Source organism: Ruegeria sp. THAF57 (assembly GCF_903914075.1).
GTDB lineage: Bacteria > Pseudomonadota > Alphaproteobacteria > Rhodobacterales > Rhodobacteraceae > Ruegeria.
Genome location: NZ_CAIWNQ010000009.1, coordinates 114397 through 169981, shown reverse-complemented (window position 1 = coordinate 169981; position 55585 = coordinate 114397). Strand labels below are relative to the sequence as shown.

Here is a 55585-nt window from a genome sequence, read left to right as displayed (position 1 = left end):
GGGTGCACACGACCATGTTGTGCATCTCGGGCGTATTCTCGACCACAACGATGTGTTCGCCCTGCGGCCCGCCAAAGCCCAGTTCTTTGCAGGCTTCGGTTCCGTCCGCCAGCAAACGTTTCCTATAATCATCGTCAACCCAGGCCTTCGCCACTACTTTGGCGCCGTTCATTGGGCCTACATCGTTGACATAGCGGTTGATGAAGCCGTCCAGAACATTCGGATCAACAAGGCCACGTTCGACGAGCAAAGCTTCAAGAGCTTCGACGCGGATTTGCGGCGACGGGTAGTCTTCGGAACGAGGTAGCTCGGTCATGCGGCCTCCATATAGCTTTCGAACAGGTCAATGCGGACCTTGGATTTTTCGGCGCCTTCGCCCCACAGCTCGGTCGAGTCGAATTCGACGGTGTAGACGTGCTGTGGATCTTCGCCGGTGAAATGCGCGGTGCTGTCCGGCAGCACGGCTGCAGGGCGTCGGGCAATCACCGTTCCGGTGCGGCCCCGCACATAGGCTGGCAAACGGGTGTGGCCCGATTTTCGCAGGGATGAGGCTCGGATTGTCTGGCCTGCTTCGAATTTCGGAGTGTCTTCAATTTCACGCAAAGATCCCGCGCCACCCCTTTCATACTGGGGTTTCTGGGTCTCGACGTCTGCGGGTTCGTCGACTTTTTCGCCTTGCATGACGCGCGCCCGTGCCGCCACCGCGCCGGGGGGCAGAATGCCGCTGTCCACGCACAGCAACTCGGCCGTGCTGATCCAGCGTCCGTAATAACCTTCGGACAGATAATCAACGGGATGCAGACGTTCCAACCCGTGACGGAACGCGTCAAGGTTGGTTCCCGACACGCCCATCGAGGCCAGACTCAGGGCAAATGCGCGCGCCTCCCAATCTTCTTTGAACACCGGCTCGTTGGGGTCGATTTCGACGCTTCCCCAGCCTTGGGTTCCTCCCATGTCATGTATTCCATCCATGAATCGCCTCCCTTTGTTTGATCGAAAAGGTACGGGCAAACGATGCAATGTGTCAACTATACGAAATGAACATTACTTTAGAGAAATATATACCAGGTGCTGGGCCGCAGATCGTCCGCTAACAAAGGGATTGACCAAATTTATTATACGAAATACATTAAGTCGTATCCGTAACGACCATGTCGCATGGTATTGTTCAGCATAATTAATGAGGATTAATAACATGCTTGCCGATCCCAGCCCGTGTTTCCTCGATCTTGCACCGCGCAGTCCCAAGCCCAGAATGGCTGGTCTGACGCATGTTTTGGACAAAGGCTGTACCGTTTCGCACACGCGGGATGTCATTCAGCAGGCGGCGGGGATGATTGATATCTGGAAGTTCGGCTGGGGCATTTCCTATATCGATCCGAATGTGCGCACCAAGGTTGCCGAACTGCGCGAGGCGGGAATCAAGACCTGCACCGGCGGCACCCTTATGGAAATTTCGCGTCTTCAGGATCAGGTTGGACCTATGCTGAGATTCGCGGCAGAGGTTGGGTTTGATTGCGTCGAAATCTCGGATGGTGCATCGGAAATACCAGTTGCAGAGAAGCAGGCGTTGATTTCCCGCGCCCGCGACACCGGGTTCGAGGTTCTGGCAGAGGTTGGCAGCAAAGACCCCAACCAGACCGCCGATGCTGAAGATTGGATTGCCGAGATCGAGGGTGACTTGGCCGCAGGGGCCAGCTGGATCGTAGCCGAAGGGCGCGAGAGCGGTACGGTAGGTCTCTATCAATCCGACGGCCGTGCCCGTTGCACCTTGATCGAGGCTTTGATGCGCAGCGAGTATGCCGACAAGATGATCTTTGAGGCCCCGCGCCGGGATCAGCAGGTATTGTTGATCTCGCATTTCGGGTCCGAGGTGAATCTGGGCAATATTCAACTGGACGAAGTGCTTGGGCTTGAAACGCTGCGCCTGGGTTTGCGCGCGGACACCATGCGAACCGAGCATGTTAAAAAGGCTGGCGCGGATGTTCGACTTTGACGCCTCGGCCCGCAATATTGTTCCGAACCGATACCGGCAGGTTGCGCTTTCGACGGATTTGACCAGCCTTGACCCCGATTGGCTGATCGCACACTTCACAGGCCGCGAAGCCTATATGCGCACCCGTTTCATTGTTGCGCGCAAGGGGCAGGAAACCACTCTGCTTGAGGTGGACCGAGAAAACGATACGGACCTGTTTTCTCCGATCACCGCTGTTCGTGTGCTGGCCGAGCCGCAGGATTGTTTGTACGTCACCGATAATTGGGCGGATGCGGGCATTCCCTCGCATTTGGCGGCTGTGGCCGACCGGCACCCCGGCTTTAGATGTGTCGTGATCGAGGGCCGGTATTCCCATGTCAGCTTTATCCTGAACCCCGATCCCATCCGGTTGCATGTTCTGGATATCGTGCCGCCGTTTCCATCTAAGTTGGTGGATCAGGTGACGCGAGTGCTGGACGGAGCTGAGGATTTGCCGCCGATCGTGGTCGTTCCGGTCCTGACCGACAGCCGAGAGGTGCTGGCCGATGAACGAAACCCTGTGCCGCAGCAACTGCTGGTACCATGCCGTGGGTCGGGCATTGATGTGGATAATATATCCGTGTCCTATTTGGATGAACGCCCCGCCGAGAAAGATTGGGTTCTTTTGGGATGCGAGCGGTCGGATCAGATACACAACTGGTTTTACAAAAAGCCGCCCGATCTGGTGGATACCTGCCCAAGAAAGTTTCTGCCGCAGTTATCGCAATCTGACGGACCGGTTCTGACACGTTGCTGTCTGTTGCAGGAAGGGATCGAGGATCGCGCGGACGCGGTTTTTGTGCCTTGGGGCGCGTCGCTGGATGAAGTCCGTGATGCGATTGAACTGATCGTGGAACAGACGGGGGTCGCATGGTCGCACATATGATCGATTCCGAAGTCTTCGGGCACCAGTGGACAACGGCCGAGGGGCGCGTAATATTTGATGAACCGGCCCGTGTTCGCCGTTGGGTGAGGGTCATAATTGCGCTGGCCCGCGCGCAGGCCGCGTGCGGGATCATTCCCACCGAAACCCTGCCCGCGATCGAAGGTCTGGCGCAGACCGACTTGCCAATTTCCGATATTGCACGACAGACACGGGCGACCTCGCATTCAACATTGGGCATGATCCACGTGTTGCGCGACCACCTGCCCGAGGATGTGCGAGAATACGTGTATTATGGTACCACGGTTCAGGACATAACCGACACTTCGCAGGTTCTTGAGATGCAGGCGGTCGCCCGCCTGATCTGGCGCGATCTGTGGGTCACCGAAGGTCAATTGCTAGCGCTTGCCGAACAGCATCGAACGACGCCGATGGTCGGGCGCACACACGGGCAACCCGGATCGCCAATCTCGTTTGGGTTGAAGGCGGCTGTCTGGGCGGACGAAGTCGGACGCCATTTGCAGCGATTGCAACAGGCCCATAGCCGTCTGTTTGTTGGTCAGTTGGGTGGTGCGGTCGGTTCGCTGGGCTTCTTCCGGGATAAGGCGATGCCGTTGAGGGCGCAGTTTTGCAATGAACTGAACCTGGTCGAACCGGATATCAGCTGGATCAACGCCCGCGACCGGTTTTGCGAGTTTGCACAGCTTTTGGCCATGATAACGGCCACTTTGGCGAAAATCGCCAATGAGACATTCACTCTGCAACGCAAGGAAATCGGTGAACTGGCCGAACGGACCAACCCCAATACGGTCGGCAGCATCACCATGCCGCACAAGCGCAACCCGGAATCCAGTGAACAGATCGTGGCGCTGTCGAAGCTGGTGCGGGCTGATGCGGGTGTGATGACCGAAACCATGTTGCAGGAAAACGAGCGGGATGCCCGTTCATGGAAAGTCGAATGGGCGGTTTTCCCAGAACTCTGTCAATACAGCCTTGCCGCGGCAGCAATGACGCGGGATCTGGTTGAAGGGCTGGAAGTAAACGTAGACGCAATGCGCCGTAACTTACTGCTCGAGTCCGCCTCGGAAGGTGTGTTGGCAACCCTGTCCGAAAAGCTGGGCAAACATAGCGCGCAAGCCGTCCTGCAAGACGCATACCGCAAAGTGCGCGAAGAGGGTGTGACCATACCCCAAGCGCTGTCGGATTTGGTTGAAGGGTTTGTGCCCGACAAAGACCCGAAGATCGACATCGGAGCCTCGGCTCAGATGGTGGACCGTGTTCTGGCGCGGGCAAACAGCCGCCGCAGCGATGAAAGCGAAGCCGCGTTCTAAGCAAGGCAGATGTCCCATAGGACAAGAAAAACAGGAGCCCTCAATGACCATCGCAGATGTAAAACCAGGATCGCAACGTCTGGCAGGCCCATCCGCCTCTGGCCCTGCGCAAGAGCTGATTGACGCGGGCTTTGCATGGGAAATTGCAGACGCGCCCATTTTGCACCACGGGTTAAATATCGCGGACTTGGGTCATGTGATGGACCTGATGCATCGGCAGATCATTCCGGATGATGCGGCGCGGAAACTGCTGCGGGTCTTGCTTGAGGCGCATGAAACCCCTGTCGAAGATTTCCCCTACAACGCCGCCTATGGGGAACCGTATAACTCGCGCGAGCGGCATTTTGTGTCGCAGATTGGCGATGCTGCGGGCTGGCTTCATGCAGGACGCCCGCGACGCGAGGCCGCGCGTGTTGCCCTGCGGGTTGAGATGCGCCGCCTGACCGCAGAACTGATCCGCGCGGTCAGTGCGTTTGCCGAAACGACGGCCCGGTTTGCGCAGGATCATCGGGACGTTTTGATGGCGGACCAAACCTATTTGCAACAGGCGCAACCTTCGACATTTGGGCACTATTTGCTGGCCTTCGTCCCTCCGGCCCTGCGCGATGCCGAGCGGATGCTGACCTGTCTGTCGCAGATTAACCAGAGTCCCGGCGGCGCGGGATGTGTGAACGGCACTCAATTGCTGGATGACCGTTCCTATATCGCTGACCTGATGGGTTTTGATGGTGTCATCGACCATACGCGGGACGCCATGTGGCAGACGGATACGTTCATCGACGTGCTGTCTTCGGCGGTCAGTGCCCTGTCCAATCAATCAAAACTGGCTGAAGACCTTGAGATCTGGTCCAGTCAGGAATTCGACTATGTGGATCTTGCTGGCCCTTACACCCGATCCTCGGTTCTGATGCCGCAAAAGCGCAACCCTTATTCTCTGTCCATTGTGCGGGGTGGGGGCGGGGTCCTGATCGGACGGCTCAGCGGTTTTCTGGCCGTCGTCAAAAGCCCATCAGCCCGCAGTGACAACCTGATCTTTGCCTATGGTGAAGTGCCCCGTGCGCTGGAATTCTCGGCCCGGATCAGTGACCTGATGACGGGTGTTGTCGGAACGCTCACTGTCAACCGAGAGCGCATGTGGGCGTTGCTGGAAAACAGTTTCTGCCAGGCCACGGATTTGGCCGAACACATTATGCTGACCCACAAACTCGATTACCGAATGGCCTATAACATTGTGGGTGAGGCGGTGCGAACAGCAAGTCGAGCTGGATTGAGAGGGGTGGATATAACGCCCGAGATCATATCGGACGCGGCGCAGAAGGTGGCGGGAATCTCGCTGACGCCGGATGAAAAGACGCTGAAGCAAGCCCTTGATCCACGCAATATCGTAGCCACCAGAACAGCCCCGGGCGGTGCTGCACCTGACGTCGTCTTGCAGATGGCTGAGCAGAACCGGGACATCGCCAAAAAGCTGATTCAGCAGGCCGAAGATGCGCTAAAACGATTCTCGGATGCGGAAGAGGCTTTGTTGGTCAAGGCAATGAAAGCCATTAACAATGGTGAATAAGTGAATCTTATCTTGGGGCGAGGGTCAATTGATTGCTGTCGTGATTAACACCTGCAAAACACTTTCCCCCAATTCATAGGATGGTTTTCTGAGTGTATGCTCTTAGACCGGAAATTTTCCTTAATAATATGATAAAATTTATAAAAAATAACTAACTTAACTTTCACGAGTGAGAGTAAACGTTCTGATGCCCTGAAACTCCGGGGTGGAACCGTGTGTGTTTGCCGGGAAATTTCTTCGAACTGAACGAGTACGAAAGTAAACAGAAAGCTTGACGGATAGTTTACGACTTTCTACGATACGAAATATACATACCTGATGGTAAATCGTTCGATGAGGGAGATGTCCGTGAAAATCGTGATGATCGGAGGAGGGCCTGGTGGCCTGGGCGCAGCCGGAGCAGCCAAGGGCACAGACCCCAAGGCGGAAACCATCGTCTACACACAGTTCGAGGATGTGGCGTATAGCCCCTGCGGTATTCCTTTCGTTCATGGCAAAGAGATTGACTCGTTTGATCGACTGTTTCTTGCGACCAAGGAACAGTACATGGAGCAGGGCATCGACGTTCACTACGAAACAACGGTGAATGCGATTGATCGGGCCAACAAGCGTATCAACGTGGCCGGAGAAGGCGATATTAGCTATGACAAGCTGATCCTGTGTTCTGGCTGGCGCTATAAAGAACTGGATATCCCGGGTCAGGACCTGGATGGCATCTACCGCGTCAAAAATATCCGAAGCGCGATGAACTGGGACAAGTTCCTGGACAACGTCAAAACTGCAGTGGTCGTGGAATGCGGCCCCATCGCAGTGGAAATGGTTTCGGCTATGGTTCACCGCGGCATCAAGACGACCCTGGTTGATCCGAATCCTTGGCCCATGGCCGACGTGGTGGACCCCGACATTATCGAACCTGTCCGCAAGGATTGGGAAGAGGCCGGCGTCGACATGCGTTGGGGTGAACGGGTGACAGCGTTCCGGGGGGACAAGACCGTCACTCATGTTGAAACCACGTTCGGAGATGTGCAGGCCGACATCGTTATTCTGGGAACGCCCAAGGTTCCAAACAACGATCTTGCAACTGAGGCAGGCCTGCAGATTGGCAGCACTGGTGGGATTGTTATTGATTCAAAGGGTCAGACCTCGGACCCCAATATCTATGCCGCCGGTGACTGCGCCGAGATCGTTCATGGCGTTACCAACTTGCCATTGCAGGGGCTGACCGGAAGCCATGCCTATGCGCAAGGCAAAGTGGCCGGTGTGAATGCGGCTGGGGGCGAGCGGATTTACCAGCCCGTGCATGTCCCTTGGGGCATGTTGGCCGGTGAATGGATGATCGGCGGTTTCTCCTTTGGCGAGACCACGGCCACTGCCGTTGGCATGGAATATGTCTGCGGTAAAACTACTGGCATCACCCGCGCGCGATACTATCCCGGAGTGCGCCCGATCACCGTAAAGTTGCTGGTCGATCCTAAGACGCGCGGCCTGCTGGGTGCGCAGATGGTGGGAGGCGAAGGTGTCAAGGAACGGGCGGATTTCCTTGGGGTGGCCTCTCGGGCCGGTCTGACGATTGATGCTCTGGCAACGATGGAGAATGTCTATTCTCCTGCAATCGGTGCGTTGAATGAGCCAATCCAGATTGCCGCTGCGGATGCAGTGATGAAGCTGGATGGAAAGGTCTGAGACAATGACGTTTTCCCAGTGGCTCCGAGAAAACTCTGAACATTATCTGCTTTGCGAAGCGCAAGACAAAATGGCCCGCCGCACAGGGACGAACCCACCCAACAAACCGCGCGGGATGAAAGACAGATTTTGGCGGCAGCTTGTCATACCGATCTATCACATGATGCCGTGGGGCATGAAAAAATGGTTCATGGACGTCATCCCCGGCAGCCACAAACGGCATTGGCCGCGCAAGAACTTTCGATCCAAACAATAGGGTCCATCAGGTTCGACAGGGGGCGCCGCCTCTTGGAACACTTAAAGTAAACACTACTGCAACAAGGGAGTTGAAATGCCTCAAACTGTAAAAATCGACCCGCCCAAGGAAGGTGATATCCTTTTTGATGTCGAGGAAAAAATCTTTCCGGATCACAAGGCCAATGAAGGCGACAAAGCCTATGTCTTCATGCACACCGTCCCGTTTGAAGGATCGGTTGGTCTGGTGAATATGCTGACGGCCACCCGGTTGCAGCGTAAAGGATTTGACCTGACTTTCATCCTGTATGGTCCCGGCGTTCTGATGGCGTCTGCCGCACGCGGCTATCCGGCTGTCGGCAACGAAGGTTTCCCGGGCAACTTGGGTTATAACCGTCAGCTCAAGACGCTGATCGACGAAGGCGCGACTGTCTATGCTTGCCGCTTTGCAATGGGCGCACTTTATGGGATGCGTGAAGACGATCTGATCCCCGGCGTCAAAGCCTTCAACCCGCTGGACGTTCTGGACGCCAATATCCAAGCATACCGCGAGCGCGCGCTCGTATTCTCGACCTGGACTCTCTGATCCTGGCCGATCTTGCTTAACAGTTGAGGCAACGGCCATGGCCGGATGCCTCAACCTCGCCGACCTGTGTAGTTCGTCGGCCACTCAACAAACATCGGAGGTTTGACTATGCACATTGAACCCGGAGTCGTGGTGGGCGCAAAACTGGCGCTTTCCTATGCGACCGCTGCCGGAGCGGCGGCTTATTCGCTGAAATTGTGCGCTGATACAATGCGCGATAAAGGCATCGTCAGCCTTGTTGCGCGGTCTGCAATGGCAGTTGCCGCAGTCTTTGTCTTTTTCGAGATCTTCCCGAAATACCCGGTTGGCGTATCCGAGGTGCATTTCATCCTTGGGTCAACCTTGTTCCTGATCCTCGGGGCCGGACCTGCTGCGGTCGGGTTGGCGCTGGGATTGCTTGTTCAAGGCATGATGTTCGCGCCGGCTGATCTGCCACAGTATTTCGTGAATGTGACGACCCTGCTGGTGCCGCTATTTGCCGTGTCCGCTCTGGCAAAACGTATAATTGCGCCCGACACGGCTTATGTGGATCTTTCCTATAAGCAGGCTTTGGCACTGTCGACGGCCTATCAGGGTGGCGTTGTGACCTGGGTTGCCTTCTGGGCCTTGTTTGGTCAGGGCTTTGGTGCGGCCAATCTCGCGGCTGTGGGTGCATTTGGTGTCAGCTATATGCTTGTTGTCTTGGTCGAGCCACTAATCGACCTTGCGGTTCTGGGCGCGGCCAAGGCGATGCGGGGCCTGGACGGCTCGGGTCTGGTGACGGACCGGCTGTATCAAAAATCAATCTGACGTTCTTTTCTCTTCCGACCTGTATCAGAACGTTAGATGGCCTGCCGAGTGATCGGCAGGCCATTTTTTGTTGTGAGTGGGGGGTAGTTTAGGTGGTGTAAACAGAGATGTGCTGGCGTGCAGTATTCGACCAGCTATAGCGTGCGGCCAGTTCGGGGCCGTTGGCTGTCAGGCGATCCACAGTATCCGGTTCGTCCAACAAACGGGCCATGCCTGATGCCAATGAATCGACATCCGCTGTCCGGGTCAGAATGGCATCCTGATCATGTTTGAGGAATTCATGGAACACGTCGATATCGGATGCGACAACCGGCAGCGACGCGCTGGCGGCTTCGAGAATAACCAGCCCCCAACCTTCGTTGACGGACGGAAACACGAACCCGTCCGCGGCCGAGAACCACTGTGGAAATTCTTCATCGTCGATCGTACCAAGCAAGACAACGTCTTTGCCCAGCTCAAGTCCAAGATCAGGCAATGAGCCCAGAACATCCTCGCGATAGGCGCGATAGTCCTGAAACGAATGCCCGCCGATCACCGCCAAAACCGGCGCGTCGTCACGCTCGGATTTCAATTTGGCCAGCGCGTCGATCAGGTGGCGGCTACCTTTGCGCGGCTCGATGCCACCGACGGTCAAATACATGAACCTACCGGACGAACCGTTGACCAGACCGGCGCGGGATCTGAGGTCCGAGCGTCGGTCGGCCGTGATTTCCTGTGCAAACCGCTCAGCGCGAACGCCGTTGGTCACGATCTTGGCTTCAACGCCGTAATCCTTGCGCAGAATATCCTGCCACAGCTTGCTGACTACTAGAACCTCATCCGGTTCCAGAATGGCTTGTTTTTGACAGTTGATCAGGGCTTCGGTTGTGAAATCGTCCACGTGATGAACGGTGCGGATCAGTTTAAAGCTCGCTCCGGCATCGCGAACACGTGCTGCTGCGCGGGCCGAGATGCAATCCTGACTATGGACGATATCAAAGCGATCACCCATCGCTTTGAGCCCGGCCTCCATGGCGTCGATCCAGCTAAATACCCTGTCTTCAAGCGAGTCGCGCCATTCGGGTGTCGGAACGATCTCATAGGGCACGGCCAAATCGCGAAAGAACCCGGCATCGGGTTCTCCCATTGCGATGACTGTCACGTCGATCCCCGCGTCCTGAAGGGCTTCTGCCAGTTCCAGCGTGTGGACAACACCACCACGCGGTTTGATCGAATAGGTCGTCAGGGCGACGCGGGGAAGGCTCTCAGTCATGTTTCACCGTTTTTGGTTCAGATCATCCCGATGCACCCAGGTTGGCAAAGGCCGGGTGTTCGGTGTTGGTTGTTTGAAGAGGCGTGGCCAAATCTTCGGATACGATGGACGAATCCCGTTGGACCAGCGCACATGCCGCCAATGCCGCACGGGCTGCGGTTTCCGTGACGATACAGCCGGCGTCTTCGAATGTTTTCCGTTGCCTGTCAAAAGCTTGCGGATCGCTGTCGGTGCCCAAGACATATACGACGACTGGAACGCCAGAGGCAACGATTTCGCCGGCAACGGGGGCCAGAACGCTGGCGGGATCATCATGGGCTCCGTCACCAATAACGACGTCCAGAAGAACCGCCGCAAGCGAAGTGTCGCCAATCTGTTTGCGCATGAATTCGATCCGGGCCTCGGTGTCGATCATGGGGTGCGGACGGCCATCGGTGTATTCTTCTTCACCAAGGTCCAAAAAGACATGCGCGTCAGGCGCGGCTGAGTCCAGTGTCCAGCTTTTGTTCAGCGGGATATTGGAGTGGATCGGACCAATACGCTGGGTCGCGATTGTCATCGCCTCGTAACACAGCGTGCCACCGCTATAGAGACCGGACAGGCGGGTGCGTCCGGCATCCATTCCATCTATGGTCTTGTCCAGACGTGCGGGCAGATCGCCTACGATTTCTGGTGGCGTCACTCCATGGAAGGGCAGGGTATCGCGCACGCCCTGTTCCAGAGTGTTGCAGACCTTAATGTGAAGCGGTGCCGGGATTTTATCCTGCAGGCCAATATAGGCCGCGACCATCGGTTTCTTGGGCAGGTTCACCAACATCTCGGCCACATCCTTTGACGGGGGCTTTGAGACCAGCAATATCGTTTTAGTGTCCGGATCGGCGTCCAGTGCCTTGATGGCTGATTGTGCCATCAGACCCCCGACCTCGGGCGACAAGTCCCTGCCACCAAGACCGATCACATGGGATACGCCGATGCCCCAGCGATCCAACAGGCTCATGACCTCTTGCGCGCCGGTGCCTGCGGCAGACAAAACTCCGACAGATCCTTTGTTGACACGGTTGGCGAAGGCCAGCCCAGTACCGCCAAGCATCGCGGTTCCGGCACCCGGCCCCATGACCAGCAGTCCAAGTTCCTGCGCACGCTTCTTCAGGGCAACTTCATCTTCCAACGGGACATTGTCGCTGAACAGAAGCACATTCAAACCGGCACTGAGCGCCTTGTGCGCCTCAAGCGTGGCGTAGGCACCGGGCACTGAGACAATCGCCAGATTGGAATCGGCCTGTTCCTTAACCGCCGAGGCCAGATCAGGGGCAATCTTTTCTTCATCCCCATCAGCAGCACTGGTGGCCTCGAACAGGATGCCCGACGCGGTTTCAAGTGCGGCCTTGGCCGCGTCATCGTCATCGGCGCGGACGGCAAGCACGAGGTCGTTGGCCCCGGCATTTTCCAGACCGTCTGAGGCACCTTCTTGTGCGGCTGTTTCGACATTTGCCGGGGTCGCCATGAACGCCCAACCCCACTGCACGCCATCGGCACTGAGCAGAGCGCGCGTTGCTTCAAGAAGTTTTACGCTGTCTTTATATGAGTTTTGGTGGACGGATACGAGACTGGGCATTAGGCAACTTCCTTGTTCGAGCGATCGGCAATGGCTTCATCCGTCGTGATGCAGGTTCCCACCCCACCTTCGACCACACCGCCAGAGGTTTCTGCCAGCGTGCCATACACAAGTTCCGGCGTGGTAATCGCGGCCAGGCGATTTGGGTTTGAATCATCGCCATTCACAAACTTCATAGCGGCTTCCATCTTGGGGCCCATACTGCCGGGGGGAAATTGACCGTCTTCCAGATGCTGTCGTGCCTCGGAAACCGTCAGGTTTTCTACTGCGCGCTGGGTGGGTTTTCCAAAGTCCAGCATGACCGTAGGCACACCTGTTACCATGACCAGAGCATCAGCATTTGCGGCATCAGCTATCCGTTCGGCTGCAAAATCCTTGTCGACGACCGCATCGACGCCTTTGTAAATGCCGCCGTCCTGCATGACCGGAATACCGCCGCCGCCTGCTGCGACCACGATATTGCCCGCCTCAGTCAGCTGCGCGATTGCGTTTGCCTCCAGCGTGGCTTTCGGTTCGGGCGATGGTACGACACGACGGTATCCGCGACCGGAATCCTGTATCATGGACCATCCGCGATTGGCAGAGAACTCTTTCGACTCAGCCTCGGAAAAGAAGGGGCCGATGGGTTTGGTTGGATTTTCAAAAGCGGGATCGTTCGGGTCGACAACCACATGCGTCACCACTGAAACGATGCCAGAGCATTCTTCGCCACAGATTTCGTGCATGGCAAGGGAAATGAGGCTGCCTAACGCGCCCTGTGTCATTGCGCCAAGGGCAAACAAGGGTTGCGCCGGAACAAGCTTGGCACCTTCTTCATGCTGAATTGCCAGGTTTCCAACTTGCGGACCATTTCCATGAACAATGATGATCTTCCAGCCCTGCCGCAGCAGGGACCGCACGGATTTGGCCATTGCTATTGCGTTGGCATATTGCTCTTCCTGGGTTCCGTCCTGACCTTCCTGGGTCAGGGCGTTGCCCCCCAGCGCTACGACCGCTGTTTTACTCACGACGTCCTCCCATCGTTTCATTCTTCCCAAAACGCTCCGGCGGGGCACAGAAAGCTGGCATTCGCCGTCGGAGTGTATTAAAGTGAATTAGACTTTCGGATAATTAACACCATATCGTATCCGACACAAGATAAATGTGATGTGGCTGGTTTCACCTGAGTGTTTTTCCGCCGCTAAAAGGAGGAAATGACTATGCAGGCTCCAAGCGCAGATCATCCGCGTCAATACTGGACAGAATGCGAAAGGCAGTTGTTTTCCATCTCAGCTATGGACCCCGAACAGTACAAGAAAATTGTCACTGCTATACGATCAATGTCGGACATGCTGACAGAATTCGACACGCCCGAAGCATTGGTGAAAGCCTGGCCCAAGGCCGAATCGATCTACCTTCGGGCGGCGCAAGCGTTGGGGATTGGAGCGGATTCGTTGCCGCATGGAAAAATTTCCGGCGCGGCGTTTGCGATGCGAGAGCGACGTATTTTTGAAGAAAAACAGGCATCTAAGTTCACATCCGCGATTTCCAACGCACGCCAAGCCGCAGAAGAATGGGTCATTCTGAACGAAACCGGGGATCTTTCGCATGGTCTTCTCGATCCGTATGGCTGCACCGAAATGCACCTAAGTTCCGGCCTTGCCATTGTGACAATCACTCAGCCCGGGCCTTCGGGCGCGGGGATTCTGTTTTCACTTTCTGTCATTCGGCTGGACCAGAATTCCGGTCAATTGGTCGATGCCGAGCCGGGTTTAGCAGATTGGGCCGAGTATGAGTCGGTGCCCGAATTAACCGCAGCACGGACTGGTTTGCGCCACAAGGTAAGTACCGAATGGGCGTGAACTCCAGCAAGGGCAATTGGTTCGGGATTTGTCTACTATTGTAGACGAAAGCTGATGAATGTGGTAAGGTCGCGCACCGGCCCATGGTGGCTTTGGTGGTCGGGATTCGTGTTTTGACCACCGCTTGGGTTCAGATGGGAGTGCCCGCGATGAAAAAGAAACGTATTCCGGTCTGGGCGGCCGAGCGCGGCGATGATCTGGCTGCGCACTATGCGATCCGCCATCGTGTGTTTGTGCTTGAGCAAGGCGTTTTGACCCTTACTGACGTGGACGAACATGATGACAATCCTGATGTGGTTCACGCCTTGGCTGCAAGAAAGGATGAATGCGCGGGGGCTGTGCGTCTGTATCCGGTGAACACATCGGGCAGGTGGAAAGGTGATCGACTGGCCGTTTTGCAGCGGCATCGCACGATCGTAGGCGCGCATCTTGTCCGATTTGCCACAGCAACGGCTGCTGCACGGGGTGGGTTCGAGATGGAAGCCAGCGTTCAGCTTGCCAACGTCAATTTCTTTCAGCGGTTGGGCTGGACCTGCGATGGTGAGCAAACCATTTCATTCGGCATTCCGCATCAGCCCATGTTGTTCGATCTGACCACGGCGCCGCCGCTGGACTGGCCGGGTCGGCCGGACGGGCTGTCGGTCGAATGGTTGTCACGCGACCAACAGACCCCCCTGTGTCCAACCGGCTAGAACGCTAGTCCCACAATCCGGTGACGCTTTCTTTGCTGAGATCCATAAGGGTCATGCTGCTGCCGGAATGGTTCAAGACAATCTCAGGGCTGGCTGTGGTATCCCCGACATGGGTGCAGGCCAGATCATGCGCTTCAAACAGTTCGACACATTCGCTGATGCGATCATGTTCGGTGGCCAGCCAAAAGGCGTAGGTCGGGAATGAGATCAGCCAACGGGCAGGGTCAACGCCTTCGGGCATCGGATGTTTGGCCATATCCAGTTGCGCACCGCAGCGCGAATACTCCAGCAACATCGCCAACGACCCTAGCGACCCGGCCATTGAAACGTCCTTGGCTGCCAACGCAGCGCCTGACGCAGCAACCTTGGCAAGCAGCCTTACGTCGCGCGCAAGGGTCGGGCCCTGAGTGTCCAGGGAGGTGAAGAATGGAAAGTCCTCTCTCATATGCCCATTCAGGCAACCAACAAACAAAAGCGCCATGCCGGGCTGCACATGTGCCATGGACAAGACCCTTTCCGCATGGCCAAGGGCAAATGCCGACAATGCATAGGTGTCTGCGTTTTGGGTCAGGTGCCCCCCGATGATGGGCACATCATACATTTTGGCCGCATCCTGAAGCCCTTGCAGCGCGATGTCGGTTGTTTCCTTAGGACCGACAACCGTATTGACGATTCCTTTTGGAACGCCGCCCATCGCGGCTACATCGTTGACATTCGCCAGAACTGCGGCGATGCCGGCCCCGTAAGGATCATGCTGATAAAAAGCTGGCAGGATCGCCTCACCGCATCCGATGACATGCTTGCCGTCGACATCGACAACCGCTCCATCATCGCCGGGGCCGTGAATTGGATCATCCGGCTTTACAAATCGGCTGGCCCCATTGATGGCCTTTTTTCCGGTGACACCCGCATAAGCGCGGACAGCCTCGACAATACTGCCAAGCTGGTCGTTTAGACTTTTGGTTTCCTGTATCATGTTGTATCTCGGAAGTTACGGGAAGTGTTACGTATAGTTATCGGGCCTTTTAAGGCGCGCGAATTATGCGGATCACAAGCGGACCGGTCTGGTTGGCGTGTTGCTAAAGGCGGCGCGGCGTCGGTAGAGTTCGACCCGCTATATTGATTTGGTAATCTGATCCGGAGATTTCGGTGCAAAAACAAACTAAAAAACAGGCCACCAGCCAATCTGTTCATCCTGCGAACAAGGCGGACGATGTTGAAAAAATCGTAAGCCGGGTGGGGCAAAAGCTGCTTGCTCTGCGTAGTGAGCAAGGGATGTCCTTGCAAAAGCTGTCCTCCAAGAGTGACGTGTCCGGCCCTGCGATTCACAAGATCGAGCGCAGCGATATGGTGCCGACGATTACGACGTTGTTGAAACTCAGCAACGCTTTGGGCGTCTCGGTGAACTATTTCATCGAAGATGGCGACGACCTGCCTGAGCCGGTGTTGCACACCAAGGGCGACGATCGCTCGATCGTTTTTACGCCGCATAAGGGTCTGAACCTTGAAGGTATCACTGGCCCGTATCAACAATTCCGCGCCGCTGCTGCGGTTGCAGTCATGAAGCCTGACGCCAACAGCGGACGTAAGCTGTTGCGCCATTCCGGCGAAGAACTTGTGTATGTTCTGTCCGGCGAGGTCGAGTTTCAGGTTGGCAATACCGAGTATCACTTGAAGACAGGCGATTCCCTGCATTTTAGCGGTGAGATTCCGCACAAATGGAAAAACATCAGCGAGGATGAGGCCGAACTGATCTGGGTGGCGTTGCGCGGCGAATAGGGCCGGGGCGCTTCCGCCTGTCATAAGAACGCCGAGGTCAGAGCCGGGGATTCCGTCAATGCATGTGCTGCAAATCCAAGTGCGGCCTCGATCTGACCGCGTGTCGCGGGGCCGCCCAGGCACATCCTGACGGCTTCGGGCGCGGCACGGTCAACGACGAAGGCATCGCTGGCGACAACGCCGATGTTTTGGGCGCGCATATGTTCCACAAAGGCAGTTCTGTTCCAGGGTTGAGGCAGCTCCAGCCAGATGCTGAAACACAGCGGGTCACTTCGGAACGTGCCTTCGGGCAAAATATGGCGGGCCAGCTTGTTGCGCTCGATCGTTTCTGTCCGAACGGCGCGCAATATGCTGGTTGCGGTGCCGTCTTCGATCCACTTGGTCACGATCGCCACCGTAAGGGGTGAGGCCATGACAACGGATGCCCGCATCGCCGACAGCAGCGGCCAGGCGCTTCGGGCATCAGGTGCAATGACATAAGCGACCCGTAAGCCCGCGCCGATACATTTTGACAGCCCGGCGATATGCCAGGTCAGTTCCGGCACGATAGAGGCAAACGGGGCCGGTTGCTGACCTCGTGCGGGTATCAGGCCATAGGCGTCGTCTTCGAGAATCGGCACATTGTACTGCCGCGCGATGGCGGCCAATTCGTGACGGCGTTCAATCGGTATTGTCAGCGTGGTGGGGTTTTGCAGCGTTGGGTTCAGGTACAGCGCTTTTGGCTTGTGCATTTCGCAGGCATCCTGAAACGCCTGCGGTTCTATTCCGTGTTGGTCCATCGCAAGGCCAACAAGTTTCAAACGGTGTTGGGCCGCCAGAGATCGAATGCCAGGATAGGTGATATTTTCGCACAGGATCGTTTCGCCAGGCTTTGTCGTGACGCGAAGTATGCCATCCAATGCCGCCTGCGCGCCGGGCACGATCAGCAATCGGTCCTGCTTGGGTGACATCGACCTGCGGTTGAGCCACGTCAGGGCCGCCTGCTTGTCGGCATCGTTACCCGCCGCTCCCTGATACCGCAGTAACGAAACGATATCTTCGGCCACGTATTGCGCGCCGGTGCGCATCTTACGGGCCAGTTCGGCGTCATGCGGCTCGGGCGGGAGGTTCATGGATGCATCCGCAGGGCGATCAGGAAACACGTGTGCCTCACTGCGGGTTTGCTTGCTGACAAACGTTCCCCGGCCAACCTTGGATTCGATCAAACCGCGCGCGTTGGCTTCGACATAGCCGCGGGCGACGGTGGTAAAATGAATCGAAAGCCTGTCGGCCAATTCTCGCTGCGGCGGCAACCGGTCTCCGACGGACAAACGTCCGGTTTGGATGTCCTCGGCGATGGCGTTTGCAAGCGCCATGTAACGAGGGTTTCCATCATCGGCAAGCATCGGGACCCAGTTTTCCATGTATGATTCTAATCCAGTTGTTTCGTGAATTGACTGTATATTGTATACGTCATTGCAGTCAAGAATTTCGTAATAATTCCGTCAGATATCACTTATTAAGCGTGTTTGCCTTAAAAAATGGCTGTCTATCAATGCATCTATCCGAAAAAATATTTCCTATACTACAACATTGACAGGGTGAATTGATTGCCTTAGTTTCCGGAAATGCATCACGCATTGGTAGCACACAATGCCAATATCCGGCAGGATCGGCCGGCGTTTTGCTTGGGAGTGAATGTTGCCAACCTCAATGGCGCAGCAGGTCCCTAAGGTTGGCCCAGAAACCACAACGGCCGGCCTGTTGACGACCGGGAGGAACCAGAAATGAGCGTCGCACAGACTTTCGATCAACCCAAATCCGCCTCAACTGCGCGCCCGATGAGCGGGGAAGAGCTTATCAATGAGCTGCAGTCCAACGGTGTGCGCCTTGTGGATCCGAAAAACAGTGGCGAAAGCCGCAGGGGCGGCGCGGGCCCGTCGGATCACACTGCTTTGACGATCAACGACAAGACGGTCATGATCCCGGTTCATACCGCCCCGGCCTTCAGCAGCCCCTATGTGGTCGACGCTCCGGATGCCGAAGGTAACAGCCGGGTCCGTCGCGACGGCGTCGATGTTGGTCGCGTGAAATTCCCGTTTCGCCCAAAATTTTATGATCTCAGCACAGCCGATGGCGTCCCTTATTCGCACATTGCAGCCCTGCACAGTAAGGACGTTCTGGCGACGACAATCCTGCAAACCTGTATCCGGTATCAAAGCCGGACCAAGACCTGCAAGTTCTGCTCGATCGGACAATCTCTGGCAGCGGGACGGACCATCGAGCGCAAAACCCCCGAACAGTTGGGTGAGGTCGCCAAGGCCGCGGTCGAGCTGGATGGCATTACCCAGATGATCATGACCACCGGCACCCCTCCGACCAAGGATCGGGGCGCCAGTCTTCTGGTTGAAAGCGCCGAAGGTGTAAAAGCGCGCGTTGATCTGCCCATTCAGGGCCAGTGCGAGCCGCCCGACACGGATGACTGGTTCCAGCGGATGAAAGATGCGGGCATTGATTCACTAGGAATGCATCTTGAAGCCGTCAGCGACGAGGTGCGTGCCGAGGTAATGCCGGGCAAGGCGCAAGTATCCATCGACCGGTACTTTGAAGCGTTTGAGGCCGCGGTCGAGGTTTTTGGCCGCGGCGAGGTGTCCACCTATATCCTTGCAGGCCTTGGTGACACCAAAGAACAGATCATCAACATGAGCGAGCGCCTGATTGATATCGGCGTCTACCCATTTGTGGTGCCGTTTGTTCCGATTTCTGGCACGCCGATGGAAAGCCATCCGACCCCCTCAGCCGGCTTCATGCACGAAATCCTGATGCCCATTGGCAAGATGCTGCGGGAAAGCGGCATCAAGTCCGAGGACATGGCCGCTGGCTGCGCCAAGTGTGGCGCGTGTTCCGCCCTGTCCTTGTACGAAAAGCTAAAAACGCCAGCAGAGTAACTCCGATCTCAGGAGGCAACACCATGTTAGCCACCCATGATAGCTTTCACGCCGGAATGCCTCATCTGGATATTTTCGGCCTGTCGGAACATTTCTGTCTGACCCATGCAGGTAATCTGCACTGGAAATGGATCGCAACGCTAACTGCGAAACGCCCATCCGAATGGGTTTCCGCTGACGGGCACCGCATCTACGCCAGCTTCATCTATACCTCTTTGAAATATAACAGAGAGGTCGAGGTGTCTGAGGACGACGAAATATCGGTTGTCTGCCATCCCTGCGCGTTGAAGCCCCCCTTTTTCGTAACGGAAACCACCTATTCCATGGCGGGCTCGGGATTGGTTGCAACGGCACGGATGATGTCGACCCTTTCAACGTCTCATACGCGAAGCAACACCCGGTTCGGCAAAACCTCGATGACGTTTCAATCGAAACCATTTGGCGAGGCCGAATTGGAAGAGACGCGCCAGAGGTTCCGGCAGTTGCGCGCGCATGACGATCGAGAACTGGTTCAGTCCAGCCAGCATCTTGTAAATCCGGCTGTCGATTTTAACGCAGCGAAATTCATGTATTTCGCCAATTTCTCGCAACTGTTCAAACGGTATGAATATCCTGAACTGGGTGCCAGAATGCCCTTGGCTTCGCGTGAGATTGCTTACTTCGGCAACGTTGATCCTTTTGAGCTGACTTGCATATCTTCCCGTAGGACTGCGGGCGATGTGATTTCTGCGATGACCCGATCAAGCGACCAGAAATGTATCGCGCGCAGTTTCAGTCAAATGGTTGATGCCGACCAAGCACGTCCTGCTTCCAGCCAATTTGGCGCGGTGGCCGAAACACCGGCGGAACCGATCAGCGCGAGTGCCTGACTTAACGACATACTACCTTGCCATTTGCGCCAGGGCTGGCGTTGCTTCATCCTTGAGCGCTTCGAACAATGCGTTGGGAAGTGTATCCAGGGCCAGGTTATCGCGGACCCAGGTCGCGTTGGAAAAGTCATCGGCCCGCGTAAAATCTGACGGCGTGACCAACACCCGTAAACCAGCATCCAAACCAGCCCGCAGACCATTCTGACTATCTTCAATGGCTATTGCTTCGTCGGGATGCACGGCCAAACGATTCAGCGCCAACTGGTACACGTCAGGGGACGGTTTCTTGGCTTGAACCTCTTCGCCGGTTGCAACGACGTTAAAAATACGGTCAGCGGACTTGCCCCAACAGGCTTGGCAAAGCGACTCGACATTCATTCTGTGCGATGCTGTCGCAATGCCAATTTTCAACCCTTTGTGGCGCGCGCGCGAAATCAGATCGCGGACGCCTTCCCTGAGTTGCAGGCGCCCGCTTTCTTTTAGCAGTTCGCGATAGGTGTACATTTTGCAGTCGTGAAGACTAATGATTTCCTTTTCCGAAAGCGGAGTGCCCACCTGTTTGGCATAGGCGCGCATCTGCTCTTTTGCGCCTGCGTTGCGCAGGATCTTGATGAAAGCGTCCTTGGTCCAATACCAGTCCAAGCCGGCCTCGGCGAAGGCGATATTATAGGCGATCCGGTGGACCACTTCGGTTTCCGCCAGTGTCCCATCCACGTCAAAAATTAGTGCTCGTAAAGTCATGATGCGCACTGTGTGCCTTTAAGCGCGGCAATGCCCGGCAGGTTCCTGCCACTGAGGCATTCCAGAAATGCCCCTCGTGCAGTCGAGACAAAGGAAAAGTCATCAGAGACACCAGCCTGATTCAAGGCGCGCACTGCGTCGCGCCCACCAGCGACCGTGATGGACTTGCCCATACGTGTGATCCGTGCGGCTTCTTGGGCCAGCCCGACAGCAGGGGTTTCATTCTCCATGCGTCCAAAGGGGCCATTCCAGAGGATCGCGCGGGCAGAACCCAGCGCGGCCTTGAAACGCTCGACCGTTTTGGGGCCCACATCCAGAATGGTCGCATCCTGAGGGCAGGCGGTGCGGTCAACGATCGCTGTGCTTTTTCCGTTATCTTGTGAGACGACTAGATCAATGGGCAGTAAAATCTTACAGCCCGATTCTTCGGCCCGGGCGCGAATTTCGGAAACGGCGTCCAACTGATCAGGTTCGAATTGGGACCGACCGATTGGCGTCCCGCTTGCATATAGAAACGTATTTGCAATCTGTCCGCCGATAATCAGCTTGTCCAGTTTTCCGGCCAGGTTCAAAAGAATTGGCGCCTTGCTGGAAAATCTGTCCGCACCGATCACCGCAACGGCAGGCTGATCAGGGGCATCAAGCGTTTGCGACAGGGCGTCAACTTCGTCGAGCATCAAGGGCCCTGCAAAAGATGGCAGGAATCGTGTGACACCCTCGGTCGATGCATGGGCGCGATGGGCGCTCGAGAAAGCATCGTTGACATAGATTTCACCCAAGCGGGCTAGGCCGGCCGCCACTTCGAGGTCATTACTGGTCTCACCCTTCAAGAACCGTACATTCTCGCAGAGCAGAACCTGCCCTTCGCTCAGGCGGCTTGCAAAACTCTCGCTAGAGGGGCCGGTCGAATAGGCCGAAAATAACACGGGGGCTTGCAGGGCATCGGATAGAGCTTTCCTGATTTTCTCGTTGGACAAGGATTGCTCGAATGGCCGGTCAGGACGCCCCCGGTGCGTCAGCACAACCAGCTTGGCCCCCTTTTGCAACAAGGGCCTCATTCCCTCAGCAAACCTGTTGATCCGGGTCATGTCAGTGATTTGACCATTCTGCATCGGCACATTCAGATCCGCGCGCACCAGCAGACGGCGGCCTGAGACGTCCACGTCGTTAATAGAAGTGAGCTGTGACATAAGCGATTCTCCTCTGCCAGCGTTGATAGCTTAAGAAGAGTATTTATGTTTCCTTCCGTTAATGGTATTTAAATATAGGAAACGAGAGTTAACCTATGTTAAAGATGATCCGGAGATATCAGAACTTGCGTTCACTTCTGGCGCTGAGCGCGGTCAGTCGCCATGGATCCTTTTCGGGTGCGTCACAAGAGCTGAACCTGACGTCCCCTGCTGTACATACACAATTGAAAAACCTCGAAGAAATCGTCGATACACCGCTTATTATACGCAACGGTTCCGGCCCGATGAAAGCCACCGAAGCAGGCCAAATTCTCGTGGCCGCTGCGGCGCGCATTAATTCTGAACTTGAGAAGAGTATGCGTGATATCGAGGCTTTGCGAGAAGGAAAAAAGGGCCATATTCGGCTGGGTGTCATCAGCACGGGAAAGTATTTTGCGCCTTCACTCGTCGCCGATCTGAACGCCAGACATCCAGATATTGAGATCGACCTGGCCATCGGAAACCGGGAACAGATTCTTGCCATGCTGGATGCCAAAGCCTTGCATTTGGCAATCATGGGCCGACCCCCGAAATCGCCCAAACTTGTATCGGCGATGATCGGGTCGCATCCTTATATCCTGATCGCGAACCCCGAACATCCTTTGGCGGGGTTAAGCGCTGTGTCGTCCGAGGCGCTTTTGCAGGAAACATTCATCGCCCGAGAAGAGGGGTCGGGCACCCGGATGCTGATGGCGCGCTATCTGGACGACATCGGAGCAGGGCAAAGCTATCGGGTTTCGGTTATGGGGGGTAACGAAACCATCAAACAGGCCGTGATTGCAGGGCTGGGTATTGCGATGCTGTCCAAGCATACGGTTATGGAAGAGCTGAAAACCGGGCGTCTGGTCAGCCTGAACCTGAACGGTCTGCCGCTGCACCGGCATTGGCATCTTATTCAGCCACTCAATATACCGGACTCACCCGCCGCGAAAACAATCTGGGACGAGATTTGTGAAATGGAAGGTAATTTCCTGCCCAGATAGATCAGGGGCAGGGGTCTGCCCGCTTGTCAGGCCGAGGCAAGCGCGTCGGCCTTTGACGTGGCCCGAGCTGCCCCGCTGTTATCGCCCAGTCCTTTCAACGCGCGCGCGACAGCCCGCCAGTTTTGAACAGACGTTGGCTTTAATCCGGCACGTTCATTGGCCAAACCTAACGCCAGATCATAGCGTTTGTCGCGCAAGGCGGCTTCAAGCAAGGTCCAGCCGATGATATCCCGCTGGGCAAAGCTGCCGCCCAAGCGGTGGGTCATATAACGGACCGGCAACAGGCGTTCGACGCAAGCGGCATAATTTTCGCGCTTAAAGTCCTGAATTGCCATGCAAAAAGGCATTCCGATTTCGCGGCTCATTGCAGCATTCGCGTCCGAGGCACTTTCGAGATAGCGTTTGTTGGCGTGGATCAACAGGTCTTGTGCCTCTACCCGGTCGTCAGACGCAAATGTCATCATCGCGTGCACATCGTTGAATGCATAAAGCGTGTCCTGGGCCGCCGGTTCCCATTTGTTGGCCAGATGCACCCAGCGGTCGCCCGAATCCTGACCGGCCAGATTCATGCGCCATAGCAGGGCTGCCGCATCCAGCTCTTCGTATTTGTTGCCATCCTTCCGGCGGGAATCCAGATGATGATCAAAAATATCGTAGACCTGATCATATTGCTCCAGATCGAGATGATAGAGCGATGTGTGCCACCACAGGTGGTTTGCGAAATTAGACGTGCCCCAGACGTCGGCGCGGTCTTTCATGAATTTGATACCACAGGACTGCCGCCCCCGCATCTCCATGACGTGGCTTACCGCGTGAACTGCATAGGGGTTGTCAGGCCGGATATCCAATGCCTGCCGCGCCAGATCTTCGGCATGGGTAAAGTCGCGGTTTTCTTCCAACCCAAAAGCGTAGAAGCCCAGAACAAACTCATAGCCCGGAATATCGGGATCCCACAGGTTGAAGACACGGGCGACCACGTCGCGCTGCCCCGGGACATCGCCCAGCAAAACCATGGTATAGTGGATCAGACCCAGCGCAAACAGATCTTTGGGGTATTGCGTCAGAACGGCCTCCCACTTCTGTACAGCCCCAAAAAAGTCACCGGCCGCCCAGGCTTTGACCGCCGCCAGGTGACCCTGCTCGCGTGTGTTGGCCTGGCCTGATAGTTGCTCTGCGCGCGTGATCGCTTCGATGAATTGCGGATACACGCGCGTTTCCATGGACTGTGTCAGCCACCCTGCCTTGAACAGCCACCCCATGACAAAGCGGGGATGCTCGGCCAAAATCGCTTCAATGCTGGCAATTGCGTCTCCGCGGAAGGACAGGGATTGTTCAATCGCCCGTTCCAACCCCTCGATGGCCGATGCGTCGCCATAAGAAACCGGTACTCCGCGAATATCCTTTGAGGACCGCGGAGTGCCTTGCATTTGGTCCAGAGCCATTTTTTCGTCCTTAGCCGCTGTCAATAAACATATCTCTTATTCGAACCGCTCGCGCTTGTTGGGCAAGCGTTGGCTGCACCATTTCGGGCTGGCCTTGTCCTCGTTTATGCCACAGGCGGTACCTGACCGAGTATGAGCTTCGCTGATTTGTGAAGGGGTGTGTAAGTTTCGTGCTCAGATTGGGTCAGCGAGCGCAGATTATTGCATCACAAAAGGAATTTCGGCGGGAAACGGCCAAAATTTGAAACATGTGCCTAAAAGTTTGAAATAAAATTGACGAGAAAACGCACCCCTTTGACCGCCGAAAATTGACTTTAGCGGTCAAAGGGGTGAATCGACTGTGGGTGGCTCAGGCCGAGCGGGCGTTTTCGGAGTCGGCCAATAGTGCGTCCACAAGATCCGGCAGGCCATCGTGGTGAGAAAAGGATTGGGTGTGCGGAATCAACCCGACCGGTTTCTTGCGGTATCCTTCGGTGAACAGCAAAAACGGAACCTTCGCACGCATTGCGGTCTCGGCATCAACCTCGCTGTCGCCAACAAAAATCTCAGGCCCCGGAGGTAAGTCTGAGTAGGCCGAATACAGTGGAGCTGGATCGGGTTTGTGTACGGGCAGGCTGTCCCCGGCGCGCACGACCTGAAAGTACTTTTCAAGATCAAGATGCTTCAAGACGGCCATGCAGGGGACCATTGGCTTGTTGGTGCAAATTCCCAGGTTGTGCCCTGCTTGAACTAGCGCATCCAGCGCCTGTTTGACGCCCGGATAAATCAGCGTCAAATGAACCGCATCCTGATAGCGTTCTTTGAATTTGGCCAGTATCCGGTCGTGATCCGCGTCAGGTATCCGGCGCGCCGACCTGAGTTTTGTGACAAAGACATCAACACCATGCCCGATGAAAGACCGCGCCTGATCAACGGTAATTGGCGGGTGCCCTTCTTCGGACATGACATCGCATGCGATGTTGTGCAAATCCAGCGCGCTGTCGATCAGCGTGCCATCAAGATCAAAGACGATCCGGGCCATGTTACTTTACCTTCCATTTTATCGAACATCCGATCGAGGGCACCTGATCGGTTGGCCCCCTGCCGGTTTCAGCGACTTGTTTCATGGCTTGAAACAGGTCCCGCCTTAGGTCGCTTGGGCCTTCTTGCCGACCAGACGCGTCAAGCCGCCCCCGGTATTGCAGCCCGCGTGACGCGTCATAGCCAAAGAAGTCAGGGGTGCAGACTGCCCCATATGCGCGGGCAACGTCTTGGTTTTCGTCATAGAGATAGGGAAACGGAAATCCCTGGGTCTCGGCCATCTTGCGCATGTTGTCGAAACTGTCGGCGGGATAGGCTTCGACATCGTTTGCGGAAATGGCTGCCACACCGATCCCAAGCTTCTGCAGATCGCGCGCGTCGCGCATGATACGGTCCAGCACAGCCAGCACGTAAGGGCAGTGGTTGCAGATGAACATGATCAAGGTGCCATTTTCCCCGGCCACATCCGCAAGAGTGACAGTCCTGCCATCTGTTGCAGGTAAGGAAAAGTCCGGGGCAGGGTGTCCGAAATCGCAAACCGGGGTTGTTTCAGCCATGTGCTCGTCCCTCAATCACTGGCGGCCGACCGGATGGCCGAGATGTTGCGGCCATAGGCGTCGGGTGCGTCAACCGACCCGCCCCGAAACACGGCTGAACCTGCAACCAACACATCCGCACCGGCCTGCCGCACCAAAGGGGCGGTCTCTGGGTCAACGCCGCCGTCGATTTCGATATGGACCTCACGGTCGCCAATCATCTGCCGCAGGGTTCTGATCTTGGCCGTCATGTCGATGAACTTCTGACCGCCAAAACCGGGGTTCACGGTCATCACGCAAACCAGATCGCACAGGTCCAGAACATGAGACACCGCCTCGGCCGGGGTTGCGGGGTTCAAGGCAACGCCCGCTTTCATTCCGTTTGCACGAATGGCTTGCAACGTGCGGTGAAGATGCGGGCTGGCCTCGACATGCGCGGTTAGGATGTCGGCCCCGGCCTCTGCATAGGCTTCGATGGACGGGTCGACGGGTGCAATCATAAGATGCACATCCATTACTGTCTTTACATGTTTACGGAACGCTTTGACCGCTGGTGGACCAAATGTCAGGTTCGGCACAAAGTGGTTGTCCATCACATCCACATGCAGCCAATCCGCGCCTTGGGCCTCGATCGCCTGAATCTCACGCCCGAAATCGGCAAAATCGGCGGACAGGATCGAGGGGGCGATTTTCACGGAACGGTTGAAACTCATTGGTTCCCTCCTTTGCTGGCATTCAGCGCCTGCATGATCGGAACAAAGTCAGCAGCCTTCAGCGATGCCCCACCGACTAGCCCACCATCCACGTCCGGAGAGGCAAAGATCACTTTTGCATTGTCGGGCTTCACCGATCCGCCATACAGGATCGACATTTTGCCCCCCATCGCGTGCTGGGTTGCCAGAGTCGCCCGAATGGCGGCATGGGTTTTTTGGATATCTTCAGGATCTGGCGTCAGGCCGGTTCCGATGGCCCAAACAGGTTCATATGCAATGACTGTGTTTTCGGGGGTTGCACCGTCGGGAACCGAACCTGTGATTTGTGCAGCAAGCACCTGTTCGGTGCGACCTGCACGGTATTGTTCCTCGGTTTCGCCAATGCAGATGATTGCGATCAGGCCCGAGTCCCACGCAGCCATGGCCTTGGCTGCAACATCTGTATCAGACTCGCCGTGATCACAGCGCCGTTCTGAGTGACCAACAATAACAAAGTCCGCCCCGGCGTCGCGCAGCATTTGGGCCGAGATATCTCCGGTATGCGCGCCAGAGGGCTGCGCGTGGCAGTCCTCGCCCCCCAACTCCACCCCCCGGCCGCGGGCGCGGTCGAGCAAGGTGGCAGGTAGGCACAGCAAAGTCACGATGCCGGAAAGTGGCTTTGCGGCGCTGGCAATTTCGGCCAGTTCAACCAGATCCGCGCCACAGCCGTGCATCTTCCAGTTGCCCGCCGCGATTTGACGTCGGGCAGTCATGCGGCGGCGGCGGTTTTTGTGGCCGGGTCCAGCGCGCCGGACGCATAGCGGGCCGCCATATCGTCCAGTGCAATGGTCTTGATCTTGGATGCTTGCCCCGCAGTTCCAAAGCGTTCGAACCGGTCGCGGCACAGGTCTTCCATCTCTTTGATCGCAGGGACCAGGAATTTGCGCGGATCGAACTGCGTCGGGTTTTCGGCTGCGATCTTGCGGAACTGACCGGTCATCGCCATCCGGCAGTCGGTGTCGATATTCACCTTGCGGACACCGGATTTGATCCCTTTTTCGATCTCTTCCACCGGGACACCATAGGTTTGCGGCATGTCGCCGCCATGGGCGTTGATCAAATCCTGCAGCTCTTGCGGCACCGAAGAGGACCCGTGCATCACAAGGTGCACGTCGGGAATACGCGCATGAATTTCGGCAATACGGTCCATCGCCAGAATCTCTCCATCCGGCTTGCGCGAAAACTTGTAGGCCCCGTGCGATGTTCCACAGGCAATTGCCAGCGCATCCACCTTGGTCTTGGCAACAAAATCCGCGGCCTGATCGGGGTCGGTCAAAAGGTCTTCCATCGACAGTTTGCCTTCGGCACCTGACCCGTCCTCTTTTGCGGCCTCACCCGTTTCAAGTGAACCCAGAACTCCCAGCTCACCCTCGACCGAAGCGCCGACCCAATGGGCCATTTCCGAGACCGCCTTGGTGATGTTGACGTTATAGTCATAGGAGGCCGGGGTTTTCATATCTGCCTCAAGCGAACCGTCCATCATCACCGAGGTAAACCCGTGTCGAATGGCCGACAGGCAGGTCTGTTCGTTGTTGCCGTGGTCTTGATGCAGGCAGATGGGGTTGTCGGGATACATCTCGGCCAGGGCCAGAACCATATGGCGCAGCATGATGTCGCCCGCGTAGGACCGTGCCCCCCGGCTGGCTTGCAGGATCACCGGGCTGTCCACGGCACGGGCGGCGTTCATGATTGCCAGCCCCTGTTCCATGTTGTTGATATTGAACGCTGGCACGCCATAGCCGTGTTCGGCGGCGTGATCCAAAAGCTGGCGCAGGGTTATAAGTGCCATGTCGGTTCCTCCTCAGGCGGCTTGACCGGCCCGCATCAGGGCCGCGATACCGGGGAGCGTCTTGCCCTCCAGCCATTCCAGAAACGCTCCTCCGGCAGAGGAGACATAGGTGAATTGTTCGGTGACCCCGGCTGCATTCAGCGCCGCGACCGTGTCGCCCCCGCCGGCGACTGAGATAGCCGTGCCATTGCTGGTGGCCTCAGCCGCCACTTTTGCAAGCGCAACGGTAGCCGCATCGAAAGGCGGGATTTCAAAGGCGCCCAGCGGACCGTTCCACAGGATCGTCCGGGCGGAGGTCAGGATACGAGAAAATTCCTCGACCGAGTCTGGGCCCGCATCCAAAATCATCATGTCGTCAGGGCAATCCTGTGCAGCGTACACATTACGCTCTGCGCGTTTGGCAAATTGTCTGGCACAGGCACTGTCGATTGGCAGAACCAACTGACACCCGGATTTTGCAGCTTGGGCGCGAATGTCTTTCACGGTTTCGACCTGATCGGCCTCGTATAGCGATTTCCCCATTGGAAAGCCTTGGGCAAACAGGAATGTGTTGGCCATTCCGCCCCCGATGATCACCGCGTCCAGCTTGCTCACCAGATTTTTCAGAACTGGTATCTTGGTTGAAACCTTGGCCCCGCCAACGATGGCAACCGCAGGGGATCCCGGTGCTTCCAGAGCCGACCCTAGTGCGTCGATTTCTTCGACCAGCAAAGGCCCCGCCGCCGACGGCATGATCCGTGCGATTGCATCTGTAGAGGCATGTGCGCGATGCGAACAGGAAAACGCATCGTTAACATAGATGTCTCCCAATTCTGCCAGCTCGGACGCGAATTTTGGATCATTCTGGGTCTCTCCGGCGTTGTAACGCAGGTTCTCGCACAGCATTACCTCGCCATTCTGCAATTGCTCGCTGTGGATGCGGGCGGATGTACCGACACAGACGTCCGAGAACTTGACCGACACACCAAGAGCCGCAGACAGATCCGGGCGCAATTTGTCGACCGAGAAGGCCGGATCCAACTCGTTCGGCGTGGGTCGACCGAAATGGGTCATCACAACGAGGCGCGCACCTTTGTCCAGCAGGGGTTTCATGCCAGCCGCAAAACGGTCTATGCGCGTGGTATCCGTCACCCGCCTGTCTTCGACGGGCACGTTCAGGTCCGCCCGAACCAGCAGGCGTTTGCCCGCCACGTCCATGTCAGTGATCCGGGGCATTTGCATCAGATCAACCTGCCCATAGCCAGTGCAGTGTCGGCCATCCGGTTCGAGAACCCCCATTCATTGTCATACCAACTCAGAATGCGGACCATGTTCCCGTCCATCACCTTGGTCTGGTCCATATGGAAGATCGAGGAATGCGGATCATGGTTGAAATCCATCGAAACATTCGGATCGTCCGTATAGCCCAGTACTCCCATAAGCGGACCGTCTGCGGCGGCGCGGATCGCGTTGTTGACCTCGTCTACCGTGGTGTCACGTTCGGCCTCAAATACCAGATCGACTACGGACACGTTGGGCGTGGGAACCCGAATGGCGACGCCATCAAGTTTGCCGTTCAGTTCCGGCAGAACCAAGCCTACGGCTTTGGCTGCACCTGTTGATGTCGGAACCATACTGAGCGAGGCCGCACGGGCACGGTAGAAATCCTTGCGCATGACATCCAGCGAGGGCTGATCGCCTGTATAGGAGTGAACCGTGGTCATGAATCCGCGTCGGATTCCAATGGCGTCGTTCAATACCTGAGCCACAGGGCTGAGGCAGTTGGTCGTGCAGGACGCGTTTGATACGACCGTGTCCGCCGACCGCAGTGTTTTGTGGTTTACGCCATACACGATGGTGTTGTCAGCACCACTGGCCGGGGCAGAAACCAACACGCGTTTTGAGCCATTTTCGAGATGTTTCGCTGCACCGTCGCGGTTGGTGAAGATACCGGTACATTCCAATGCGACATCCACCCCCTGCCAAGGCAGGTCTTTTGGATCCCGTATAGCCGTCACTTCAATTGGCCCGGTTCCCACGTCGATCGAGCTGTCGGTTGCTTTGATTTCACCGGGGAATCTGCCATGCACACTGTCATAGCGAAGAAGGTGGGCGTTCATATCAACGGGGCCCAGATCGTTGATCGCGACAACTTCGATGTCGTTACGACCAGATTCCTGAATACCACGCAGGACATTGCGACCAATTCGGCCAAACCCGTTTATTGCAACTTTTACAGACATTTGAACTCCTTCAGTCTTTTTCCAGAAGGCCCGCTGCGGCTTTGGCGACAGCGTCGGCTGTGATATTGAAATGCTGGTACAGCGCGGGTGCGGGTGCCGAAGCACCGAACCCTGTCATTCCGACAAAGGCGCTGTTGTGCCCCAGCCACTTGTGCCAACCCTGCGACACGGCGGCTTCGACTCCGACACGAGGTCCGGTACCAAGAACTTCGGTCTGATACTGGACGGGCTGCGCCTCAAACAGATCGAAGCTGGGGGCTGAAACAACAGCGGCTTGTATCCCCTGTTTGGCCAGAAGATCGGCGGCGTTCAGGGCGATCTCCACCTCGGAACCAGTTGCAATCAGGGTCACATCACGCGGCGCATCGGGTTCGCGCAGGACGTAAGCTCCGCGGGCCGCCAGGTTCGCCGGGTTATGGACTGTGCGAACCGTCGGCAGCCCTTGCCGCGACAGGCAGAGCAAGGTCGGCGTCTTCGTGGCTGTTGCCGCAATTTCCCAAGCCTCGGCGGTTTCGACCCCGTCCGCCGGGCGAATTACAGTCAGGTTCGGAATGGCCCGCAAAGAGGCGATGGTTTCTACCGGTTGGTGGGTGGGGCCATCTTCGCCCAACCCGATCGAGTCATGCGTCATCACATAGGCGACCGGCACCTGCATCAGCGCAGACAGGCGGATTGCGGGGCGGCAATAGTCGGCAAAAGCCAGAAATGTGCCGCCATAGGTAAAGAATCCGCCATGCAAGGCGATCCCGTTCATAGCAGCCGCCATACCGTGTTCACGAATGCCGTAGTGGATATAATCCCCGTCATAGTCGCTGCGGGTCACGGGACGCATTTCACTTGTTTTGGTATTGTTCGATCCGGTCAGGTCTGCGGACCCGCCGACCGAGTTGGGCAGGACAGCGTTGACCACTTCCAGCGCCATTTCAGATGCCTTGCGCGTCGCCAGCTTGGGCCGTTCACTGGACAAGCTTGACTTGTGGGCGGCGATGGCACGCGCCAGAGGATAATCTTCGGCGGGTGCAAGCGATTGGTCAAATTCCTTGGACTTGGGGTGCATCGCTTTGCGATTTAGCCAATCCGTTCGCATCTTGGCCCCACGCTGGGCTACGGCCAGCCAGGCGTTGGCAACTTCGGGCGGAATCTCGAAAGGCGGGGCGGTCCAGCCAAGCGCTGCACGGGTCGCCGCGATCTCGTCGGTCCCCAGGGGGGCACCGTGAACCTTGTGGCTACCGGCCTTGTTCGGGGCCCCTTTGCCAATGGTCGTTTTGCAGGCAATCAGAGAAGGGCGTTCGGTCTCGGCCTGCGCCGCGTGAATGGCGCTGGCTATGGCCTCGTTGTCATGCCCGTCAACCGACAGCACATGCCAGCCGGCCGCTTCGAACCGCTTGACTTGATCGGTCGAGGTGGACAGATCCGTGCCGCCGTCAATTGTGATGCCGTTGTCATCCCAGCACAGGATCAGACGCCCCAGCCCCAGATGACCCGCAAGGTCGATGGCTTCATGGCTTACGCCTTCCATCAGACAGCCATCCCCGGCCAGAACATAGGTGAAGTGATCAACCAGCTCATCCCCGAACCGTGCATTTTGCATCCGTTCGGCCAACGCCATGCCAACAGCCGTAGCCACCCCCTGACCCAGAGGTCCCGTCGTAGTCTCAATGCCTTTGGCGTGGCCGTATTCGGGGTGACCCGCCGTGCGATACCCCAACTGGCGGAAATTGCGCAGTTGATCGGCATCCATATCATCATAACCCAGCAGGTGATTGATGGCGTAGACCAGCATCGAACCGTGCCCGGCGCTCAGGACGAACCTGTCCCGATCTGGCCAGTCGTGGTTGGCGGGGTCAATATTCACGAAGCGGTTGAACAGAACGGTGGCCACGTCAGCCAATCCCATCGGGGCACCGGGGTGCCCGGAATTGGCTTGCTCGATCGCGTCCATGGCCAGAATGCGCAATGCGCTCGCCATCTGCGTTTCGTGCGATATCAGTTTAGTATGAGCTGTCATGGCTGTCCCCTCAGGCGCGTTGAGCTTCGTGGATCAGGCGGTGGATCATCGGCGTGAAGATCAACTGCATCGCCAGATCCATCTTGCCGCCCGGAATGACCAACGAGTTGGCCCGGGTCATCCAACTGTCGTGGATCATCGACATCAGATAGGGGAAGTCTATTCCGCGCGGATTGGCGAAACGGATCACCACAAGGCTTTCGTCGGCAGTAGGGATCCAGCGCGCGATGAACGGGTTCGACGTGTCCACGACAGGCACCCGCTGAAAGTTGATGTCGGTCTGGGTGAATTGCGGACAGATGCAATGCACATAATCATGCATACGGCGCAGGATGACATCCGTGACCGCCTCGGTCGAATAGCCCCGGCTGGTTTTGTCGCGATGAATTTTCTGGGTCCATTCCAGATTGATCACCGGGACCACGCCAATCTTCAGATCGGCCAGTGCTGCCAGATCAACCTGATCGTTCACGACTGCACCATGCAGGCCTTCGTAGAACAACAAGTCGGATTTGTCCTCGAACGGGGCCCAGGCGGTGAACTCACCTGGGGCGACACCGTATTTCTCGGCCTCTTCGTCATCATGAACATAATGCCGGGTGCGCCCCGTACCGGTTTCTCCGTATTCACGAAAAACGCGCTCCAGCTCTTCCAGCTCATTGGCGTCAAAGCTGAAATGACTAAAGGTGGAATCCCCTTGCTCCAGCCGCTTGGCCAGTTCAGCCTTCATTGCCGCGCGGTCGTACCGGTGAAACGCGTCGCCTTCGATTGAAACGGCTTTCAGGTTTTCGCGGCGGAAAATCTGGTCAAAGGTTCGCTTGACTGTCGTTGTTCCGGCACCAGAGGAACCGGTAACAGAAATGATAGGGTGTTTTCTGGACATAAGGGGCCTCCGTTTGTTCAGGTGCGGAACAGGCCGCGTTCGCCGAACAGGGCTGCGTTTTCTTCCTGAGGAAGATCGTGATAACTTGCGACGCGCATAACTTTGTCTTTCCCGCCGAATACCAGCGGTGAGCGCGCGTGCAGGCTGTCAGGCACCTGATCGAGAATGGGATCACAGCAATTCGAAGCGCTGCCCCCTGCGTTTTCGATGAGAAATGCGATCGGGGCGCATTCATAGACCAGCCGCAGCCGCCCGAATTGGTAACCCTCGCGATTGTCGCCGGGATACAGGAAGATCCCGCCGCGGATCAGGATACGATGCGTTTCCGCAACCAAGGACGCGATCCAGCGCAGGTTGAAATTCCGCGCCCGTGGGCCATCCGCCCCGGCGACCAGATCGTCGATATAGGCACGTACCGGGTTGGACCAGTGGCGGTAATTGGATGCGTTGATCGCGTATTCGGGGGAATCCGTCGAAATGCCGGTGGGCGAGTCCACTTGCAGGAACTGACCTTCATCCGGGTCAAGGATGTATTTCTGAACTCCGTTCCCGAAGGAAATAACAAGGCTGCATTGCGGTCCATAAATTGCGTAACCTGCCGCAATCAGATCGCGCCCCGGCCGCAAAAAGCTGTCCTTGGGATCAGAGGCGCTGTGATAGATGCCAAAGATCGTCCCGACCGAAACATTGGTGTCGATGTTCGAGGACCCGTCCAGCGGATCAATCGCCAGCGCCAGCGACCCGTTTGCGTTCAGCTCAACGACATCGTCCTGTTCTTCAGAGGCATAATAGCGGACTGCACTGCCAGAAAGTCTGTCCATGAATGCATTGTCCGCGATCACATCCAGTGCTTTTTGGGCATCTCCGTCTGTATTGGTTCCGGCAGCACTGGCCAGGTCTTCGTCCAGTTCTCCGCGTGCGATACGGCGCGCGATTTGTGCAAAGACATCGGTCAGACGGCCCATGACATCGGCAAGGGCCGGGTCGGTTTCTGCGGCCTGTGCGATCAGATCCTGCCTGTTCTGCGCCATCACTTTTCCATCCTCCCGAAGTGGTGTTTGATGGTCTGCCACATTGCGTGATTTCAGAAAATTTAATAAAATGAAATCAGGACTAATATTTTTGGAATGCACATGTTGAACGGAATAACGCTCAAACAACTGCGCAGCCTAAAGGCGGTGGCTGACACTGGGTCAATCACCGATGCAGCGGCGCTTCAGTCGCTAAGCCCGCCCGCGGTTCACAATCAAATCAAGAAGTTAGAAGAGTTCACAGGAACGGCCATGCTGGTCAGAGGTGGACGCGAGGAAGGCTTGGTGACCACCGATCATGGCGCGGTTCTGGTGCGCGCAATGGAGAGGATCGAAGGCGTTTTAGCTTCTGCCTGCGACAATTTGGAGGCGTTGGGCGCGGGTCATGCAGGTCATGTCACCTTGGGCTTTGAGACGACCGGTCGCTATTTCGCGCCGAAACTTATCGCCCTGTTGCAGGAGGCATGCCCTGGAATCAGGTTGTCTTTCCAGGTCGCGAACAGGACTGCGGTGGTGAACGATTTATTTGCAGACCGAATCGACCTGGCTATCATGGGGCGCCCGCCCAGAGGGCCTAGCGCGCAGGCGACCCCAATTGGGCCGCATCCCTATGGTCTTTACGCTGCAAGCGATCATGTTTTGGCGCAACATCCCGACTATGACCCTGCAGAGCTGGTCCGCCAGAACGTACTGGCCCGTGAGCCGGGCTCAGGAACACGTATTATTCTGGAGCGATACCTAAGCCAGATCGACACCTATGGTACGCCGGATCTGGTCGAATTCGATTCAAACGAAACGATAAAAGAGGCGGTGATTGCCGGATTGGGGGTGGCGATGTTGTCGACCCATGTGGTGCAGCGAGAAGTAGAGGCGGGGATATTGCGCCGTATCGACTGGCCCGGTTTACCCGTGATGCGGTATTGGTACCTTGTGCAACGGCTGGACACTCATGCCGAGGAAAGCACAGCGCGTGTTTCACAGGCCATCAGTGACCTGAGCGGTGCGTTTTTGCCGAACTAGCTTTTGCCACCCGTCCGCGCCTTTTTGCGCGGCAGGATTGAGATGTCCTGATAGAAAGCTTTGACCCTATAGCCACGCGACATGAGCTTATCCATGTCGACCAGCACCTTTTGCAGCCGCTCCTCGGACATGATGATGTATAAGATGACGCTTGAGTCGCTGATCAGCATTCCAGATTGCAGCCCGGATGTCCCCGCGCCGGATGCTGATACAACAGTGTACCCCCCGATCCCGCGTTTCTTAAGCTGTTCGACGACCATGCGCTGAAGCTCACCGGGGGTGATGATGGTCAAAAGTTTCTTTTCTTCGATTTCCCGCATCTGGTCCGGTCCTTTCCAATCAGGATACGTTTATGTCCAGACGGACTGAGCGACCGCGTAGTAAAGCGGGATGCCCACAAGAATATTAAAGGGAAATGTCATGCCCAAAGCCATTGTGAAATAAACACCCGGTCGCGCTTCGGGGATGGCGTAACGCGCCACCGCGGGCACGACGATGTATGACGCCGACGAGGACAAAACGGCCAACAGCACCGCATCACCGACCTGCAAGCCGATAAGATAGGCCAATGCCAGCGCAATTGCCGCGTTGATTGGTGGCGAGAGGAAGGCGAACAGGAACAATTCCTTGTCGATCTTGGCCCGGCCTTCGCTGATCTGCCGTCCCACCAACAAACCCATCTCCAACAGGAAGAATGCGAGCATTCCCTTGAAGATATCGGCGGTAAAGGGGCTCATCTCCACCTTGCCGTCCTGTCCCGCCAGGTAACCAATTACCAGGCTACCGATCAGCAAAAGCTGCGCTCCGTCGGTTAATGCCTCTTGTAGCACTTCGCGGATGGATAGCGGTTGAAACACGTCATCGTTAGGATCGTCCACAGCCACTTCAAGTGCCGCTTGGCGGGCGCGCACTGCTGTGGCCAGAACCACAGCCATCAAGATAGCGGGTGTTTCCATCAATACCATCGCAACGGTCATGTAACCCCCGAACTCGACCCCTTTGACGCTCAGGAATTGCTGTGTGGTGATGAAGGTGACGGCGCTGATCGACCCATAGGTGGCCGCCACAGCCGCGCTGTCGAACGGGTCAATGCGGCGCGAGAGGAAATAGAAGGCATAGGCGGGGACAAATCCGGCCATTGCTATGGCAGCAATGATGGCCAAAATTCCTTCGGCTGGCAGCCCACCCGAGGCTAAAGCTGCGCCGCCTTTCAAACCCAACGCCATCAGCAGGTACAAGGTTAGGAACTTTGCAATCGCGGGCGGAATTTCAAGGTTTGACCGCAGCAAGCCAATGGCGGCCCCCAAAACAAAGAACAACACCGCTGGGTCAATTAGGTTTGCCGCCGCAGATCCTAGCATGACAGGGCGACCTCTTCCTTGGATAGGCCGCCTTGCATTTTCTGGTTCGGCCCCAGACGGCTTGACTTTTGGTCAATAAGCAAACCGGTTGCCCCTGCGGACAATGCAGCCCTTTGATGGGCGGGATCTTCGGATACCACTGCATAAACAGGTGTGGCGACAGACGTTGAAATCGCCGAGAGTTCTTCCATTATTCGCGTCTGGTCGCCGTAAAATGGGAGAATGAGGATATCCGCCTGCGGGCGATGATCGTTGGCCAGGCCAGATGCGGTGTTGGTAAATGCCCCGTATATCTCGGATGAGGTGATCGCTTGCGGTAACGTCGCCGAGTCAGACAGAATACGGATCGCAGCCCGGTGCCCCGTGGCACCCGATTGCCAGACCGACAACCCGTGCTGACGGGCTTGTTGGTTCAGCCGGCGCGTCAGCGAAATGCTTTGCGCATTCGTCAACGCGCCGGACAACATCATTGCCTTTGCGCCGATCCTATGTGCGGCCTTCACCGAGGTTTCGACCCAATCGGCGGTTTTGCCGTTTGGGGGGGCAATGCACAAAACGCGATCGGGAAGCGTTAACAGGTTCAGGATTTTCAGGTTAGACGGCAACAGAGGCGCGACCTGCGGCCGGGTGGGATCAACCCAGGCTAGCCTTTGGTTTTCGCAGCCCCTAGGCGTGCCTGACCAGTCATCCGCCACGTACACACTCAGTGAAACCCGACCTGTTGTAAACTGATGAGAATAAGTACAGAGCCGTTTCAGCCACGCTCCCGACAGCCCGGTTTCTTCGAACAATTCGCGCGCTGCGGCGGCCTTGGGTGTTTCGCCGGGCTCAATTTTTCCGCCGGGGATTTCCCAGTAGCCACCTGACATTTGATCCGCGCGCCGCTGCGCGAGCAAAATCCGCCCTTCGTTGTCGCGCACGACACAGGCAGCAACCCGCACGGTGTTCCGAGGTCGGTGATCACGCGTTGTATGAGGCGACCAGCGCATCAGTCCGGCCAGACGTCCAGATTGGGAACACCCAGATGTGGGCGCGGTTTGGGCGGCACGGATTTACGCGTCGGCTTTTTGGCCACGGGCTTCGCTGGTGCCGGTTTTGCCGTTGGTTTTCGGGGTGCACGGCTCATGGTGCACCCTTGTCGAACAACTGGTTGGACCGTTCCGCGAAATCGCTTTGCGACAGGGTTTCTTCGTCACCGCCCGCCGGGATGGTGACATTAACGTGGGTTTTGGAAAAACTCAGGTCGGGGTACAGGCGGACTTCCTTTGACAAATCCGCAAGTCGTTCAAGAAAAGCGCTGACGCCCGCATAGTTCTCGAACTCAAAACGTCGATGCAGGGCGCCCGCCGAGGCAATAGTTGTCCAGCTATCAGGCGGGATCATTTCGGGCGGTACAGTGGTGTCGCTTTGAACAATATCCATTGTAAACAGTTTCCTTTCGGGCCTGGGTGCCGGGTCAGTATGACCCGGCAGCTAAGTCAGAAACGAAGCCAGAAGCCTGCGTTGCTGCGGCTTATACAGACGCAGCGGTCGGCAGAACGCCTTCCACTTCGGCATGCGGACGAGCGATGATATGCGCAGCGGCCAACCCGTCACCGACCCGTTCGCAGGCATCGGCACCGGCACGAACGGCAGCGTTCACCGCGCCGGTCTCACCGCGAACCATGACGGTCACGTAGCCCCCACCGACAAACTGCCGCGAGATCAGACGCACCTCGGAGGCCTTGGTCATGGCGTCTGCGGCCTCGATTGCAGGCACAAGCCCACGTGTTTCGATCATTCCAAGGGCAATGCCCGTTTTTTCACTCGCCATCATGTTCTCCTTTTCTGGCTAAGTTTCTTCAACTCACCCGGTGCGCAGCGGTGCCGCGCCCCAGCGTTCTACGGTCCAGTCGTCAATGATTCCGCCGATGGTCAGATCGGTGGTGACTTTGGAATTTCCCGTTGCAATTCGTGCGGCGGAATAAGCGATGGTGATCACGAAATCGCCCTCGCGACAGCCGATGGGATCGACGGCAACCTCGACATTGCCGTTTTCATCCTGAAGCACCTGAAGCTTTTTGGCATGAAGGCCAAAAACACGCTTGGTGGTAACCAGATCTCGGACGACGCGCATGATGTTCATGATGCACCGCCCTGCGCTTCGGCTTCCCAATAGTCGATGATTCCGACAATCGTCAGGTCCGATGGGTAATCCTTGTGGCCGGCTGCGTCTTTCGCCGCCGAACTGCCCACTGCGATCACCCAATCGCCTTCCTTGCAACCTACAGGGTCTACAGCCACCGACCGGCTTCCGCTTTTTTCGCGGACCACCAGCAACCGGCGGTTTTCCAGCTTGCTGATCCGTGCCGTGGCAACAAGAGTGGTTTCGACCTGAAAAATCCTCATTGCGTCGCCTCCGCCGGGCTAGTGTCTTTGGGCTTGGATGTGACAAACTGCAGTGGTCCGCCGGACTCGGGTCTGATGGCGGCCTCTACTGCCACTGGTGTGACGGGCGTGGCCGCATTGACGGCACGTGCCATCCGTTGGGCGCCGCGAATTGCTGCCTCTCTGTCGCCCGGCACAAGCGGGTCGAACCTGCGTAGAACCAGAACGGGTACTGAAACCTGTTGGTCGGCGCAGATCCGGCCAAGGATCGACAGGCCGACCGACAAATCGTCGGAACCTTCTTCGACCGAGTTCATCTGAGCCTGAAACGAGATGTTGCGTTGCTGGACGTCGTCCAACGGGTCTCCGATCACAATCAGCTTTTCTGCGTGATCTTTCACGGGATATGGTCCGCCGTGTTTCTGTGTTACCGCGTCTACCTGCGCCAGATTATTCTTGAGCAGATAGCCACAAAACCAGCGCATACCCCGCGTTTCGGTATCATCCGCGTCAACTTTGGCACACTCGGCAACACGGGTGCGTACTGTCTCTTTGGCGGTATCGCGTGCCTGGTCCAGAGTCTCGGAATAGAGGTCGGTCGAACCGACGAAACGCGCGGCATCTATATCGCCATTTCGGTCGGGAACATGAACGCGGATTGCGTCAGTGTCGGTATCGACGCCGATCAGAAGCAAGGCAACTTCGTCGCCCGCGTCATAGCGGGCATGGATGGCCTCGCGAAACTGCGTCAACCTTTTCAGCAAGTCGTTGGTCGCTGCGGTGTCATCACTGCCATGCGCGGCGCAACCGGCATGGTCAGGATCGCCGCTGGAGAAATGATACGCTCCGATCTTGAGAAACCGCGAGCGGCTGTCAGTTTGGTCGGCCTTGGCTGCAAAGAGGCGTTGAAGTTCGACTTTTTCCCAACTTTGTACGGCGCTTGCGACATTAAACATCGCCCCTGCATAGGACCGCCGAGCTGTCACAATCGATGGTGGTACACGCAGCACCGCCCCCAACAACCCGGCAAGGCGACCGTCGGCGCATGGGGTGATGTCGATTGCGTGAAATCCCCAGCGCGCGATCAGGTCTTCGATCCGCGCACCATCGAACCGCTCGAACAGATTTTGTTCCGGGTTGGCCTTGGCTACGGACGCGAACAAGCGGGTCACGCAGCGTGCGTGGATGTCGCCCATGTGCAGTGGACTGTTCCAATCTGCGACGAACCAGTTTGGGTCAGCTTCAATGTCTATTGCGGCAAGCGCTGATACCGCAGTTTGGGCGAAATCCACTTCGAACTGGCGCGGCGCAAGATTGGTCAGCACCGTCTTTAGCTGCAAATACCGTGAAGAGAACGCTGCTTCGCGTTGATCCAGCAAGGCGGCAATATTCGGTTCGGCAAATGGATGGGCTCCGCGGGACACAGCGCGTGGCGATGGACTGCCCAAGTTACGGTTGGCGGTCCCTTTGGCCACCCATCCCGCTTTCCAAGCGGCATTCGGGCCAGATTTTGTACGACGAGCGGTCATCATCCTGCCGCACCTCCGGACAAGGTAACTACGGCACCAGATTTGGGCGTCCAGCCGACTGCGCCGGTAACCGAGCTGGATTGATCCTGCTTCACAGCTTTTGCACCAAACTGGACGGCACCCGCGAATGCACGCGCAGAACCGCTGCGTTCCGTCGGATTACGAAGGGTGGCCCAACTGTCCTCCGTGCCGGTAACGCGGCTGTCTTCACGCCAGGCCGAACCGGTGATCACCGATCCTTTGACAGAGCCTTCTCCAGTGACGGCGCGATGAGCAGGTGCGGCGGCGTTTTGAGCGGCACGAACGGGCGCGCTGAATTCTACATTTCCAGTGATCTTGCCCTGACCTTGTGCGAAGGTTCCCGTGATACTTGTGGTGTCGCGTTCCGTTGCCGCGCGCGTCTGCAGATGGGCTGCACGCTGCGGGGAGCGCACTGAAAATCCATTGATGGAGCCAGCGACCTGATCCTCTGTATCTGCAGGCGCGTCGGCATCAGCGGCGACGAAGTACCGTGACCCGGTGATGTCCCGATCTGCGCCGCGCCCAGTACCTGACACCATCGGGTCATTCAGCGGTACATCTCCTGTTATCGCGCGGGGTGGGGTTTGCTGCTGTGCCGCCGCTTGAGCCTGGGCCTGTTCGGGATCGCACCATTCCTGCGCGCTGTCCGCGCTGAAATAGGGTGTCCCGGTCATTGTGGCACAAGTGCCGTGTTCAGATCCGGTCACACGAGGATCGTGGTTTAACTGTGGCCCCGTTACCGTCTGGCCGGTCCACGTATGGGACTGGCAGACTTTTCCGCCCGACGCGGGATCAATACGTCCCTGTTCACTGTCAGGAAAGGCGCTTGGGGCCGCATATTGAGAACCCGTCAGGGGCCGGTCCGAACCAGTCTCGTCCCCGGTAACACGCACGGATCGACCAATGACTGTCCCCGATACCGCGTGTCCGCCAAGAGTTTGCTCGACGACATGGTCCCCGGCGAAACCTCTGGCCCCGACCCTATGGGTTGCACGACCAAGATTTGTGCCGTGCACTGTCTGACCGTGCGGCTCGGCCTGCCGTGGGAATTGGGCAGCGACCGGCATGGGATTTTCGGGACGATGGTTCACCATGTCACCCAGCGTCTGATCGGCATTCCCGGTCACGACATTGGCGCCGCGTTCTTCGTCACCCGTGATCTGCACGGACGAGCGCAGCATGGTCCCTGAGACAGTTTGCCCATTGGACGTCAGGGCATGGCCCACCTTTTCAGGCGCAGCGCGGTATCCGCCTTCGTCCCCGGCAACATACTGAGTGCCGGTCAATGGTTTGTCATGCCCGGCTTCGGCGCCGGTCATCATTTGCCCTGTCGAATAGCTGAGGCCGGTCACCGGGGCATTTGTCCCTGCGGCGTTGACGCTGGGAACCTTGGGAGGGTGGCTAATTGATCCCTTCCGTTCGGTTTGTGATGCGTCGGGGGCGTTACCCTGCCCGAATTCAACTCGGTTCTTGCGGTGCTGTATGGCAGCTTCGCGTCCGGTTTGGGCGGGGGCGGCCTGTGTCGTCGTTTCAGGCATTGCCGCCTGACGAAAGCCGGACCGAACCCGTTCTGTTGCGGCAGGAAGTGCGCCTTTACCTTGCGACAGTGCTTTGCGTCGCGCCATCGAAGCTTGGCGCCCCGTAGCAGAGCCAGTGTCAACACGGGTAACTGGCTCCGCTACGGGGGCAGGGGTCAGCGGTGTCGATGGGACGACATCGTTCACCCCAATGCTGTTGTCTTTTGGCATCGCACCTTCACGAAAGCCCGAGCGTACGCGTTCAGTCGCTGTCGGCAGTGCGGTCTTGCCATGTGACAAGGCCTTGCGCCGCGCCATCGAAGCTTCGCGTCCGGACAATCCGGTTTTTGTCGCATCGGTGCTCATATCTGTCCTCAGTGCGGTTCAGGGTTTAGGTTGGGGCACGTGTCAGGCGCGGTAGACGACGAAGGCCATGCCTTGCGACTGGGCGTAATTGTCATATGCGATCAGGCGCACGTGCATTCCGGGGTTGGCGCGGCGGCAGGCCTCAAGCTCGTTCAGAACCTGCTCGACGGATTGGGTGCCAAACAGTGGCAGTTTCCAAAGATACCAGAAGTTCGAGAACGACTTTTCCGGCTCGGTGTATTCAATCGCCGGGTTCCAGCCGCGCGCGATCATATAGGCCACCTGCTGAGCGATCCGCTCGGGCGTCATGGGGGGCAGGTACGAGAACGTCTCGGTTCTTGGCTGGGTCGTCGGGTATGCGGATGCGTCAGTCATCGCTGTCTCCGTTTCTTAAGGTTTGGGCCAGGCGCGGGATCAGACATCCAGCTTGTCGACAACGTCAAAGTCGAACTTGATCTCTTTCCAAGTCTCCATGGCAATCGCCAGTTCGGGGCTGTGGCGCGCGGCCTCGGTCAAAATCTCGCGGCCTTCGCGTTCGACCTGACGGCCTTGGTTGCGCGCCTCGGTACAAGCTTCCAGCGCCACACGGTTGGCGTGCGCCCCTGCCGCGTTGCCCCAAGGGTGTCCCAGCGTGCCGCCGCCGAATTGAAGGCAGGCGTCATCGCCGAAAATCTGCACCAGCGAAGGCATGTGCCACACATGGATCCCGCCCGATGCCACCGGCATCACACCCGGCATGGCACCCCAGTCCTGATCGAAAAACAGGCCCCGTTTGCGGTTTTCGGGAATGAACGGCTCTCGCATCTGGTCGACCCAGCCCAGCGTTGCCTCTCTGTCGCCTTCCAGCTTGCCGACCACGGTGCCCGAATGCATATGGTCACCACCCGACAAGCGCAGACATTTGGTCAGGACGCGGAAGTGAATACCGTGCATCGGGTTGCGGTCGACCACAGCGTGCATGGCGCGGTGGATATGCAGCAACATGCCATTTTCGCGGCACCAATTGGCCAGACCTGTATTGGCGGTAAAGCCGGCGGTGAAGAAGTCATGCATGATGATTGGGGCGCCCAGCTCTTTGGCGAATTCGGCGCGCTTATACATCTCTTCGGGCGTGGCGGCGGTAACGTTCAGATAGTGGCCCTTGCGCTCACCGGTTTCGGCCTCGGCCTTCTGCACGGCTTCCATGACGAATTCAAAGCGGTGCTGCCAGCGCATGAAGGGCTGAGAGTTAATGTTCTCGTCATCCTTGGTGAAGTCCAGCCCGCCGCGCAGACATTCATAGACCGCACGGCCATAATTCTTGGCTGACAGGCCCAGTTTGGGTTTGATCGTGCAACCCAGCAGCGCACGGCCATATTTGTTCAGCCGGTCGCGTTCGACCTGAATGCCGTTGGGCGGGCCGCCACAGGTTTTGACATAGGCCAGCGGGAACCGAATATCTTCCAGACGCAGGCTGCGGACGGCTTTGAACCCAAAGACGTTCCCAACCAGCGAGGTCAGCACGTTCACCACCGATCCTTCTTCGAACAGGTCGATCGGATAGGCAATGAAGGCGTAAAAGGCGGTTGGATCGCCCGGGACAGCCTCGATCCGGTAGGCGCGGCCCTTGTAGTAATCAAGATCGGTCAGCAGATCGGTCCAGACCGTTGTCCATGTCCCGGTCGAGCTTTCGGCAGCTACAGCGGCAGCCGCCTCTTCTGCGGGGACGCCATCCTGCGCCACAACTTTGAACACCGCCAGCAAGTCCGAATCCAACGGAACATAGTCCGGAGTCCAATATGTTTTGGCGTAATCTTTCACACCAGCTTGGTACATTTTCTCAGCCACGCTGCGCCTCCTGAATCAAGTCTCTGCAACGGAAGTTGCCTTGGTCATTGGCAGGATATGAGAAAGGAATACATTTCTACAAATTAGTTATTGTCAGCTTTATATAACTATTGCTAATGTAAGAAATGCGAATAGATCTACGCCAACTTGAAATGTTCGAAGCGATTGAGCGGTACGGTTCTTTGACGCTTGCTGCCGAGGCGCTGAACGTCACGCAGCCCGCGATATCGTTGCAAATGCAAAAGCTCGAAGCGCAAGTCGATTTGGCCTTGCTGGAGCGCGCCGGGCGGGGTGTTAAAATCACCGAAGCTGGTGAAGAAGTCCTGCATCAGGCAAGGCGGATCAACCGTGTTCTGGACGATCTGCGGGAAAACTTGCGTCATTTCAAAGGGGTACAAAAAGGTGTTCTTCGGATCGCTGTCGTGTCTACCGCGAATTACTTTATCCCCGACTATCTGGCCCGCTTCAGAAAGAACCATCCCGGCGTCGAAATAGATTTTCGCGTGGCCAATCGCGACAATATTCTTGAGATGCTGGCCTCGAATGAATCCGATCTCGCCATCACGGGGCAACCTCCTGACGATTCCGATCTGATCGCGCGCCGCTTCAAGGACAATCCTCTGGTCGTGATCGCGCCCCCCGATCATCCGCTGGCAGGACGCACGGACCTAGAGCCGAGCGAGCTGGCACAGTATCCTTTTGTTGTGCGCGAGCCCGGCTCTGGCACCCGCGCCGCCATGGAGCGTGCATTCAGGGAGCATGGGCTCGAGTGTCAGACGTCTTGTGTCTTGTCCTCAAACGAGGCCGTCAAACATGCGGTTCAGGCGCAATTGGGTCTGGCAGTTATCTCGGGTCAGACAACCGAGTTGGAAACCGAAACTCAACGGTTGACGCTGTTGGATTGTCGCAAGCTATCGCTGAAGCGCACATGGTACGTCGTCTATCGCAGTTTTCGTCGTTTGCCGCCCGCCGCGCAAGAGTTCCGCACACAACTGCTTTCAGACTAAGACGTTCTAGCTTATCAGGAAGCGCAACAAATCTCAGATCTTGGGCGTAGCATGATCAATCATCCGGAACTATTCATCCTGCGTCACGGCGAGACCGTTTGGAACCGGGAAGGAAAGCTGCAAGGCCGGAAGGATTCCCCGCTGACGCCGACAGGAATCGCTCAGGCCGAAATTCAGAAAAAACTTCTGGGACAGATTGACCGCATTCCCAGCGACATTTTCGTCAGCCCGCTGGGCCGTGCCATGCATACCGCCCGACTGGTGCTGGGATCAGAGCGCGATTTTTGTGTGGATGATCGTCTGCAGGAAATCAGCTTTGGCCAATGGGAAGGTCAAACCAGGCAAGAGATTCGACAACGGTCCGAAGGCGACATCAGCGACGACGATCTAAGTTTTGGCAGTCCGGATGGAGAAAACTTTGAGATGATTGCCGGGCGGGTAAAGGCATTCCTGTCAGACCTGAAGCGCCCGGCGATCGTCGTCACGCACGGTGCCACGGCCAGCGTCATGCGTGGCCTGTGTACCGGGCTAGACCGCGCCGGAATGGTCAGCCTCGTCCGCGAGCAGGGGTGCATTTTTCATCTGAGAAATGGGCAGGAACGCATTCTGCGGGTTTCTAACCCCGATTAAGCGGCGTCTAGCTGTCGCGCGAAACCCGGCCCAAAGCGGCTGCGCTCGGGGGCCGGGCGCTATTCTATGTGCCCTTGCCATGGAACACGGCGTCATGCGTGATCCATTCCTTTGCTTCAGGGTCATGAACCAGAAACCGAAACTCGGTTCGGGCGGTGGATGCTGCCGCATCCTGCGGAGCGGCCGTGACATAGACGCGCCGCAAGCTTGTTGTATCCGCGGGAACAATAACACCTGACCCCGCAGGTGCGCCCTCGACCTCCAGCGCGAGTACCTGGTTTCCGTCCAGGCTGATATTGAACATCTTGTCTTCGCCGCTTTTGTTGCGCAGGCGGACTTCATAGATGTTGCGGATCGCGCCATCGGATTGGGTCACGTATAAAGGGTTGCGGTTCGGGCTTACTGTCATTTCGAAGTCGGTCCGCACAAACAGGGCGGCCAGCATTGCAAGGCCAACAGAACCCCACAGACCCGTATACAAAAAGTTCCGCGGTCTCAGGACATGCGACCAAGTTGACAGCGGAGCCGCGCCCGCCTTCTCAAGTGGCTCATCGGACAGCGCAAGATAGTCGATCAGCCCGCGCGGTTTGCCTATCCGCGTCATCACGTCGTCGCATGCGTCGATGCACAAGGCGCAGGTGATGCATTCCATCTGTGATCCGTTCCTGATGTCGATTCCCATCGGGCAGACATTCACGCAGGCTTTACAGTCAATGCAATCACCCGCATCCGATGTGTTGGCTTTGCCTCGCGGCTCTCCTCGCCAGTCACGATAGCCTACGATCAGGGTGTGTTCATCCATCATGGCAGCCTGAATGCGCGGCCACGGGCAGGCATAAATGCAAATCTGCTCTCGCATGAAGCCGCCGAAGATGAAGGTTGTCAGCGTCATGAAGCCGATGGTGCAATAGGCGGCCGGGTGGGCTGAAAATGCCATCAGGTCAGCCAGCAACGTTGGTGCGTCGGCAAAATAGAATACCCAAGCGCCGCCGGTCCCGACACTGATCAGCAGCCAGATGGCCCATTTGGTCAAGCTCAACCGCCACTTCTGCAGGGTCCACGTGCTGCGATGCAGCCTGAGCCGCGCATTGCGGTCCCCTTCAATCCATCGCTCGACCAGAATGAACAGGTCGGTCCAAACAGTCTGCGGGCAAGCGTAGCCGCACCAAACGCGACCCAGCGCCGATGTGAACAGGAACAGCCCCAGACCCGCCATAATGAGCAGGCCCGCGACGAAATAGAACTCGTGCGGCCAGATCTCGATCCAGAAAAAGTAAAACCGACGATTGGCAATATCGACCAGTACCGCCTGATCAGACAGGTTTGGGCCCCGATCCCACCTGAGCCATGGGGTGACGTAGTATATTCCCAGCGTAACAATCAGGATCACCCATTTGAGGCGGCGATAATAGCCTGACACGCGACGGGGAAATATGGGTTCGCGCGGAGCATATAGTGAGGGAGAGGACATCCGTTACTTCCTGATCTTGCTTGGATTGTACCCAAGTTGGGTTCTGTCGGTTTTTGCATATCGCTGTGCCCCAATCGGGCGCGAAACACCGTGCTACTGCTTTGAAAGGTTGGAATAAAACGTCGAAAATCTTTCCGTGTTTCGTTTACTTGCGGTTCTTTCCGCCCGACGGCCATAAGTGCGACGCAAGCGTGATTGAAGCATTGCAATATGCATACAAAGCGCATATAAATGCAGACAAGGAGTGAAGCAATGAATGACAGCGCGCCAAATGTCGCATGGGTTCCGGCCGTCGAAGAAGGTAACGGCCCTATGTACCTTGCGATTGCCGAAGCCATTGCGCGTGATATTCGTGCGGGCGTCCTGCGCCCCGGTCAGCGGCTCCCGCCGCAGCGCGCGCTGGCCAGTGTTCTGGGCATTGATTTCACCACCGTCAGTCGGGCTTATTCGGCTGCGGGAAAAGACGGTTTGGTCGAAGGGCGCGTGGGGCAGGGCACCTATGTCAAAGAGTCCGGGCCTGCCAATCCGGTGGTTTCGGGCAGCGCGAAAAACCAGACTGTCGATATGAGCATGAACGTGCCTCCCCGGTTAGAGGATGCTGGGCTGGTGCGCAGAATGTGGCAGGGCTTTGATGCGCTTCGATCCGAACATGGGGTTGAGTTTCTGATGCGCTACCAGATGCCCGGTGGCAGTCATGAAGACCAACAGGCCGCGCAGTTCTGGCTTCAGCGCCATCTGGGGCTTCAGCCGCATGATGACATCATCATTTGCAATGGCGTGCAGGGCGCAACTTGGACTATTTTGTCGCTCATACTCGAGCCGGGCGATACGATATGCTGCGAAGAATTGACTTATCCCGGCCTTCTGGCGCTTGCGCGGCACCTGAAGCTGAACGTTGTACCTATCCCAATGGATGCGGACGGTCTGGACCCCGACGCGCTGGATGAGGTTTGCCAGACCGTGAAGCCCCGTGCCATTTACACCACGCCGACCTTGCACAACCCGACGACGATCACGATGCCCGTCGCGCGGCGCGCGCGCATTGCCGAGGTTGCCCGCAAGCACGATCTTCAGATCATTGAAGACGATGCATATGGGGTGCTTGCAAGCACGGCGCCGGATCCGCTTTGTACCATTGCACCAGAGCGGACGTGGTACGTATCATCCCTTTCAAAGTGTCTGGCACCGTCGCTTCGTGTTTGCTTTATGGTGCCGCCATCCGGCACGTCGAATGACAACGTCAGGCGGGCGATGCGCGCAAATGGCAGCGTCGTGTCACCGATTTCTGCAAGGTTGGCAACGAATTGGATCACCTCTGGCCTAGCCGACAAAATTTTGTCCGCGATCCGGTTTGAGACTGAACGGCGGCAGGGCGTACTGCGTCAATCTCTGCCGGATATCCGTGTTCCAAAGGACGCGTTTCATGTCTGGCTTCCGCTGCCAGACGGGTGTTCCGCCACAGAGTTTGTTCTGAAGCTGCGCGGCTCGGGGCTGGGGCTTGTGCCCGGTGCAGCCTTTGCGCTTGACAAGGCACCAAATGCGGTCCGGGTTGCGCTTGGGTCTACTGATACCGCGGTGAATTTGGGGACCGCATTGCGCAAACTGGTCGATGCGTTGGAAAACGCGGATCAGCACGATTGGATGGTTGTCTGAAAGTCCAAACGCTCACCGCAGATTCAGCCAGATTAAGAAAAGATGGACGTGGGTTCTGTTTCGCTTGAGGCGACAGGGAAAACCATCGCGGAACTTACTGCGACGGCGCATCTTTTTTTCTGTAATAGCCCCTGCGAGCGTCGCGTGGCTGAAGGTTGAGGGAGATCGTGTTGCGTAGCCGGGCTTTCCCGAAGGGAGTTGCGCAACCGACTAGGGCCTTGATCTGCCCGAAAAGCCTAGGCTTGCTTGGCAAGCCTGCCTTAGAACCCGTGCATGTGTTTTGCCCACTGAAGGCCAATTAGCGCGCCCTTGAACCGTGGCAGCAAGAACAGGGATAGCGCAACTGCACCGGCGGATGTCACCGTCGCCATTACCAACGGCGTAGGTTCCCAGACGGACCAGATAATATGCAGCGCAAAGCCTGCTAAGTGACCAACGATCAAAATCGTAAAATACGCAGGGCCATCATCGGCGCGCGCGTGTGTCAGATCCAGACCGCACACAGTACACGTATCATTCACCTTTAGGTACTTGTGAAGCACGTGCCCTTTGCCACAGTTCGGGCATTTGAGAGCAAAGCCCCTGCGCAGGGCTGATCGTGTGTCTCTTTCTTCCATTTCCGAATCCAGCCATCAAAGATCAATTCTCGGGGTGTATGGCATACAAAAGTCAAACATTGTAGCAAAATGTCACTTTTTGTATGTATATTTTGACGCATACGTTTGCAAGTGGCGGGCGCCTGTAACCTGCCGTCCACTCAACACATGGCCGCAATTCTTTAAGATCGACGAGTATTAGCAGACCTGAACGACGCAGCGCCCAGATTGTTGGACTGATCCGAACAAATCCGGACGGCAATCAGTTTGTGCAGAATGCTTGGAGGGGATGGGCGGTTCCGCTCATGGTTTTCTTGCTATGAGCCAGTACGTTACGCCCAACGCCAGACCGATCGCTGCATATCCAAGAAAGTAGTGAGGGTCCAAGCTCTTGTCGTCCAGCGTGATGATCTTTCGAGCGACCGCCATCAAGGCCGTCGCGACTACAAGCTTGATATGGATGACGTCGGCGGTCAGGTAGAGCGTGATATTTGTATAGATTTCGATCGCGATCAATACGACCAGAACAGCACTGAATACCGCCAGAAGATCGCTAACCTCCAGGATGTACAAAGGTGGTTCCATAAATTTCTGATAGGTTGTGAAACCGGCATCAATAATTGCCAACAAAATAATGCCGAGCATGAGGACAGATAACGCTCGAACGCCGTGGCGGATCATGCGGTTGCACCATCGAACGATAGCGTCCTCGTGGTTGGGATCCAGCTCTACGTGTTCTGGGACAAATTTGTTTTCACCGCCACTCATCGTCGTCTCCAATAGTAATTTTCTGTGCAAGCGACGGATATTGCACCAAATTGAATCGCTCACTTTTCTTTGATGTAATCCTCCCATGAATTGGAATTGCTTTTCCAGTCTGATCTGCCGGTCGTCAAAACAACGCGTTGGGCTGTTCTGGAAATTTCAATCCGACCCATTTGAATGGGGGGTTTTGGGTGAGATCGTCTACCTTATTATTCCGCTATGCGGAACACTAAACCGCATATTGACTAACTTAGGTCTTGGAGCTAGAACAACGGCGCTGCATCTGAGGAGAGTGTATTGCGCCAAACCCACCAGCCGATCGAAGAACAGGCAGCGAGCGAATTATCCCACAAGCAAGTTGGGGCTTTCGCGTACACACCGGCACAATTGATCAAAGAGGTTGAGAATGCTTGACGCATATATTTACGATGGGCTGCGCAGCCCGTTTGGTCGGCACGGCGGTGCGCTGGCGTCGGTCCGGCCCGATGATCTGGCATCACAGGTTTTGGACGCGCTGGTTAAACGCAGCGCATTCGACGCGTCCGAGATCGAAGACGTCATTCTTGGCAATGTCTGCCAGTCGGGCGAAGACAGCCGCAACGTGGCCCGCTACACCGCATTACTGGCCGGTCTGCCGGTTGAGGTTGGCGGTCAGACCGTAAACCGCCTATGCGGTTCGGGCATGTCAGCCGCTTTGGACGCCGCGCGTTCAGTTACAATTGGCGAGGCTCCTTTGTACGTCGCAGGCGGTGTCGAAAGCATGACCCGCGCCCCCTTTACCATTGCCAAGTCCGAAACCGCCTATGCAAGGCAAGCACAGATATTTGACAGTGCCATCGGTGTGCGCTTTCCAAATCCGCGCATCGCTGAGATGCATGGGGAATACCCGATGCCAGAAACCGCTGATAATCTGGCCCAGGACTATCAGATCACACGTGAGGCGTCGGATCAGTTCGGATACAACTCTCAGGCCCGGTACGAGGCGGCCCGAGCGCGTGGCTTCTTTGATACCGAGATCACCCCGATCACCATCAAGGGGCGCAAAGGGGCGACCCATGACGTTGGGCAGGACGAACATCCCCGTCCGGATACGCAACTTGAGAAGATGTCGGCTTTGCGGACGATCTTCCCCGAGGGGGTGACGACTGCCGCCAATGCCTCGGGCGTCAATGATGGTGCGGCGATGCTGATGATCGGCGCCAGAACCGACCGTGCCGCGCCGCGCGCGCGGATCGTGGCCGGAGCCATCGCAGGCGTACCGCCCCGGATCATGGGGATTGGCCCGGCGTTTGCAGTCCCAAAGGCGCTGCAGCGCGCCGGTCTGACTTTGGATGACATGGACCTTATCGAGATCAACGAAGCCTTCGCGGCACAGGTTCTGGCCTGCTGCAAACACTTAGAGATTGATCCCGCTGACAGCCGCCTGAACCCCAACGGCGGTGCGATTGCGGTTGGTCACCCTCTGGGCGCGTCGGGTGCGCGGATCGTGCTGACCGCGATGCGGCATCTTGAGGAAACGGGCGGGCGCTACGCCTGTCTGTCCATGTGCATCGGCGTGGGGCAGGGGATCGCTCTGATCCTGGAGCGCGTGTAAGCCCACATGTCGGACGCGGAAAGAGATCGCCGGTTTGCTTCGACCCTCGCCAAAGGGTTGCAGGTGATGCAGGCGTTCAAGCCTGGTGATGTCTCGCTGGGCAACCGCGAGTTGGCAAGGCGCACAGGAATGCCCCCATCCACCGTGGCGCGGATGACCTTCACCCTTGCCTCGATGGGGTTTTTGGAGCAGTTGCACCCGTCCGAGGCCTACCGGCTTGGGCCTTCGGTCATGGCGCTTGGATACACGGCACGCGCCGGGCTGTCCTTTCTGCCAATGGCCGAAAACGTGATGCAGCAACTGGCTGACGACACCGGTGTGTTGGTTGCGCTGTCCATGCGTCACGGCGATGCGGCCATGTTGACCCGCTGTTGGAGGCCGCGCAACGCATCGTCGCTGTGGCTGAGCGAGGGGCACCGGCTGCCGATGGAGCAAAGCGCCCCCGGTCGCGCCATTCTTGCTGCTGACCCAACGCTGGTTGCCGAAACTGAACAGGCACGGGCCGACCGCGAACAGCTTGAAAGCAGAGGCTACGTAATTTCCTACGGAGGCTGGAACAGCGGCGTCAATGCTTGCGCTGTCCCGTTCCAAACTGCTCTGGGCACGCAGCCATTTGCCTTTCTGTGCGGGGCCAATGCCTCTGATCTGAATACCGAAAAACTGGAACGGGTTGTGGCGCCACGGCTGCGCGACACGGTGCAAACACTCAGGCACAGCCTTGGGTATATGTGATAGAAAGCAGGAGATTTTTATGACTGCGGTCGAAATTCGCAAAGAGGGTGAGGTCGCCCTTGTCAAGATCGACAACCCTCCGGTTAATGCCGCCGGATATGACGTGCGCGTCGGGCTGGTGAATGCAATTCAGGACGTGACATCGGACGACGCAATCAAGGTCATCGCTCTTTTTGCTGCGGGTCGAACCTTTGTAGCCGGTGCTGACATCCGTGAGTTTGGCCAGCCGCCGAAACAGCCCGGTCTGCCCGAGGTTTGTGACCTGCTGGAGGCAAGCGCCAAGCCGATAGTCTGCGTATTGCACGGGACGACACTGGGCGGCGGTCTTGAGATCGCTCTGAGTTGTCAGGCGCGGGTCGGCATCAAGGGCCTGAAACTGGGCCTTCCCGAGGTTAATCTGGGTTTGCTGCCCGGTGCAGGTGGGACTCAGCGTCTGCCCCGGCTTGTGGATGGTAAGACGGCTTTGACCATGATCACCTCGGGTAAGCCGATCTCGGCCGAAGCGGCGCTGGATGCTGGGCTGCTGGATGACTTGCAGGATGGTGACCCCGAGGCGGTTGCCTTGGCCGCTGGTCAGCAGGTTCTGGACGGCACACTCAAAACCCGCGTTACGGCTGAACAAGACAACCGCATCACCGCAGATGAGTTGAACACGTTCCGCGTCAAGGCAAAGGGCGAAGTGGTAACCCGCGCATTGAAAGCGGCAGAGGCAAGCAGCCTTCCGCTGGTCGAAGGGTTGCAGTTAGAGCGTGAACTTTTTGTCGAAGCACTGGCCAGTAATGCACATAAGGGCCTGAAACATGCGTTCTTTGCGGAACGCGCCGTGGCGCATATCCCCGAAGCCAAGGCGGACGCACGCGACCTGGAGTCTGGTGGTGTAATTGGTGGTGGTACCATGGGGTCGGGCATTGCAACGGCGATGTTGCTGGCCGGGATGCCTGTCACGCTGATTGAAATGGAAGAGGACCGCGTCGCTTTTGCCCGTGAGACCATCACCAAGAACCTCGACGGTGCAGTCAAACGCGGAAAGCTAACCGAGGGGCAGCGGGACGCCGTTTTAGGCATGCTGACCTGCACCACCGATATGGCCGCTCTGGCGGACGCAGATGTGTTGATCGAAGCGGTATTCGAATCCATGGACGTCAAACGCGAGGTTTTCGGGAAGCTGGACCAGGTCTGTAAACCGGGGGCTGTTCTGGCGACGAATACTTCGTATCTGGACGTCGATGAAATCGCGGCGACAACCAGCCGGCCTCAGGACGTGATCGGGCTGCACTTCTTCTCGCCCGCTCATGTGATGCGCCTGCTGGAAGTTGTGGTCGGTAAAGAAACCACGCCCGAAATCGTCGCCACCAGCTTTAGGCTGGCCAAGAAACTGCGCAAAATCGCTGTGCGGTCCGAGGTTTGCGACGGCTTTATCGGCAACCGTATTCTGGCACATTACCGCAAGTCTTCCGCCTATATGCAACTGGACGGTGCGCCGTTTGAACAGATCGACGCCGCGCTTGAGGGTTTTGGCTTTGCAATGGGCCCTTTCGCTGTATCGGACTTGGCGGGGCAGGATATCGGCTGGGCCACGCGCAAGCGGCAGGCAGAGTTCCGTCCGGCCGAGGAACGCTATGTCGAGATCGCTGACCGGGTCTGCGAGCAGGGCTGGTTTGGACGCAAGAGCGGTAAGGGTTTCTATAGTTATGACGGCAAGACCCGCAGCGTGAACCCGGCCGTGGCCGAGTATGCGCAAGCCGAGCGCGAGGCCAAAGGTATCGCACCCCGTAGCTTTACGGATGCCGAGATCGTGGATTTTTATATGGCCGCGATGGTGTCTGAGGCCGCGCGAGTGGTCGAAGAAAAGATCGCCCTGCGCCCGATCGACGTCGATGCGGTGTTCCTGTTCGGTTACGGCTTTCCGCGTCACTGGGGCGGACCCCTGCAATATGCAGATATCACCGGGCTGGATGTTCTGGTTCAACGTATTGAGGAATACGCGAAGGAAGACCCGTATTACTGGCAGGTTCCAGCCCTGCTGCGTGAGCTTGCCGAGGCTGGCAAATCCTTTAACGATCTCAACAAGGAGGGCTGAGGATGGACCTGAGCTTTACCCCAGAAGAAGAGGCGTTTCGTGCCGAAGTCAAAACGTTTCTGGCCGAAAACCTGTCCGAGGAGCTGGCTGCCAAGGGCCGCAACGGTGAAGAACTGACCAAAGCGGATATGGAAGGCTGGCACGCCACGTTGCAAACGCGAAACTGGCTGGCGGCGACCTGGCCAGTGGAATACGGCGGCCCCGGCTGGAGCGCGGTCGAGCGCCATATCTTCGAAGAAGAATGCGCAATGGCTTTTGCCCCGCGTATCGTGGCTTTTGGCGTAAGCATGCTGGGGCCAGTTCTGTTGAAATTTGGCTCGGACGAGCAAAAGGCCGAATTTCTACCGCGCATAC

General features: G+C 57.1%; 56 protein-coding genes (2 of these 56 running past the window's edge). 21 read left to right on the top strand and 35 right to left on the bottom strand.

Features of this window, described 5'->3' with window-relative positions; translation table 11 throughout:
* Nucleotides 1-316: the 5' portion of a nitrile hydratase subunit alpha gene (nthA, locus tag RUESEDTHA_RS18495; protein ID WP_180888142.1), read on the bottom strand. Its footprint begins 284 nt before the window's first position; only the first 316 of its 600 coding nucleotides appear in the window; it begins with the start codon at nt 314-316; its stop codon lies beyond the left edge, outside the window.
* The gene (gene nthB / locus RUESEDTHA_RS18490) at nt 313-972 is read right to left on the bottom strand and encodes a nitrile hydratase subunit beta (protein WP_180888141.1); all 660 of its coding nucleotides are present in this window, start codon (nt 970-972) and stop codon (nt 313-315) included. Before nthB ends, nthA begins: the two co-directional genes overlap by 4 nt.
* Before the next feature lie 223 nt (nt 973-1195).
* On the opposite strand from nthB, the gene RUESEDTHA_RS18485 reads away from it, so the two are divergent.
* From RUESEDTHA_RS18485 to RUESEDTHA_RS18455, 7 genes are all read left to right on the top strand, one after another.
* A complete protein-coding gene (locus RUESEDTHA_RS18485) occupies nt 1196-1996 on the top strand; it encodes a phosphosulfolactate synthase (RefSeq protein ID WP_180888140.1) in 801 nt (266 codons plus the stop codon).
* Entirely contained in the window at nt 1983-2900 is a 918-nt protein-coding gene (locus RUESEDTHA_RS18480) for a hypothetical protein (RefSeq protein WP_180888139.1), read from the top strand. The genes RUESEDTHA_RS18485 and RUESEDTHA_RS18480 overlap by 14 nt, the downstream gene beginning before the upstream one ends.
* Nucleotides 2897-4228 carry an adenylosuccinate lyase family protein gene (locus RUESEDTHA_RS18475; protein ID WP_180888138.1) on the top strand — a complete coding sequence of 444 codons (1332 nt, stop codon included), beginning with the start codon at nt 2897-2899 and terminating at the stop codon, nt 4226-4228. Before RUESEDTHA_RS18480 ends, RUESEDTHA_RS18475 begins: the two co-directional genes overlap by 4 nt.
* 43 nt (nt 4229-4271) lie before the next feature.
* Nucleotides 4272-5792 (top strand): lyase family protein, encoded by a 1521-nt coding sequence (locus tag RUESEDTHA_RS18470; RefSeq protein WP_180888137.1) that lies wholly within the window; start codon nt 4272-4274, stop codon nt 5790-5792.
* A gap of 348 nt (nt 5793-6140) precedes the next feature.
* The gene (locus tag RUESEDTHA_RS18465) at nt 6141-7475 is read left to right on the top strand and encodes an FAD-dependent oxidoreductase (protein WP_219635890.1); all 1335 of its coding nucleotides are present in this window, start codon (nt 6141-6143) and stop codon (nt 7473-7475) included.
* 331 nt (nt 7476-7806) lie between these two features.
* On the top strand, nt 7807-8295 hold the full coding sequence (locus tag RUESEDTHA_RS18460) for an MSMEG_0572/Sll0783 family nitrogen starvation response protein (RefSeq protein ID WP_180888135.1): 489 nt from the start codon (nt 7807-7809) through the stop codon (nt 8293-8295).
* A gap of 108 nt (nt 8296-8403) precedes the next feature.
* A complete protein-coding gene (locus RUESEDTHA_RS18455) occupies nt 8404-9084 on the top strand; it encodes an energy-coupling factor ABC transporter permease (RefSeq protein ID WP_180888134.1) in 681 nt (226 codons plus the stop codon).
* An 88-nt stretch (nt 9085-9172) separates the two neighbouring features.
* Here RUESEDTHA_RS18455 and RUESEDTHA_RS18450 read toward each other — a convergent pair whose 3' ends face one another.
* Genes RUESEDTHA_RS18450 through RUESEDTHA_RS18440 form a run of 3 tightly spaced genes read right to left on the bottom strand, consistent with a single transcriptional unit; the run spans nt 9173 to nt 12958 of the window.
* Nucleotides 9173-10336, bottom strand: a complete 1164-nt coding sequence (locus tag RUESEDTHA_RS18450; RefSeq protein WP_180888133.1) for an MSMEG_0565 family glycosyltransferase — start codon at nt 10334-10336, stop codon at nt 9173-9175.
* 22 nt (nt 10337-10358) lie between these two features.
* Entirely contained in the window at nt 10359-11951 is a 1593-nt protein-coding gene (locus RUESEDTHA_RS18445) for a protein FdrA (protein ID WP_180888132.1), read from the bottom strand.
* On the bottom strand, nt 11951-12958 hold the full coding sequence (locus tag RUESEDTHA_RS18440) for a carbamate kinase (RefSeq protein ID WP_180888131.1): 1008 nt from the start codon (nt 12956-12958) through the stop codon (nt 11951-11953). Before RUESEDTHA_RS18440 ends, RUESEDTHA_RS18445 begins: the two co-directional genes overlap by 1 nt.
* Nucleotides 12959-13150: 192 nt before the next feature.
* Here RUESEDTHA_RS18440 and RUESEDTHA_RS18435 point away from each other — a divergent pair, with 192 nt between their 5' ends.
* Nucleotides 13151-13792, top strand: coding sequence for a hypothetical protein (locus RUESEDTHA_RS18435; RefSeq protein WP_180888130.1), 642 nt, complete (start codon nt 13151-13153; stop codon nt 13790-13792).
* A gap of 149 nt (nt 13793-13941) precedes the next feature.
* A complete protein-coding gene (locus RUESEDTHA_RS18430; RefSeq protein WP_180888129.1) occupies nt 13942-14484 on the top strand; it encodes an MSMEG_0567/Sll0786 family nitrogen starvation N-acetyltransferase in 543 nt (180 codons plus the stop codon).
* Nucleotides 14485-14488: 4 nt separating this feature from the next.
* Here RUESEDTHA_RS18430 and RUESEDTHA_RS18425 read toward each other — a convergent pair whose 3' ends face one another.
* On the bottom strand, nt 14489-15460 hold the full coding sequence (locus RUESEDTHA_RS18425; RefSeq protein ID WP_180888128.1) for an AIR synthase related protein: 972 nt from the start codon (nt 15458-15460) through the stop codon (nt 14489-14491).
* Between the two features lie 173 nt (nt 15461-15633).
* Here RUESEDTHA_RS18425 and RUESEDTHA_RS18420 point away from each other — a divergent pair, with 173 nt between their 5' ends.
* Complete coding sequence (locus tag RUESEDTHA_RS18420; protein ID WP_180888127.1) at nt 15634-16263, top strand: helix-turn-helix domain-containing protein; 630 nt, start codon at nt 15634-15636, stop codon at nt 16261-16263.
* Nucleotides 16264-16283: 20 nt separating this feature from the next.
* Here the strand turns inward: RUESEDTHA_RS18420 and RUESEDTHA_RS18415 are convergent, their stop codons facing one another.
* The gene (locus RUESEDTHA_RS18415; RefSeq protein ID WP_180888126.1) at nt 16284-17666 is read right to left on the bottom strand and encodes a PLP-dependent aminotransferase family protein; all 1383 of its coding nucleotides are present in this window, start codon (nt 17664-17666) and stop codon (nt 16284-16286) included.
* A gap of 363 nt (nt 17667-18029) precedes the next feature.
* On the opposite strand from RUESEDTHA_RS18415, the gene RUESEDTHA_RS18410 reads away from it, so the two are divergent.
* A complete protein-coding gene (locus tag RUESEDTHA_RS18410; RefSeq protein ID WP_255431819.1) occupies nt 18030-19190 on the top strand; it encodes an MSMEG_0568 family radical SAM protein in 1161 nt (386 codons plus the stop codon).
* Nucleotides 19191-19213: 23 nt separating this feature from the next.
* Complete coding sequence (locus tag RUESEDTHA_RS18405) at nt 19214-20059, top strand: LnmK family bifunctional acyltransferase/decarboxylase (protein ID WP_180888125.1); 846 nt, start codon at nt 19214-19216, stop codon at nt 20057-20059.
* 12 nt (nt 20060-20071) lie between these two features.
* Here the strand turns inward: RUESEDTHA_RS18405 and RUESEDTHA_RS18400 are convergent, their stop codons facing one another.
* Both RUESEDTHA_RS18400 and pgk (RUESEDTHA_RS18395) read right to left on the bottom strand, forming a co-directional pair.
* Complete coding sequence (locus RUESEDTHA_RS18400; protein ID WP_180888124.1) at nt 20072-20800, bottom strand: HAD-IA family hydrolase; 729 nt, start codon at nt 20798-20800, stop codon at nt 20072-20074.
* On the bottom strand, nt 20797-21990 hold the full coding sequence (pgk, locus tag RUESEDTHA_RS18395) for a phosphoglycerate kinase (protein ID WP_180888123.1): 1194 nt from the start codon (nt 21988-21990) through the stop codon (nt 20797-20799). The genes RUESEDTHA_RS18400 and pgk (RUESEDTHA_RS18395) overlap by 4 nt, the downstream gene beginning before the upstream one ends.
* Before the next feature lie 125 nt (nt 21991-22115).
* Here pgk (RUESEDTHA_RS18395) and RUESEDTHA_RS18390 point away from each other — a divergent pair, with 125 nt between their 5' ends.
* Nucleotides 22116-23012 (top strand): LysR family transcriptional regulator, encoded by an 897-nt coding sequence (locus RUESEDTHA_RS18390; RefSeq protein ID WP_255431818.1) that lies wholly within the window; start codon nt 22116-22118, stop codon nt 23010-23012.
* A 26-nt stretch (nt 23013-23038) separates the two neighbouring features.
* Here RUESEDTHA_RS18390 and RUESEDTHA_RS18385 read toward each other — a convergent pair whose 3' ends face one another.
* The 11 genes from RUESEDTHA_RS18385 to RUESEDTHA_RS18335 form a co-directional block, all read right to left on the bottom strand.
* Nucleotides 23039-24454 carry a tetratricopeptide repeat protein gene (locus RUESEDTHA_RS18385; protein ID WP_219635888.1) on the bottom strand — a complete coding sequence of 472 codons (1416 nt, stop codon included), beginning with the start codon at nt 24452-24454 and terminating at the stop codon, nt 23039-23041.
* Nucleotides 24455-24803: 349 nt separating this feature from the next.
* Nucleotides 24804-25475 carry an HAD-IA family hydrolase gene (locus RUESEDTHA_RS18380; protein WP_180888122.1) on the bottom strand — a complete coding sequence of 224 codons (672 nt, stop codon included), beginning with the start codon at nt 25473-25475 and terminating at the stop codon, nt 24804-24806.
* Nucleotide 25476: 1 nt separating this feature from the next.
* Entirely contained in the window at nt 25477-26031 is a 555-nt protein-coding gene (locus tag RUESEDTHA_RS18375; protein ID WP_180888121.1) for a thioredoxin family protein, read from the bottom strand.
* A gap of 11 nt (nt 26032-26042) precedes the next feature.
* Nucleotides 26043-26723 (bottom strand): ribulose-phosphate 3-epimerase, encoded by a 681-nt coding sequence (gene rpe / locus RUESEDTHA_RS18370; protein WP_180888120.1) that lies wholly within the window; start codon nt 26721-26723, stop codon nt 26043-26045.
* Nucleotides 26720-27475, bottom strand: a complete 756-nt coding sequence (gene tpiA / locus RUESEDTHA_RS18365; protein ID WP_180888119.1) for a triose-phosphate isomerase — start codon at nt 27473-27475, stop codon at nt 26720-26722. Before tpiA ends, rpe begins: the two co-directional genes overlap by 4 nt.
* On the bottom strand, nt 27472-28551 hold the full coding sequence (gene fba, locus RUESEDTHA_RS18360) for a class II fructose-bisphosphate aldolase (RefSeq protein ID WP_180888118.1): 1080 nt from the start codon (nt 28549-28551) through the stop codon (nt 27472-27474). Before fba ends, tpiA begins: the two co-directional genes overlap by 4 nt.
* Before the next feature lie 12 nt (nt 28552-28563).
* On the bottom strand, nt 28564-29829 hold the full coding sequence (pgk, locus tag RUESEDTHA_RS18355; RefSeq protein WP_370456816.1) for a phosphoglycerate kinase: 1266 nt from the start codon (nt 29827-29829) through the stop codon (nt 28564-28566).
* Nucleotides 29772-30773, bottom strand: coding sequence for a type I glyceraldehyde-3-phosphate dehydrogenase (gene gap, locus RUESEDTHA_RS18350; RefSeq protein WP_180888117.1), 1002 nt, complete (start codon nt 30771-30773; stop codon nt 29772-29774). The genes pgk (RUESEDTHA_RS18355) and gap overlap by 58 nt, the downstream gene beginning before the upstream one ends.
* Before the next feature lie 10 nt (nt 30774-30783).
* Nucleotides 30784-32781, bottom strand: a complete 1998-nt coding sequence (tkt, locus tag RUESEDTHA_RS18345) for a transketolase (RefSeq protein WP_180888116.1) — start codon at nt 32779-32781, stop codon at nt 30784-30786.
* A gap of 10 nt (nt 32782-32791) precedes the next feature.
* Nucleotides 32792-33664, bottom strand: coding sequence for a phosphoribulokinase (locus tag RUESEDTHA_RS18340; protein ID WP_180888115.1), 873 nt, complete (start codon nt 33662-33664; stop codon nt 32792-32794).
* 17 nt (nt 33665-33681) lie between these two features.
* Entirely contained in the window at nt 33682-34695 is a 1014-nt protein-coding gene (locus RUESEDTHA_RS18335; protein ID WP_180888114.1) for a class 1 fructose-bisphosphatase, read from the bottom strand.
* Between the two features lie 102 nt (nt 34696-34797).
* Between RUESEDTHA_RS18335 and RUESEDTHA_RS18330 the strand changes: the two genes are divergently transcribed.
* Nucleotides 34798-35715 (top strand): LysR family transcriptional regulator, encoded by a 918-nt coding sequence (locus RUESEDTHA_RS18330; protein ID WP_180888113.1) that lies wholly within the window; start codon nt 34798-34800, stop codon nt 35713-35715.
* On the opposite strand, the gene RUESEDTHA_RS18325 is transcribed toward RUESEDTHA_RS18330, so the two are convergent.
* The 12 genes from RUESEDTHA_RS18325 to RUESEDTHA_RS18270 all read right to left on the bottom strand — a co-directional run bounded on the left by RUESEDTHA_RS18325 (nt 35712) and on the right by RUESEDTHA_RS18270 (nt 44703).
* On the bottom strand, nt 35712-36035 hold the full coding sequence (locus tag RUESEDTHA_RS18325; RefSeq protein ID WP_180888112.1) for a transcriptional regulator: 324 nt from the start codon (nt 36033-36035) through the stop codon (nt 35712-35714). The two genes, RUESEDTHA_RS18330 and RUESEDTHA_RS18325, sit on opposite strands and share 4 nt — an antisense overlap.
* A 30-nt stretch (nt 36036-36065) precedes the next feature.
* A complete protein-coding gene (locus RUESEDTHA_RS18320) occupies nt 36066-37076 on the bottom strand; it encodes a sodium-dependent bicarbonate transport family permease (protein WP_180888111.1) in 1011 nt (336 codons plus the stop codon).
* Entirely contained in the window at nt 37070-38065 is a 996-nt protein-coding gene (locus tag RUESEDTHA_RS18315; protein ID WP_180888110.1) for an NUDIX domain-containing protein, read from the bottom strand. The genes RUESEDTHA_RS18320 and RUESEDTHA_RS18315 overlap by 7 nt, the downstream gene beginning before the upstream one ends.
* The gene (locus RUESEDTHA_RS18310; protein WP_180888109.1) at nt 38065-38202 is read right to left on the bottom strand and encodes a hypothetical protein; all 138 of its coding nucleotides are present in this window, start codon (nt 38200-38202) and stop codon (nt 38065-38067) included. The genes RUESEDTHA_RS18315 and RUESEDTHA_RS18310 overlap by 1 nt, the downstream gene beginning before the upstream one ends.
* The gene (locus RUESEDTHA_RS18305) at nt 38199-38498 is read right to left on the bottom strand and encodes a 4a-hydroxytetrahydrobiopterin dehydratase (RefSeq protein ID WP_219635885.1); all 300 of its coding nucleotides are present in this window, start codon (nt 38496-38498) and stop codon (nt 38199-38201) included. Before RUESEDTHA_RS18305 ends, RUESEDTHA_RS18310 begins: the two co-directional genes overlap by 4 nt.
* Before the next feature lie 91 nt (nt 38499-38589).
* A complete protein-coding gene (locus RUESEDTHA_RS18300) occupies nt 38590-38889 on the bottom strand; it encodes a BMC domain-containing protein (RefSeq protein ID WP_180888108.1) in 300 nt (99 codons plus the stop codon).
* Nucleotides 38890-38922: 33 nt separating this feature from the next.
* Nucleotides 38923-39201, bottom strand: a complete 279-nt coding sequence (locus RUESEDTHA_RS18295) for a carboxysome peptide B (RefSeq protein WP_180888107.1) — start codon at nt 39199-39201, stop codon at nt 38923-38925.
* Nucleotides 39198-39464, bottom strand: coding sequence for a carboxysome peptide A (locus tag RUESEDTHA_RS18290; protein WP_180888106.1), 267 nt, complete (start codon nt 39462-39464; stop codon nt 39198-39200). The genes RUESEDTHA_RS18295 and RUESEDTHA_RS18290 overlap by 4 nt, the downstream gene beginning before the upstream one ends.
* Nucleotides 39461-40975, bottom strand: a complete 1515-nt coding sequence (locus tag RUESEDTHA_RS18285; RefSeq protein ID WP_180888105.1) for a carboxysome shell carbonic anhydrase — start codon at nt 40973-40975, stop codon at nt 39461-39463. The genes RUESEDTHA_RS18290 and RUESEDTHA_RS18285 overlap by 4 nt, the downstream gene beginning before the upstream one ends.
* A complete protein-coding gene (locus RUESEDTHA_RS18280) occupies nt 40972-42876 on the bottom strand; it encodes a CsoS2 family carboxysome shell protein (RefSeq protein ID WP_180888104.1) in 1905 nt (634 codons plus the stop codon). Before RUESEDTHA_RS18280 ends, RUESEDTHA_RS18285 begins: the two co-directional genes overlap by 4 nt.
* A gap of 42 nt (nt 42877-42918) precedes the next feature.
* On the bottom strand, nt 42919-43251 hold the full coding sequence (locus tag RUESEDTHA_RS18275) for a ribulose bisphosphate carboxylase small subunit (protein WP_180888103.1): 333 nt from the start codon (nt 43249-43251) through the stop codon (nt 42919-42921).
* Nucleotides 43252-43290: 39 nt separating this feature from the next.
* Nucleotides 43291-44703 (bottom strand): form I ribulose bisphosphate carboxylase large subunit, encoded by a 1413-nt coding sequence (locus RUESEDTHA_RS18270; RefSeq protein WP_180888102.1) that lies wholly within the window; start codon nt 44701-44703, stop codon nt 43291-43293.
* 125 nt (nt 44704-44828) lie between these two features.
* On the opposite strand from RUESEDTHA_RS18270, the gene RUESEDTHA_RS18265 reads away from it, so the two are divergent.
* Together RUESEDTHA_RS18265 and RUESEDTHA_RS18260 are read left to right on the top strand one after the other, a co-directional pair.
* Complete coding sequence (locus tag RUESEDTHA_RS18265; RefSeq protein ID WP_180888101.1) at nt 44829-45710, top strand: LysR family transcriptional regulator; 882 nt, start codon at nt 44829-44831, stop codon at nt 45708-45710.
* A gap of 51 nt (nt 45711-45761) precedes the next feature.
* Nucleotides 45762-46340, top strand: a complete 579-nt coding sequence (locus tag RUESEDTHA_RS18260) for a histidine phosphatase family protein (protein ID WP_180888100.1) — start codon at nt 45762-45764, stop codon at nt 46338-46340.
* Nucleotides 46341-46404: 64 nt separating this feature from the next.
* On the opposite strand, the gene ccoG is transcribed toward RUESEDTHA_RS18260, so the two are convergent.
* Nucleotides 46405-47811, bottom strand: a complete 1407-nt coding sequence (gene ccoG / locus RUESEDTHA_RS18255; RefSeq protein ID WP_180888099.1) for a cytochrome c oxidase accessory protein CcoG — start codon at nt 47809-47811, stop codon at nt 46405-46407.
* A 252-nt stretch (nt 47812-48063) separates the two neighbouring features.
* Here ccoG and RUESEDTHA_RS18250 point away from each other — a divergent pair, with 252 nt between their 5' ends.
* Nucleotides 48064-49464, top strand: a complete 1401-nt coding sequence (locus RUESEDTHA_RS18250; protein WP_180888098.1) for a PLP-dependent aminotransferase family protein — start codon at nt 48064-48066, stop codon at nt 49462-49464.
* A 260-nt stretch (nt 49465-49724) separates the two neighbouring features.
* Here the strand turns inward: RUESEDTHA_RS18250 and RUESEDTHA_RS18245 are convergent, their stop codons facing one another.
* Together RUESEDTHA_RS18245 and RUESEDTHA_RS18240 are read right to left on the bottom strand one after the other, a co-directional pair.
* Nucleotides 49725-50081, bottom strand: coding sequence for a DUF983 domain-containing protein (locus RUESEDTHA_RS18245; RefSeq protein WP_171125568.1), 357 nt, complete (start codon nt 50079-50081; stop codon nt 49725-49727).
* Nucleotides 50082-50363: 282 nt separating this feature from the next.
* Complete coding sequence (locus tag RUESEDTHA_RS18240) at nt 50364-50828, bottom strand: phosphate-starvation-inducible PsiE family protein (RefSeq protein WP_217354453.1); 465 nt, start codon at nt 50826-50828, stop codon at nt 50364-50366.
* Nucleotides 50829-51231: 403 nt separating this feature from the next.
* Between RUESEDTHA_RS18240 and RUESEDTHA_RS18235 the strand changes: the two genes are divergently transcribed.
* The 4 genes in view from RUESEDTHA_RS18235 to RUESEDTHA_RS18220 are tightly spaced (at most 19 nt apart) and all read left to right on the top strand, a layout consistent with a single transcriptional unit that may run on beyond the window.
* A complete protein-coding gene (locus RUESEDTHA_RS18235; RefSeq protein WP_180888097.1) occupies nt 51232-52419 on the top strand; it encodes an acetyl-CoA C-acyltransferase in 1188 nt (395 codons plus the stop codon).
* 6 nt (nt 52420-52425) lie between these two features.
* Nucleotides 52426-53151 (top strand): IclR family transcriptional regulator, encoded by a 726-nt coding sequence (locus RUESEDTHA_RS18230; protein ID WP_180888096.1) that lies wholly within the window; start codon nt 52426-52428, stop codon nt 53149-53151.
* 19 nt (nt 53152-53170) lie between these two features.
* On the top strand, nt 53171-55231 hold the full coding sequence (locus RUESEDTHA_RS18225; RefSeq protein WP_180888095.1) for a 3-hydroxyacyl-CoA dehydrogenase NAD-binding domain-containing protein: 2061 nt from the start codon (nt 53171-53173) through the stop codon (nt 55229-55231).
* A 2-nt stretch (nt 55232-55233) separates the two neighbouring features.
* On the top strand, nt 55234-55585 hold the 5' end (the start) of the coding sequence (locus RUESEDTHA_RS18220) for an acyl-CoA dehydrogenase family protein (protein WP_180888094.1). It continues 836 nt past the right edge of the window; only the first 352 of its 1188 coding nucleotides appear in the window; its start codon is at nt 55234-55236; its stop codon lies beyond the right edge, outside the window.

Excerpts from the sequence above, each read along its gene's own strand:
- RUESEDTHA_RS18250 (WP_180888098.1), top strand. The coding sequence starts at position 48,064 with ATGAATGACAGCGCGCCAAATGTCGCATGGGTTCCGGCCGTCGAAGAA.
- RUESEDTHA_RS18425 (WP_180888128.1), bottom strand. The coding sequence starts at position 15,460 with ATGATACAGGAAACCAAAAGTCTAAACGACCAGCTTGGCAGTATTGTC.
- RUESEDTHA_RS18240 (WP_217354453.1), bottom strand. The coding sequence starts at position 50,828 with ATGAGTGGCGGTGAAAACAAATTTGTCCCAGAACACGTAGAGCTGGAT.
- gap (WP_180888117.1), bottom strand. The coding sequence starts at position 30,773 with ATGTCTGTAAAAGTTGCAATAAACGGGTTTGGCCGAATTGGTCGCAAT.
- RUESEDTHA_RS18290 (WP_180888106.1), bottom strand. The coding sequence starts at position 39,464 with ATGAGGATTTTTCAGGTCGAAACCACTCTTGTTGCCACGGCACGGATC.
- RUESEDTHA_RS18315 (WP_180888110.1), bottom strand. The coding sequence starts at position 38,065 with ATGCGCTGGTCGCCTCATACAACGCGTGATCACCGACCTCGGAACACC.
- RUESEDTHA_RS18320 (WP_180888111.1), bottom strand. The coding sequence starts at position 37,076 with ATGCTAGGATCTGCGGCGGCAAACCTAATTGACCCAGCGGTGTTGTTC.
- RUESEDTHA_RS18475 (WP_180888138.1), top strand. The coding sequence starts at position 2,897 with ATGATCGATTCCGAAGTCTTCGGGCACCAGTGGACAACGGCCGAGGGG.
- RUESEDTHA_RS18340 (WP_180888115.1), bottom strand. The coding sequence starts at position 33,664 with ATGTCCAGAAAACACCCTATCATTTCTGTTACCGGTTCCTCTGGTGCC.
- RUESEDTHA_RS18325 (WP_180888112.1), bottom strand. The coding sequence starts at position 36,035 with ATGCGGGAAATCGAAGAAAAGAAACTTTTGACCATCATCACCCCCGGT.
- RUESEDTHA_RS18380 (WP_180888122.1), bottom strand. The coding sequence starts at position 25,475 with ATGGCCCGGATCGTCTTTGATCTTGATGGCACGCTGATCGACAGCGCG.
- RUESEDTHA_RS18310 (WP_180888109.1), bottom strand. The coding sequence starts at position 38,202 with ATGAGCCGTGCACCCCGAAAACCAACGGCAAAACCGGCACCAGCGAAG.
- RUESEDTHA_RS18265 (WP_180888101.1), top strand. The coding sequence starts at position 44,829 with ATGCGAATAGATCTACGCCAACTTGAAATGTTCGAAGCGATTGAGCGG.
- RUESEDTHA_RS18400 (WP_180888124.1), bottom strand. The coding sequence starts at position 20,800 with ATGACTTTACGAGCACTAATTTTTGACGTGGATGGGACACTGGCGGAA.
- RUESEDTHA_RS18275 (WP_180888103.1), bottom strand. The coding sequence starts at position 43,251 with ATGACTGACGCATCCGCATACCCGACGACCCAGCCAAGAACCGAGACG.
- RUESEDTHA_RS18430 (WP_180888129.1), top strand. The coding sequence starts at position 13,942 with ATGAAAAAGAAACGTATTCCGGTCTGGGCGGCCGAGCGCGGCGATGAT.
- RUESEDTHA_RS18455 (WP_180888134.1), top strand. The coding sequence starts at position 8,404 with ATGCACATTGAACCCGGAGTCGTGGTGGGCGCAAAACTGGCGCTTTCC.
- RUESEDTHA_RS18245 (WP_171125568.1), bottom strand. The coding sequence starts at position 50,081 with ATGGAAGAAAGAGACACACGATCAGCCCTGCGCAGGGGCTTTGCTCTC.
- RUESEDTHA_RS18415 (WP_180888126.1), bottom strand. The coding sequence starts at position 17,666 with ATGGAAAACTGGGTCCCGATGCTTGCCGATGATGGAAACCCTCGTTAC.
- RUESEDTHA_RS18300 (WP_180888108.1), bottom strand. The coding sequence starts at position 38,889 with ATGGCGAGTGAAAAAACGGGCATTGCCCTTGGAATGATCGAAACACGT.
- ccoG (WP_180888099.1), bottom strand. The coding sequence starts at position 47,811 with ATGTCCTCTCCCTCACTATATGCTCCGCGCGAACCCATATTTCCCCGT.
- nthB (WP_180888141.1), bottom strand. The coding sequence starts at position 972 with ATGGATGGAATACATGACATGGGAGGAACCCAAGGCTGGGGAAGCGTC.
- RUESEDTHA_RS18410 (WP_255431819.1), top strand. The coding sequence starts at position 18,030 with ATGAGCGTCGCACAGACTTTCGATCAACCCAAATCCGCCTCAACTGCG.
- RUESEDTHA_RS18470 (WP_180888137.1), top strand. The coding sequence starts at position 4,272 with ATGACCATCGCAGATGTAAAACCAGGATCGCAACGTCTGGCAGGCCCA.
- RUESEDTHA_RS18305 (WP_219635885.1), bottom strand. The coding sequence starts at position 38,498 with ATGGATATTGTTCAAAGCGACACCACTGTACCGCCCGAAATGATCCCG.
- RUESEDTHA_RS18330 (WP_180888113.1), top strand. The coding sequence starts at position 34,798 with ATGTTGAACGGAATAACGCTCAAACAACTGCGCAGCCTAAAGGCGGTG.
- RUESEDTHA_RS18385 (WP_219635888.1), bottom strand. The coding sequence starts at position 24,454 with ATGGCTCTGGACCAAATGCAAGGCACTCCGCGGTCCTCAAAGGATATT.
- RUESEDTHA_RS18225 (WP_180888095.1), top strand. The coding sequence starts at position 53,171 with ATGACTGCGGTCGAAATTCGCAAAGAGGGTGAGGTCGCCCTTGTCAAG.
- RUESEDTHA_RS18260 (WP_180888100.1), top strand. The coding sequence starts at position 45,762 with ATGATCAATCATCCGGAACTATTCATCCTGCGTCACGGCGAGACCGTT.
- RUESEDTHA_RS18480 (WP_180888139.1), top strand. The coding sequence starts at position 1,983 with ATGTTCGACTTTGACGCCTCGGCCCGCAATATTGTTCCGAACCGATAC.
- pgk (WP_370456816.1), bottom strand. The coding sequence starts at position 29,829 with ATGGGGGTTCTCGAACCGGATGGCCGACACTGCACTGGCTATGGGCAG.
- tpiA (WP_180888119.1), bottom strand. The coding sequence starts at position 27,475 with ATGACTGCCCGACGTCAAATCGCGGCGGGCAACTGGAAGATGCACGGC.
- RUESEDTHA_RS18450 (WP_180888133.1), bottom strand. The coding sequence starts at position 10,336 with ATGACTGAGAGCCTTCCCCGCGTCGCCCTGACGACCTATTCGATCAAA.
- RUESEDTHA_RS18235 (WP_180888097.1), top strand. The coding sequence starts at position 51,232 with ATGCTTGACGCATATATTTACGATGGGCTGCGCAGCCCGTTTGGTCGG.
- RUESEDTHA_RS18375 (WP_180888121.1), bottom strand. The coding sequence starts at position 26,031 with ATGGCTGAAACAACCCCGGTTTGCGATTTCGGACACCCTGCCCCGGAC.
- RUESEDTHA_RS18485 (WP_180888140.1), top strand. The coding sequence starts at position 1,196 with ATGCTTGCCGATCCCAGCCCGTGTTTCCTCGATCTTGCACCGCGCAGT.
- RUESEDTHA_RS18335 (WP_180888114.1), bottom strand. The coding sequence starts at position 34,695 with ATGGCGCAGAACAGGCAGGATCTGATCGCACAGGCCGCAGAAACCGAC.
- RUESEDTHA_RS18285 (WP_180888105.1), bottom strand. The coding sequence starts at position 40,975 with ATGATGACCGCTCGTCGTACAAAATCTGGCCCGAATGCCGCTTGGAAA.
- RUESEDTHA_RS18460 (WP_180888135.1), top strand. The coding sequence starts at position 7,807 with ATGCCTCAAACTGTAAAAATCGACCCGCCCAAGGAAGGTGATATCCTT.
- RUESEDTHA_RS18435 (WP_180888130.1), top strand. The coding sequence starts at position 13,151 with ATGCAGGCTCCAAGCGCAGATCATCCGCGTCAATACTGGACAGAATGC.
- RUESEDTHA_RS18295 (WP_180888107.1), bottom strand. The coding sequence starts at position 39,201 with ATGAACATCATGCGCGTCGTCCGAGATCTGGTTACCACCAAGCGTGTT.
- RUESEDTHA_RS18230 (WP_180888096.1), top strand. The coding sequence starts at position 52,426 with ATGTCGGACGCGGAAAGAGATCGCCGGTTTGCTTCGACCCTCGCCAAA.
- fba (WP_180888118.1), bottom strand. The coding sequence starts at position 28,551 with ATGGCACTTATAACCCTGCGCCAGCTTTTGGATCACGCCGCCGAACAC.
- pgk (WP_180888123.1), bottom strand. The coding sequence starts at position 21,990 with ATGTCACAGCTCACTTCTATTAACGACGTGGACGTCTCAGGCCGCCGT.
- tkt (WP_180888116.1), bottom strand. The coding sequence starts at position 32,781 with ATGACAGCTCATACTAAACTGATATCGCACGAAACGCAGATGGCGAGC.
- rpe (WP_180888120.1), bottom strand. The coding sequence starts at position 26,723 with ATGAGTTTCAACCGTTCCGTGAAAATCGCCCCCTCGATCCTGTCCGCC.
- RUESEDTHA_RS18280 (WP_180888104.1), bottom strand. The coding sequence starts at position 42,876 with ATGAGCACCGATGCGACAAAAACCGGATTGTCCGGACGCGAAGCTTCG.
- RUESEDTHA_RS18405 (WP_180888125.1), top strand. The coding sequence starts at position 19,214 with ATGTTAGCCACCCATGATAGCTTTCACGCCGGAATGCCTCATCTGGAT.
- RUESEDTHA_RS18445 (WP_180888132.1), bottom strand. The coding sequence starts at position 11,951 with ATGCCCAGTCTCGTATCCGTCCACCAAAACTCATATAAAGACAGCGTA.